The following is a 56,472-nucleotide window of genomic DNA, read 5'->3' on the forward strand; positions in this document are numbered from 1 at the left end:
TGGTCGTCACGGATGGCGCCCAGGCCGCCGGCGATCATGATGGGCTTGTGGTAGCCGCGCTGCACGCCGTCCACCTTCTGCTCGTAGACGCGGAAGTAGCCGTTCAGATTGGGGCGGCCGAACTCATTGTTGAAGGCCGCGCCACCGAGCGGGCCTTCGATCATGATCTGCAAGGCGCTGGCGATGTGGCTGGGCTTGCCAACCGGATTCTGCTCCCAGGGCTCGCTCAGGCCAGGCAGGTGCAGGTTGGAGACCGAAAAGCCGGTCAGGCCGGCCTTGGGGCGGGAGCCGCGGCCGGTGGCGCCTTCGTCACGGATTTCACCGCCGGCGCCGGTCGAGGCACCGGGATAGGGCGAAATGGCGGTCGGGTGGTTGTGGGTCTCGACCTTCATCAGCACATGGGCCAGCTCCTCGCGGGCCTGGTACTGCGGCGCGCGCTGGTCGCCGGCCGGCATCCAGCGCTCGATGCGGTGGCCTTCCATGACCGAGGCATTGTCCGAATAGGCCTTGACCGTGTGCTGCGGGCTCAGCTTCTCGGTGTTGCGGATCATGCCGAACAGGCTCAGATCCTGGTCGACGCCGTCGACCGTGAACTTGGCATTGAAGATCTTGTGGCGGCAATGCTCGGAATTGGCCTGCGCGAACATCATCAGCTCGACGTCGCTGGGATTGCGCTTCAGGGTCTGGAAGGCGTTTTCGAGGTAGTCGATCTCGTCTTCGGACAGGGCCAGGCCGAAGGTCTTGTTGGCGGCCACCAGGGCAGCGCGGCCCTGGCCCAGCACATCGACATGCTCCAGCGGCTGGGCGGTCTTCTCATCGAACAGGTGGGCGGCGTTCTCGCGGGCCAGCAGCACGCTCTCGGTCATGCGGTCGTGCAGCAGATCGGCGCAGGCGATCAGCTCGGCCTGGCTCAGGGTCTTGGTGCCGCCCAGCGGGCCGCTCTTGAGGGTGATGCGGTACTCGGTGACGCGCTCGACGCGGTGGATGTTCAGGCCGCAGTTGTGGGCGATGTCGGTGGCCTTGGAAGCCCAGGGGCTGACCGTGCCCAGGCGCGGCGCCACCACCACCAGATGGCCGTCTTCGCCGCCCACATAGGCATCGCCATAGTTCAGCAGCGCGGCCAGCTTGGCGCCAGCGTCTGCATCCAGGGCTGCGTCAGCCCAGACCCAATGCACATGGCGCGCTTGCACACCATTGATACGTTCGTTGATCGCCTGCAGCTGCGGCAGCAAGGCCTGAGCCCGGAAGGCGGATAGAGCGTTGCCGCCCTCGAAAGAAAGCAAGTGCTTGGGTGTTGCCATGGTGTCCCGCGTGGATGGCACGGCCAAGATGCCGTGTGAAGGTGCGGGATTCTACCGAGAGCGCGGGGCCTGGCCGGACAAAGCGGCAAAGGGGCCTGCCAAGAACGCCTGGCGGCCCCTCATTGCTTCAGCTTTCCCGCGATTCAGCTTTCCCGCGCTTCAGCGCTCGGTCTTCATGGCATGGACGATGGCGTCCACGCGGTCCAGCAGCGCGCCTTGATCCAGAGTGGTCAGCTCTCGGCCCTTGAGCACGCGGCGACCGCCGACCCAGACGTCGGAGACATGCTCGCGGCCGGCCACGTACACCAGCTGCGCGTCGGCGTGGTAGACCGGGCGGCATTCCAGCGCGTCGAGCGAGACGGCCACCACATCGGCCAGCTTGCCCACTTCCAGCGAGCCCAGATCAGCCTCGCGGCCCATGGCCTTGGCGGCGCGGATGGTGGCCATTTCCAGCGCCGTGCGGGCCGAGACGGTGGTGCTGTTTTGCGTCGTGCCCTTGGCCAGCAAGGCGGCCGCGCGGATCTCACCGAACATGTCCTGGCGGTTGTTGGAGGCCGCGCCATCGGTGCCGAGGATGGTGTTGACGCCGGCGGCCTCCAGGGCCGTGATGGGCGCCACGCCCGAGGCCAGCTTGAGGTTGGAGTTGGGGTTGTGCACCAAGTGCACGCCCTGGCGGGCCAGCATGGCGATTTCGTCCTCGTTCAGGTGCACCATGTGCACGGCCATCATCTTGCTGTTCAGCACGCCCAGCTTGTTCAGGCGCTCCAGCGGGCGCATGCCGTACTGCTTCAGGCTGCCTTGCACCTCATCTTCGGTTTCGTGGATGTGGCAGTGCATCTGGATGTCCAAGCGCTCGGACAGCTCGCGCAGCTTGACGAAGGTCTCGTCCGACACGGTGTAGGGCGCGTGCGGCGCGCTGGTCCAGTCCAGCAAGGCCTCGCCCTTGAACTGCTCGTAGGCAGCCACGCCCTTGGCGATGTAGTCATCCGGGCCGGAGGCATAGCCGGTGGGGAAGTCGATCACATTGATGGACACGCCGGCGCGGATGCCCGAATCCACCGCGGCGCGGGCCATGGCGGTGGGGAAGAAATACATGTCATTGAGGTAGGTGACGCCACCGCGCAAGGCTTCGGCGGCCGAGAGCAGGCTGCCCTGGTAGGTCCAGTCCTCGCTGACCCACTTCTTCTCCAGCGGCCAGATGTGGTTGTTGAGCCAGTCCATCAGCGGCACATCGTCGGCCACGCCGCGCAGCAGGGACATGGCCGAGTGGGTGTGGCCGTTGATCAGGCCGGGGATCAGCACATGCTGGCCGAGCTCCACGCGCTCCGCATCGGGGAACTGCGCCTCGGCCTCGGTCCAGGGCAAGATGGCGGCGATGCGCTCGCCCTGCATGACCAGGGCGTGCTCGTTCAGCACCTCGCTGCCGGGGGTCATGGTCAGCAGCCAGCGGGCTTTCAGAATCGTCGTCGTGCTCATGGTCGGGAACTCCGGGGATGAAGGGGGTGGATGGGGCCAGACTTTAGGCGGCCGGGCGATCGAACGATGGGTCAAACACCTGCTCAAAAAGCGCCAGAAGTCGCGGGCCATCGACGGCCACGCAGACCTGCTGCGCAGGGCTCTGGTCCCAGGGCGCCGTCAGGCTGGCCGCGGGCCGGGTGTTCTGGATGGTCTGGCCCACGGCCAGACCATCGGTCACCACCCGCACCGGGCCGGCGCGCAGGGTGAACAGGCTGGGGTCGATGGCATAGGCAATCGCGCTGGCGTCGTGGCCGTAGATGCCCTCGATGCCGGCCACGCTGTGATAGAAGTCCTGGTAATGGCGGGTGGCCTGCCAGAGGAACTCAGCCACCGCAGCGCCCTGCCCGCCCCGGCCGCGCAGGCCATCGAGATAAGGCTCCCGCATCACCACCGCATGGGTCACGTCCAGACCCACCACCACCACCGGCCAGGGCGCGGCCAGCACCTGATCGGCCGCCTCGGGGTCGTTGATGATGTTGGCTTCGGCCACAGGCGTGACGTTGCCACTGTGGCCGTGGGTGCCAAAAGCACCGCCCATGATGATGACCTGGGCCACCTTGGCGGCGATGCCGGGGTCATGCTGCAGGGCCAGGGCCAGATTGGTCATGGGGCCGACAGCGATCAAGGTGATCTCGCCCGGCTCGGCATTGACCATATCGCAGATCAGCTCATGCGCGGGGCGCGGGTCCAGCGGGGCCAGGTCTTGCTCGGCCAAGGCCAGTTCGGCACGGCCGCCCAGGCCGTCTTCGCCATGGACATGGGTGGAATGCGGCCGCGCGGCATGCGCGAACAAAGGGCCGGCAGCACCGGCGGCGACGGGCACCGGCTGGCCGTAAAAGGCGCAGAGCGCGCGCGCATTGCGCGTGGTCACCTCGATCGAGGCATTGCCGAAGACCGAAGTCACGGCACGCAGCTTGAGCGCTGGATGGCGGGCCAGCAGGAACAGCGCCATGGCATCGTCAATGCCGGGGTCGGTGTCGAAAATCACCGAGCGGGGGCGGTGCGAGAGATCAGTCATGACGGTACTGCTTCCAAAAACTCACGCGGAGAAGCCAAGCGCTTCTCCTTCATCATTGATTCGTTCAGCGCGGCGCAAATGCGGCGCCGAGCTCGGCGCGGCGCGGCATCGCATCTTGCACCCCGGGGCGGCTGACCGCCAGCGCGGCAGCGGCCTGCCCGAGGCGAACGGCCGCTTGCGCGCCCTGCCCTTCGGCCAGGGCGGCGGCCAAGCCACCCACCAGGGTGTCTCCCGCGCCCACCGTCTCGACCGCCTTGACCGCTTGGGCCGGCAGCAAGACCTGGCCCTCGGCATTGCACAGCAAGGCACCCTTGGCCCCCAGAGAGACCAGCACCTGGGCGGGGCCACGTGCACGCAGGCATTCCGCCGCCGCGGAGACCTCCATCGAAGCCTCGCCACCCGCCATCAGCAGCGCCTCGGTTTCGTTGACCACCAGCCAGTCGCTGAGGGCCAGCAGTTCGGCCGGCACGGCCAGGGCCGGGGCGGCATTGAGCACAGTGACCGCACCGGCTGCGCGTGCGATCTCGAAGGCCGCCTGAATGGCCGGCACCGGCACCTCCAGCTGAGCCACCACCACGGCGCTGGCTTGCAACTGAGCGCGGGCCGCCTGCACATCGGCGGCGCTCAGCTGGGCATTGCTGCCGGGCACGTAGACGATGGAGTTCTCGCCATCGCGGCTGGCCACCATGATGACGGCGATGCCGGGCAGGGCCTGCGGGTCGCGATGCACGGCGCGGCAATCGATGCCCTCGCCTTCCAGCGCCTGCAGCAAATCGCTGCCGTACTGGCGGGTGCCAACGCGTGACAAAAACACCGTGTGGGCGCCCAGGCGGGCGGCGGCCACAGCCTGGTTGGCGCCCTTGCCGCCGGGGGTCATGAAGAAACGCTGGCCGACCAGGGTCTCGCCCGGCTCGGGCAAGCGCTCGGAATGCGCCAGCATGTCGATGTTGAGGCTGCCGACCACGGTCACGCTGCGTGCTGCTGTCATCTTGGGTTCTACCGAATTCAAAGTCAGGGGGCGAGCAGCGCCGCGTCGGGGGCGGCCGTGCTCTCGCGCACAACCAGGCGCGGGGTCAACAACACATCTTTCAGGGCGGCGCCCGGGTTCTCGATGCGCTCGATCAGCACCCGACCGGCTTCATGGCCCAGCTCTTTGATGGAGCAACCCACCGAGGTCAGGGCCGGGAAGACATAGCGGCTGAGCTCGATGTCATCGAAGCCCACCACCGAGAGCTGCTGCGGCACGCGCAGGCCGAGCTCGGCCGCGGCGCGCAGGGCGCCGATGGCCATCATGTCGTTGCTGGCGAAGATGCCGGTGAACGGCGCCGCGGCGCCGTGCTCAGGCTTAGCCTGGGCCATCAGCAGGCGCCGTGCGGCGTCGTAACCCCCGGGGCTGCTGAAATCGCTCTCGATCACCCAGGAGGCGTCCGGGCTGATGCCGGCTTCCTGCAGGGCGCGGCGCCAGCCTTCGATGCGCTCACGGGCCACCTCGAACTCGGCCGGGCCGCTGATGCAGGCCACACGGCGGTGGCCCAGTTCGATCAAATGACGCACGGCGTTGTAGGCGCCCTGCTGGTTGTGCACCGACACCCGGTCGGCGCGCGCGCCCGGGACCAGGCGGTCGACGGTCACCGAGGGCACGCTGGCCAGCTTGAAGATGCGGGCCAGGGCTTCGTCGTCACCGGCGGAGGACAGCAGCAAACCATCGACTCGCTTTTCCAGCAGGGTGCGCATGTACTGCTGCTGGCGCTTGGGGTCGTTGTCCGAGTTGCACAGGAACACCGAGTAGCCGGCCAGGCGGCAGCTCTCTTCCACACCGCAGACCAGTTCGGCAAAGAAGGGGTTCTGCACATTGGGCACCAGCACCCCCACGATCTTGGTCTCGCTCTTGCGCAGCGAGCGCGCCACCGCGCTGGGCAGGTAGCCGATTTCCTCGACCGCGGCCAGGACACGGCGGCGGGCATCGGCACTGACCGGCCGGGTCTCGTTCAGCACATGGGACACGGTGGTGAAGGACACCCCGGCCAGGGCTGCGACATCTTTGATGGTGCTCACAGGATCAACACTCGCACGGTCTCGCTGGTGGAGAACTCTCGCCGGCGCGCATGCGTGCCGTCGGACGGGCCCTCTCTGCCTTGTTTTGATGTGATTTATTGAGGTTGGCAAACGTTTGCCAACCAGGCCGAAGCATAGCCGATGCAAGGCGCGTTCTGCGCACATGCAAATTGGGAATTTGCGCAAAGCAGGGCTTGGATGCCCAAAAACCGAGCAGGCATGAACCAGGCTGGCGCATCCAGGCCCGCGAGGAAGCCGGACGGTGCGTGCAGCTCCCCGGCGTGCACCCAAAAAGAACAGCCCCGGCGGTCCAAGGACGCGCGGGGGCTGCATTGTGGCCTGCCTGCGCAGGCCCTCAGACCGGGATCAACCCGGAGCGATCAACGCTCGCCGATGGGCTTGACGTTGCGCGAGGTGGCGCCGACGAAGAGCTGGCGCGGACGGCCGATCTTGTACTCCGGGTCGCCGATCATCTCGTTCAGCTGGGCGATCCAGCCCACCGTGCGGGCCAGGGCGAAGATGGCGGTGAACAGCGGCACCGGGATGCCGATGGCTCGCTGCACGATGCCCGAGTAGAAGTCGACGTTCGGGTAGAGCTTGCGGGCGACGAAGTACTCGTCTTCCAGCGCAATCTTTTCCAGCTTCATGGCCAGTTCGAACAGCGGATCGTCCTGCAGGCCCAGCTCGCCCAGCACCTCGTAGCAGGTCTCGCGCATCAGCTTGGCACGCGGGTCGTAGTTCTTGTAGACGCGGTGACCGAAGCCCATCAGCTTGACGCCGGAGTTCTTGTCCTTGACCTGCTTGATGAACTCGCCGATCTTGTCGACGCCGCCCTGCTTCTGGATGTCACCCAGCATGTTCAGGCAGGCCTCGTTGGCGCCGCCGTGAGCGGGGCCCCACAGGCAGGCCACACCAGCGGCGATGGCTGCGAAGGGGTTGGTGCCCGAAGAGCCGCACAGGCGAACGGTCGAGGTCGAGGCGTTTTGCTCGTGGTCGGCGTGCAGGGTGAAGATGCGGTCCATGGCGCGCACCAGCACGTCATTGGGCTTGTACTCCTCGCACGGCGTGGCAAACATCATGCGCATGAAGTTGCCGGCGTAGCTGAGGTCGTTCTTCGGGTAGATGTAGGGCTGGCCGATGGTGTACTTGTAGGCCATCGCCACCAGGGTCGGCATCTTGGCGATCAGGCGGATGGCCGCGATCTCACGATGCTCGGGGTTATTGATGTCGGTGCTGTCGTGGTAGAAGGCCGACATGGCGCCCACCAGACCGGTCATCACGGCCATGGGGTGCGCGTCGCGGCGGAAGCCACGCAGGAAGAACTGCATCTGCTCATTCACCATGGTGTGGTGCATGACGCGGTTCTCGAACTCGGCCTTCTGCGTCTCGTTCGGCAGCTCTCCGTAGAGCAGCAGGTAGCAGGTTTCGAGGTAGTCGCAGTTGACGGCCAGTTGCTCGATCGGGTAGCCGCGGTACAGCAGCTCGCCCTTGTCACCGTCGATGTAGGTGATGGTGGAGTTGCACGAAGCCGTGGACAGGAAGCCCGGGTCGTAGGTGAACTTGCCCGTCTGCGCGTACAGCTTGCGGATGTCGATCACATCCGGGCCGACCGAACCCTTGTAGATGGGCAGGTCCATTTGCGGGCTGCCGTCGGAGAACGACAGGGTGGCTTTGACGTCAGACGGTGTCATGAGCAGGTCCTTTGACTTCTTGGGGAAACTTTTATGGGGCGGTCCTGATGAGGCTCAGGACTTCTTCAACATCGGGGCGCTGCAAGTCGCCTTGCGGCTCCTTGCGGCACAGCAGCAAGTCCAACAGATCGTTATCGGACAGATCCATCAACTCCCGCAGTCCTTGCGCCTGCGATTCGGTCAGCGTGTCCGCATGCTTGTTGAAGAAACGCTCGATCAGGAGATCGTTCTCCAACAGGCCGCGCCGGCAACGCCAGCGCAGCTTGGACAGGGCGCGCTCGTCGATCAGCGCGTCTGCAGCGGGAGTGATGGCAGCTTGGGTGCTCATGGCCAGGGCTGGTGCTGCTGCGTCCTCAGACGGCGCGGCGCACCATCATTTCCTTGATCTTGCCGATGGCCTTGGTGGGGTTCAGACCCTTGGGGCAGACATCGACGCAATTCATGATGGTGTGGCAGCGGAAGAGCCGGTACGGATCTTCCAGATTGTCCAGGCGCTCGGCCGTGGCCTGGTCGCGGCTGTCGGCGATGAAGCGATAGGCTTGCAGCAGACCGGCAGGGCCGACGAACTTGTCGGGGTTCCACCAGAAGCTGGGGCAGCTGGTCGAGCAGCTGGCGCACAAGATGCACTCGTACAGACCGTTCAGCTCGTCGCGCTCTTCCGGGAACTGCAGACGCTCCTTGTCGGGCAGCGGCGTGTCGTTGATCAGGAAGGGCTTGATCGAGTTGTACTGCTTGAAGAACTGCGTCATGTCGACGATCAGGTCTCGCACCACCGGCAGGCCCGGCAGAGGCTTGAGCACCACAACTCCCGGCAAGGTGCGCATATTGGTCAGGCAGGCCAGACCGTTCTTGCCGTTGATGTTCATGGCATCCGAGCCGCACACGCCTTCGCGGCAGGAGCGGCGGAAGCTCAGGGTCGGATCCAGTTGCTTGAGCTTCATCAGTGCGTCGAGCAGCATGCGCTCGGAGCCGTCCAGCTCGACCTCGAGGGTCTGCATATACGGCTTGGCATCCTTGTCCGGGTCGTAGCGGTAGATCTGGAAGGTACGCTTGGTCATGGGGTGTCCTTGATATTCGGGTCGCAGTGTGTCGGTGCGGGTTCGATCAGAAGGTGCGAACCTTCGGGGGGATCGACTCGACCGTCAGCGGCTTCAGATTGACCGGCTTGTAGTCCAGGCGGTTGCCTTCCGAATACCACAGCGTGTGCTTCATCCACTCGGCGTCGTTGCGGCCGTTCGGATGCTCAGGCGTGTCGCCGTAGTCATTGACCGTGTGGGCGCCACGGCTCTCGGTGCGGGCTGCTGCCGACACGATGGTGGCTTGCGCCGCCTCGATCAGGTTCTCGACTTCCAGCGCCTCGATGCGGGCGGTGTTGAAGACCTTGGACTTGTCCTTCAAGGTGATGTTCTTCACCCGGGCGGCGATCTCGGCGATCTTGCCCACGCCGGCATTCAGCGACTCCTGGGTGCGGAACACGCCGGCGTGCAGCTGCATGGCGGCGCGCAGATCGTTGGCCACATCCTGGGCGTATTCGCCGGAGGTGCTGTTGTCCAGACGCTCCAGACGGGCGACCGATTGCGCACCCGCATCGGCCGGCAGCGGCTTGTGCAGCTTTTGCTTCAGGCCCGACTCGACGATGTGATTGCCGGCGGCGCGGCCGAAGACCAGCAGATCCAGCAGCGAGTTGGTGCCCAGGCGGTTGGCGCCGTGCACGCTCACGCAAGCGCACTCGCCCACGGCGTAGAGGCCGTTGACCACGGCATTCGGGTTGCCATCCTTGGGCGCCACGACCTGACCGTAGATATTGGTCGGGATGCCACCCATCTGGTAGTGGATGGTCGGCACCACAGGGATCGGTTCCTTGGTGATGTCGACGTTGGCGAAGTTGTGGCCAATCTCGAACACCGAAGGCAGGCGCTTCATGATGGTCTCGGCGCCCAGGTGGGTCATGTCCAGCTGGATGTAGTCCTTGTTGGGACCGCAGCCGCGACCTTCCTTGATCTCCTGGTCCATGCAGCGGGACACGAAGTCGCGCGGCGCCAGGTCCTTCAGCGTCGGCGCATAGCGCTCCATGAAGCGCTCACCATTGCAGTTGCGCAGGATCGCGCCTTCGCCACGGCAGCCCTCGGTCAGCAGCACGCCCGCGCCGGCCACGCCGGTCGGGTGGAACTGCCAGAACTCCATGTCTTCCAGCGGAATGCCGGCGCGCGCCGCCATGCCCAGGCCGTCACCGGTGTTGATGAAGGCATTGGTCGAGGCAGCGAAGATGCGACCCGCGCCGCCGGTGGCCAGCAGCACGGTCTTGGCTTCCAGGATGTGCAGCTCGCCGGTTTCCATTTCCAGCGCGGTCACACCGACCACATCGCCTTCGGCGTCCTTGATCAGGTCCAGGGCCATCCACTCGACGAAGAACTGAGTCTTGGCCTTGACGTTCTGCTGGTACAGGGTGTGCAGCATGGCGTGACCAGTACGGTCAGCCGCGGCACAGGCGCGTTGCACCGGCTTCTCGCCGTAGTTGGCGGTGTGGCCACCGAAGGGGCGCTGGTAGATGGTGCCGTCGGCATTGCGATCGAAGGGCATGCCGAAGTGTTCCAACTCGTACACGACCTTGGGCGCTTCGCGGCACATGAACTCGATGGCGTCCTGGTCACCCAGCCAGTCCGAACCCTTGACGGTGTCGAAGAAGTGATAGTGCCAGTTGTCCTCGCTCATATTGCCCAGCGAGGCGCTGACGCCGCCTTGAGCGGCCACGGTATGCGAGCGAGTCGGGAAGACCTTGGACAGGACGGCCACATTCAAGCCGGCCAGAGAGAGCTGCAAGGATGCGCGCATGCCCGAGCCACCGGCTCCGACGATGACCACATCAAACTTGCGCTTAGGAATTGCCTTGTTGTTCGCCACCGTCATCACAGTCTCCACAGCACTTGGATCGCCCAGCCGGCGCAACCCACCAACCACACCAGCGTGAACACCTGCAGAGTCAGGCGCAGGGCGACCGACTTCACATAGTCCATCCAGATATCCCGAACACCGACCCACGCGTGGTAGGCCAGCGAAATGATCAACACAAAGGTCAGCACCTTCATCCACTGCTGCGAGAAGATGCCCGCCCAGCGGTCATAGCCCAGCGGGCCCGGCAGCAGCACCTGCACCAGCAAAGCCACGGTGAACAAGGCCATCAGAACGGCGGTGACGCGCTGCGCCAGCCAGTCACGCAAACCATAGTGCGCACCGACAACGATGCGTTTGGAGCCAAAAGTACTCATTGTTTGTCTCTTCTTTCTCGAGGGCCGATCAGTACAGGCCGAACAGCTTGGCGCCCAGCAGCAGGGTCAGCAGCACGCTCAAGGCCAGGGTGATGACGGCCGAGCTGTGACCTTGCTCTTTGCTCACGCTGTGGGTGGCGTCCATCCACAGGTGGCGCACGCCAGCGATGAAGTGGTGCAGATAGCCCCAGATCAGGCCCAGCACGGTCAGCTTGACGAACCAGGCAGGCACAAAGCCGATGCCGGCGACGAAGGCGTTGGTGAAGCTCTCGTAGGAGATTTCCGAGCTGACGCTGGTGTCAAACATCCAGATGATGAAGGGCAGCAGCAGGAACATCAGCAAGCCGCTGATGCGGTGCAGGATGGACACGATGCCGGCAGGCGGCAGACGGTAGGAAATGATCTCGGTCACATGGATATTGCGATAGACCGGTCGATTTTTTGCTTTTGAATTGGTGGCGTCTGTCATACCCAACCTTTGTAATCAACGTGAAACCACGGGAGTTTATTGCAATGCAGCACAGCAGCCTGTGAAACCCGTGCGCCGAACACAACGCAGCAGGTGGCTATTCGGTGCTGCAAGACTCAGTTCAGCTCATTGCGGTAGAAGTGCGAAGCGGTGTTGTAGAGCCCGCGGCGCAACTCTACCGGTTTATCCCCATAGGTGAATGACAGGCGCTCGACGCTGAGCAGCGGCGCTCCGACCTCCACCTGCAACAAGGCCGCCGTTTCAGCATCGGCCGCCACGGCTCGGATCTTCTCCTGAGCGCGAATCATGTGAACCCCGAACTCCGCCTCGAAAAGCCCGTAAAACGGGCCGCGATGCTGATTCAGCAGCTCGGTGCTCAAGCCCTTGAACAACTGCCCCGGCAGCCAGATGTCATCCAACACCACGGGCGCGCCCTTGCTGTGCAGCAGGCGGCGCACTTCGACCATGGGGTCGCCGGTGCGCAGCTGCAGTTGCCGCGCGATCGCGGCGGGCGCACGCAGGCGGCGGCAATCCAGCAACTGCCGGCCGAGTGACTCACTGCCCTCGTCCGGCATCAGGCGCAAAAAACGGTACTGCTGCTTCTGCTCGGCATGGGTGGCCACAAACGTGCCCTTGCCCTGGCGACGCACCAGCAGGTTCTCAGCCGACATCTCATCGATCGCCTTGCGCACCGTGCCCTGGCTGACGCCAAAGCGCGCGGCCAACTCCAGCTCGCTGGGGATGGCCTCCCCGGCCTTCCACTCCCCTACCTGCAAGCGGGCAATGATCAGCCCCTTGATCTGGCGGTACAGCGGGCTGAAGGACGGGCTCTCGGCGGACGAAGTGCTGGAGAGCAAGGAGGCCGAAGCGCTCGTCACGGCACCGGACACTGCCGATGCCGCAGGCTGCACCGCGCCCGAACGCTCGGCGGCGGCGGGCGCTGTTCTCGGCAGCGACGAGGGTGGCAGATTCGGCATGGGCGGCATTGCAGCACAAGCGCCGCGCAAAAGTCCATCGCCAAGGCCATGACCCAGCACTCCAGTCTTATATAAGACAGAAGACTGTCAGATTTTCGCCATAATTGCACAAATTCGCAGCAGCATTTGAACGGCGGGCGCCGCTGGGACTAGGGGATTGCCCGAGGACTGGCCTACACTTGCCGCGCACTTCTTGCGCCCCCCCCGTGCCTCGCAGCCCTGCGGCGCCCGGACCGGCCAAGCCGAACACGCTGTCGTACCGATCGATTCCTTTCTCATTCAAACCTTCGGAGCCACTCCATGAGCAAGACCCCCGTTCGCGTTGCCGTCACCGGCGCTGCCGGCCAAATTGGCTATGCCCTGCTGTTTCGCATTGCCTCTGGCGAAATGCTGGGCAAGGACCAGCCCGTCATCCTGCAATTGCTGGAGATCCCCGACGAAAAGGCCCAGAACGCACTGAAGGGCGTGATCATGGAGCTGGAAGACTGCGCCTTCCCGCTGCTGGCTGGCGTTGAAGCCCACAGCGACCCGCTGCAAGCCTTCAAGGACACCGACTACGCCCTGCTGGTTGGCGCCCGCCCCCGCGGCCCCGGCATGGAGCGCGCCGACCTGCTGGCCGCCAACGCCCAGATCTTCACCGCCCAAGGCAAGGCCCTGAACGCCGTCGCCTCGCGCAATGTCAAAGTGCTGGTGGTCGGCAACCCAGCCAACACCAACGCCTACATCGCCATGAAGTCGGCCCCGGACCTGCCGGCCAAGAACTTCACCGCCATGCTGCGCCTGGATCACAACCGCGCAGCCTCGCAACTGGCTGCCAAGACCGGCACCAAAGTCGGTGACATCAAGAAGCTGACCGTCTGGGGCAACCACTCGCCGACGATGTACGCCGACTACCGCTTCGCCACCACCAACGGCCAGTCGATCAAGGATTTGGTCAATGACCAGGTCTGGAACGCTGACACCTTCCTGCCCACCGTGGGCAAGCGCGGCGCCGCCATCATTGCCGCTCGCGGCCTGTCCTCGGCCGCCTCGGCCGCCAACGCCGCCATCGACCACATGCGCGACTGGGCCCTGGGCTCGAACGGCGAATGGGTGACCATGGGCGTGCCTTCGAACGGCGAATACGGCATCCCCGCTGGCGTCGTGTTCGGCTTCCCGGTGACCACCGCTGGCGGCGAGTACAAGATCGTCGAAGGACTGGAGATCGATGCCTTCTCGCAAGAGCGCATCAACATCACCTTGGCCGAACTGCAAGGCGAACAAGACGGCGTCAAGCACCTGCTGTGATGCAGTCAGCGCCCGCGCCTCGGTGGCGGGCGCTGCAAACGCGTTGAAAATCGGGCCGGCATGGCATCCATGCCGGCCCGATTTGTTTTCAGGTCCGCCCCGCCCGTGCCCACAATCTTCTTCCGCCTGCCTGCACCATGAGCTCCTTGCCCGCCCTGCACCCCAAACTGGCCTTGTTCGAAGACGGTGATGCCGCCACCGTGCTGCCCGTGGTCGACCACTACTGCGGCGTTGAAGTCCGCATGCGCAAGAGCCTGGAGTTGCAGGCCGAGATGGGCCCGGTGTTTGACATCACCCTGGACTGCGAAGACGGCGCCCCCATCGGCGGCGAGGCCGAGCATGTGCAGCTGGTCACGGAGCTGCTGCAGAGCGCGCACAACCGGCACGGCCGCGTCGGCGCACGGGTCCATCCTTTCGATCACCCGAGCTTCGAGGCCGATGTCGACGGCTTGATCGCCGGGGCCGGCGAGCGCCTGGCCTTTCTGATGATCCCCAAGCCGTGCAGCGCCGAGGAGCTGGCGCGCGCCTGCGCCTTCATCGACGAGCGCCTGCAACACCACGGCACCAAAAAGCCCCTGCCCCTGCACACCTTGATCGAAACCCACGGCGCCCTGCGCGATGTGATGCAGATCGCCGCCCACCCGCGCATCGAGTCCCTGTCTTTCGGCCTGATGGATTTCGTCTCCGCCCACCGCGGCGCCATCCCGCGCCATGCGCTGACGGCTGAGGGTCAGTTCAGCCACCCGCTGATCGCCCGCGCCAAACTGGAAATCTCAGCGGCAGCCCACGCCCATGCCAAGACGCCCTCGCACTGTGTGGTGACCGAATTCAAGAACAGCGCCGCCCTGCAAGCGGCCGCCACCCGCGCGGCACGCGAGTTTGGCTACACCCGCATGTGGAGCATCCACCCGAATCAGATTCAAGCCATCCTGGACGCCTTCGCCCCCAGCGTCGCCGAGGTGGATGAGGCACTGGAAATCATCCAGGCCGCACAAGCCGCCCAGTGGGCGCCGATCCAGCATCGCGATGTGCTGCACGACCGCGCCAGCTACCGCTTCTTCTGGCACCTGCTGGAACGCGCCCACGCGACCGGCCAGCCCCTGCCTGCGGAAGCCCGCCTGGCCTATTTCAGCGGCGACTGATCCATCATTCGCTGGAGTGCGCTGCGCGCAACGGCCGCTTGCAATTGCTGGCAAACGATTACCCTGGGGCACGAATCACGGAGCGACAATAGTGCCATTCAGATGCCAGCGCTGCGGCGCACATCCCTCCTGCTTGAGAACCCCTCCATGATTCACACCCCTTTGAAATCCACCGTGTTGGCCTGCGCGCTGGCCCTGCTGAGCAGCTCGGCCTGGTCCGCCGCCGTTGAAAGCGCCAAGCCGCGCAACCGCCTGGCCGCCAAGATCAAGCCGGCCGCGCCCGCGCCGGTGGCAGCCGTCGAGGACAACAGCCCGCTGAGCGAAGAGCAAATGGCCGTGGCCCCGCAGGTGCACGCCGGCGAAGCCAGCTGCGAGTTCAAGCACAAGGTCTCGGTGACACCGCATCCCGAGAAGCCCGGCCGCTTCCGCCTGCAGTTCGGCCAAGCCGTCTACAACATGGCGCCCGAGCCCACCACCACCGGCGCCGTGCGCCTGGAAGACAAGCAGGCCGGCGTGGTCTGGCTGCAGATCCCGGCCAAGTCCATGCTGATGAACACCCGCATCGGCCAGCGCCTGGTGGATGGCTGCCAGCATGCCGAGCAAGTGGCGATGGCCCAGGTGAACGAGCCCCTGACCGAAGGCGGCATCGGCATCACCCCGAGCGAGCCGCAGACCCCGCCACCCGCCCCGGTGGTCAAGGCCAGCGCCAAGAAGCGCGTCAAGTAAGGATCGCTCACACGGCCTGTTCCGCAGGCCCCAACAAAAAAGGAGACCGCAAGGTCTCCTTTTTTTGTGGCCGGGTCCCGGGTCGAGGCGAAAGGTCCTCGCCTCCCTTTCAGCTCACTCGCCCGCTTCACTCCCCCAGATATGCCGCCCGCACCTTGGGGTCGTTGAGCAAGGACTGACCCTCGCCCGTCATCGTCACCAGGCCTGACTCCATCACATAGCCCCGGTTGGCCAGCTGCAGCGCCCGGCTGGCGTTTTGCTCCACCAGCAGCACCGTCACGCCTTGCTTGTGGATGTCGTTCACCACTTCGAAGATCTTGTCCACCATGATGGGGGACAGGCCCATGCTGGGCTCGTCCAGCAGCAGCACCTTCGGCTTGGCCATCAGCGCCCGGCCCATGGCCAGCATCTGTTGCTCGCCGCCGCTCATGGTGCCGGCGAGCTGGGCTCTGCGCTCCTTCAGGCGCGGGAAGATGCCGAAGATGCGCTCGATGTCGGCCTCGATGCCGGCCTTGTCGCTGCGCAGGTAGGCGCCCATCTGCAGGTTTTCGGTGATGGTCATGCGGGTGAAGGTGCCCCGCCCTTCCGGCACCATGACCAGGCCTTGCTTGACCAGGTCCCAGGGGCCTTGGCCCTTGATGCTCTGGCCCAGGTACTTCACGTCGCCGTCGGCCACCGGCTGCAGGCCGGTCACGGCCTTGAGCGTGGTGGTCTTGCCCGCGCCGTTGGCGCCGATCAGGCTGACGAGTTCGCCTTGGCGCACTTCGAAGTGCACGCCTTTGACGGCCTGGATGCCGCCGTAGGCGACCTTGAGTCCGCTGACTTCGAGCAGGATGTCTTGTTGTGGGTTCATGTGGGTGTCGCCTTGTTGCTGGTGATCCTGGGGCCGCGATCAGTGGGCTGCATGCCCGGCGCCCAGATAGGCTTCGATCACTTTCTCATTGCGCTGCACGTCATACGGCGTGCCTTCGGCAATCTGCTTGCCGTAGTCCAGCACCGTGACGCGGTCGCACAGACCCATCACCAGCTTCACATCGTGTTCGATCAGGAGGATGGTGCGGCCGTCCTTGCGGATGCGGTCGATCAGCTCGCGCAGCACCACCTTCTCGGTGGCGTTCATGCCGGCGGCGGGCTCGTCCAGGGCGATCAGCTTGGGGTCGGTGGCCAGGGCGCGCGCGATCTCCAGCCGGCGCTGGTCGCCGTAGCTGAGCGTGCGGGCCTTGTACTCGGCGTACTTGCCGATGCCCACGTAATCGAGCAGTTCCTGGGCGCGCTTGGCAATCGCCGCTTCTTCGGCCTTGAAGCCGGGGGTGCGGAAGATGGCGCCGATCAGGCCTGAGCCGGAGCGCACATGGCGCCCCACCATCACGTTCTCCAGCGCCGTCATTTCAGCGAAGAGGCGGATGTTCTGGAAGGTGCGCGCGATGCCGGTCTTGGCCACTTCGTGCACGGCGGTCGGGGCATAGGGCTTGCCGCCGAGCTCGAACGTGCCGCCGTCCGGGGTGTACAGGCCCGTGATGACGTTGAAGAAGGTGGTCTTGCCCGCGCCGTTGGGGCCGATCAGGCCGTAGACCTGGCCTTTGTTGATCTGGATGCCCACGTCGGAGAGGGCTTGCAGGCCGCCGAAGCGCTTGGACACACCGGCGACTTTGAGCACCACCTCTGCGTTGCTGTTGTTGTTGCTTGTCATGGCTTGTTTTCCTTTGCAGACCCGGTGTTCACTTCTGCGGCACCGGCGCGGCGCGGCCGTGCTCGGGCGCCGGCCACAGGCCGCGCGGACGCACCAGCATGATGCCGATCATGGCCAGGGCCACCAGCAGCTGGCGCAGGATGGAGGCGTCCAGACGCCCGCCCGTCATCTCCTGCAGCGGGCCGGCCGCGTAGCGCAGCACCTCGGGCAGGGCCGACAGCAGCAGCGCGCCCAGGATCACGCCAGGGATGTGGCCGATGCCGCCCAGCACCACCATGGCCACGATCATCACGCTCTCTTGCAGGCTGAAGGACTCGGGGCTCACAAAGCCCTGGAAGGCGCCGAACATGGAGCCCGACACCCCGCCGAAGGTGGCGCCCATGCCGAAGGCCAGCAGCTTCAGGTTGCGGGTGTTGATGCCCATGGCCTTGGCGGCGATCTCGTCCTCACGGATGGCCATCCAGGCGCGGCCGATGCGGCTGTTCTCCAGGCGATAGCAGATCAGCACACTGAACACCACCAGCACCAGGAAGAGGTAGTAGTACAGCGTCACCGAGGGGATGGCGAAGCCGAACAGCTCGGTGCCCTTGCCCAGGTCCAGGCCGAAGAAGTGGAAGGAGTCAATCTGGCCGATGCCGCGCGGGCCGTTGGTGATGTTGACCGGGTACTCCAGGTTGTTCAGGAACACGCGGATGATTTCACCGAAGCCCAGGGTCACGATGGCCAGGTAGTCGCCCCGCAGCTTCAGCGTGGGCGCGCCCAGCATGACGCCGAAGAAGGCCGCCAGCCCCGCCGCCAGCGGGATCACCAGCCACAGCGGCGAGTGCAGCCCGTTGGGGAAGGCCATGCGGAAGGCCTCGAAGTTCTCGCTCAGGTGCGGGCTCGACAGCAGCGCGAACATGTAGGCGCCCACCGCGTAGAAGGCCACATAGCCCAGGTCCAGCAGACCGGCGTAGCCCACCACGATGTTCAGGCCCAGGGCCAGCATCACGTACAGCAGCGCCAGGTCAATGATGCGCACCGGCCCGTTGCCGAACTGCTGCGCAATCAGCGGCACCACCAGCAGGCCCAGGGCCGAGAGCAGGAAGACGAAGAGTTTGTTCTGTTGTTGCATGGTCTGTGTCTCCTTGGGGCCTCAAGCCCGATCCGCCACGCGCTCGCCCAGCAGGCCCGAGGGCCGCAGCGTCAGCACCAGGATCAGCGCAATGAAGGCAAAGATGTCGGCATAGTGGCTGCCCAGCACGCCACCGGTCAGGTCACCCAGATAGCCCGCACCGATGGCCTCGATCAGGCCCAGCAGCACGCCGCCCACCATGGCCCCGGCCAGGTTGCCAATGCCACCCAGCACCGCCGCCGTGAAGGCCTTCAGCCCCGGCATGAAGCCCATGGTGTGTTGCACCGTGCCGTAGTTGGCCGCCCACATCAGGCCGGCCACCGCGGCCAGCGCCGCACCGATCACAAAGGTGGTCGAGATGATGAAGTCCGGCTTCACGCCCATCAGGCCCGCCACCTTGGGGTTCTCGGCCGTGGCCCGCATCGCGCGGCCCAGCTTCGTGTGATTCACCAGCCACATCAGCGTGGCCAGAATCATCACCGTGGCGCCCAGGATCACACACTGCGTCACCGTGATCACCGGCCCGCCCAGATCGATCGGCGTGGTCGGCAGCAGCAGCGGGAAGGGCTTGGGATTGGGCTTCCAAATGATCATGGCCAGCGTCTGCAGCAGCAGCGACATGCCCATGGCCGTGATCAGCGGCGCCAGGCGCGGCGCATTGCGCAGCGGCCGGTAGGCAATCTTCTCCACCAAAAAGTTCAGCGTCGTGCACACCAGCACCGCACAGCCCAGCGCGATCAGCATCAGCGCCCAGCCCGGCAGCCCAGAGCCCGCCAGCGCGCTGATCACCGTCCAGCTCACCAGCGCCCCCACCATCAAAATCTCACCGTGCGCAAAATTGATCAGGTTGATGATGCCGTACACCATCGTGTACCCCAGCGCCACCAGCGCATACATGCTCCCGAGCACCAGCCCGTTGATGATTTGCTGGAAAAAAGTTTCCATGAAGCGTCTCCGGTATGGCGGTCAGCGTCTTGCGCGTTCCCGCCCAATCGTTGTGCTGAACTTTGAGCAGATAAAAAAAAGCCCGCCGCAATGTCGGCGGGCCCACGTGGCCATCAAGTCCTGCAGCCTGAGCTTCATTGTAGGAGTCGGGTTCCAAGGGGTTTCGCTGGTAAATACCCCTAGCGCAGAGAGTCCCCAAGACCTCGATTTGAGCGCCTAATCCCGGGGCTCGCTCGCCGAGCCCGATTCACCCTCGCGCGCCTCGGCATTGAGACGGCGCAACTCGGCCAAACGGTCCCCGATGCGCAGCTCCAGGCCACGGTTCACCGGCTCGTAAAAGCGCTGATCTTCCATGCCCTCAGGCAGGTAGTGCACGCCGGCCGCAAAGCCGCCCGGCTCGTCATGCGCGTAGCGGTACTCGCGCCCATAGCCCAGCTCGCTCATCAGCTTGGTTGGCGCATTGCGCAGATGCAGGGGCACGGGGCGGCTGGCATCGCTCTTCACAAACGCCCTCACCGCCTTGTAAGCGCTGTAAACGGCATTGGACTTGGGCGCCACCGCCAGGAACACCACCGCCTGTGCCAGCGTCAATTCGCCCTCGGGCGAACCCAATCGCTCGTAGGTTTCGGCCGCATCCAGACAGATGCGCAGCGCGCGCGGATCGGCCAGGCCGATGTCCTCGCTGGCCATGCGGATCAGGCGGCGCGAGATGTAGCGCGCATCGACACCGCCGTCGAGCATGCGAGCCAGCCAGTAGAGCGCGGCATCAGGGTCAGAGCCACGCACTGATTTGTGCAGGGCCGAAATCACATCGTAGAACTGCTCACCGCCCTTGTCATAACGGCGGAGTTGCTCGCCCAGCGCGCGCTCGAGCACGGCCTCGTCGATCTGCGCCACACCTGGCGGGGTCAGCGAGGCCACGGCCTCTAGAGCGTTGAGCAGGCGGCGCGCATCGCCGTCGGCATAGGCCGCCAGGCGCTTGGCCGCGCCTTCCGTCACCGGCGGGCAGGCCAGCAGCTCGGCGCCGCGCCGCACCAGATCGAGCAGATCCTGCTCGTCCAGCGACTTGAGCACATGGACGGTGGCGCGCGACAACAGCGCCGAGTTGACTTCGAAAGACGGGTTCTCGGTGGTGGCGCCGATGAAGGTGAACAGGCCCGACTCCACATGCGGCAGGAAGGCATCCTGCTGCGACTTGTTGAAGCGATGGACTTCGTCCACGAACACCACGGTGCGCCGCCCCTGGGCGGCGACGCTTTGCGCGCGCTCGACCGCCTCGCGGATGTCCTTGACCCCGCCCAGCACCGCCGAGATGGTGATGAACTGCGCCTCGAAAGACAGGGCCATCAAGCGCGCCAGCGTGGTCTTGCCCACGCCCGGCGGGCCCCAGAGGATCATGGAATGCAGCCGACCCGACTCGAAGGCGGTGCGCAGCGGCATGCCGGGGCCCAGCAATTGACGCTGGCCGATCACCTCGTCGAGCGAATTGGGCCGCAGGCGCTCGGCCAGGGGCGGATGCAAGGAGGCCTGACCGAACACGGGCGAGGCAGCAGAGGCGGCAGGGGCGGCAGAAGACCCCGCGCTGCGGCTGGGCAGCACAGCGGGCAGCTCGTCTTCGGGAAACAGGGAATCACTCATGGCCGCCATGCGGGGCACTTTCTCATCTTCGCCAAGGACTCAAGAAGCTGTGGGCGGGGGCGTGAAGCCCGGCCTCACTGCTCGACCAGATCGGCCCCGGCCGGCAACACAAAGCGGAAGCGGTCCGCCGGCAGGCTGGCGTTGACCGCCAGGCCGCTGAAATCCAGGCGCGAACGCTGGCCGAAACCATCGACGATCTCGAGCGCCGCCAGATCGCGACCCTTGAAACCAATCTTCAGCGACTGGAAGCCACCGTCGGCCTGGCGCGGCAGGGCTTGCACCCAATCGAGCCCGCCTTCGGACGGCAGGGCCTTGAGCGTGAAATCACGCTCCAGATTGCCACCCGCCAGCAAAGCCGCCGGTGTGGCGCCCAGGGCCTGGTTCATGCGGCGGGAGCTGGCTTGATTCAGGTCGGGGTCAAAGATCCAGACCTTCTGGCCATCGCCAACGATCAGTTGCTCGAAAGGCTTGCTGTAGGCAAAGCGGAACTGATTGGGCCGCTGAAACTCAAAGCTGCCTTGCGAGCTCTTGCTGCGCTTGCCATCGGGCGAGTTGACGGTCTGCTTGAACTGGGCACTGGCGCTTTTCACCTCGCGGGCGAAATCGCGCAGCGCGCTCACCGCGTCGGCACGAGCCACAGAAGCCAGGGTCAGCAACACCGCGGCCAGCACGGCACGGCTCTTCATCGTCATCATGGTTGGGGTCCTGTGCGGAGAGGGGTCGCGGGGCTCATTCGTCGCGCTTGGGCACGATCAGGTCGCGGTTGCCATTGGTGGCCATGCTGGACACCAGGCCCGACTTTTCCATCTGCTCCAGCAAACGCGCGGCACGGTTGTAGCCGATGCGCAGATGGCGCTGCACCAGCGAGATGGAGGCGCGCCGGTGCTGCAGCACCACGGCCACGGCCTGGTCGTACATGGGATCGGCCTCGCCGTCACCGCCGGCCGCGCCGCCGCCGGCTTCGCCGCCCTCGCCTTCCAGCACGCCGCCCTCGAGGATGCCCTCGATGTAATTGGGCTCGCCCTGGCTCTTGAGGTACTCGACCACGCGGTGCACTTCCTCATCACTGACAAAGGCGCCGTGCACACGAATTGGCAAGCCGGTGCCCGAAGGCATGTAAAGCATGTCACCCATGCCCAGCAAGGCCTCGGCACCCATCTGGTCGAGGATGGTGCGGCTGTCGATCTTGGAGCTGACCTGGAAGGACAGCCGGGTCGGGATATTGGCCTTGATCAGGCCGGTGATCACATCGACCGAAGGCCGCTGTGTGGCCAGAATCAGGTGGATGCCGGCCGCGCGGGCCTTTTGCGCCAAGCGGGCGATCAGCTCTTCGATCTTCTTGCCGACCACCATCATCAGGTCGGCCAACTCGTCGATGACGACGACGATGAAGGGCAAACGCTCCAGCGGCTCCGGCTCCTCGGGCGTGAGGCTGAAGGGATTGCCGATCTTCTCGCCGCGCTCGGTGGCTTCGTCGATCTTCTTGTTGTAGCCGGCCAGATTGCGCACGCCCATCTTGCTCATGAGCTTGTAGCGGCGCTCCATCTCGCCCACGCACCAGTTGAGCGCGTTGCTGGCCTGCTTCATGTCCGTCACCACGGGCGCCAGCAGATGCGGGATGCCTTCGTAGACGCTCATTTCCAGCATCTTGGGGTCGATCAGGATCAGGCGCACATCGCGCGCCTCGGCCTTGTAGAGCAAGGACAGGATCATGGCGTTGATGCCGACCGACTTGCCCGAACCGGTGGTACCGGCCACCAGGCAGTGCGGCATCTTGGCCAGGTCGGCCACCACGGGCAGGCCGACGATGTCCTTGCCCAGGCCCATGGTCAGCTGCGAGCTGGCATCGGCATAGACCTGGGAGCCCAGAATCTCGGACAAGCGAATGGTCTGGCGCCGCGCATTGGGCAGCTCCAGAGCCATGAAGTTCTTGCCCGGAATGGTCTCGACCACGCGGATGGACACCAGACTCAGCGAACGCGCCAGATCCTTGGCCAGGCCAACGATTTGCGAGCCCTTGACCCCCGTGGCCGGCTCGATCTCGTAGCGGGTGATCACCGGGCCGGGCGAGGCCGCGACCACACGCACCTCGACGCCAAAATCGCGCAGCTTCTTCTCGATCATGCGCGAGGTCATTTCCAGCGACTCGGGCGTGACCGAGACCACCTGCACCGGCGCCGTGTCCAGCAGGTCGACCTGGGGCAGCTTGGTGTCGCTGGCGTCAGCGAACAAAGTGGTCTGACGCTCCTTGGCCACGCGGGTGGACTTGGGCACCTCCATCACCGGCGCTTCGATGACGATGGGGATGTGAGTTTCCTCCACCACCTGGCGCTCGACCTCGACCACCAGTTCGCGCTCCTGCGCAGCCTGCTCACCAACACGCTGGTCTTCGGCCTTCTCACGCCGCTCCAGGCGCTGCTCGCGCCACTGGTCCAGGCGCGCCCCGAGCTGTTCGGCCAGATGCGCCCAGGAGAACTTTAGTGCCAGGCCGGCGCCCAGCAGCAACACGCTGATCCAGACCACGCCCGAACCCGCAAAGCCCAGCACTTTCATGCTCCAGGGGCCGAGCGAGTAACCGAGCACGCCGCCGGCATGGCCAGGCAAGCGGGTTTCCCAGGAATAGAGCCGGGTCCACTCCAGGGCCGAGCTGGCGCAGAGCAAAAGCACCAGGCCCAACAGCCAAAGCAGCAGCGGGCGGCGGCTGCCGGGTGCTGGCGGGCTGTCGGCCCGCAGCAGGTCGGCCAGTTGCCCCAGCCAGACACGCAAGCCCACGATCAAGAGCCACCAGGCCGAGAAACCAAAGCTGAACAGCAGCAGATCGGCCACCCAAGCGCCGACGGCGCCCATGCGATTGCCGTAGAGCGCGTGTTGGCCGGAGATGGAAAACGCCGCATCGGCGCGGTCATGGCTGACCAGGGCCAGCACCACCAGGCACCAAACGGCGCCGCTCAGCAGCAGCCAGACCGGCGTGCGCAGGGGGTTGTGGCGGGGCGGAGGCGGCGGGGCCGCCTTCTTGGATTGGCGTTTGTAGACTTTGTCGGGCGTGCCGACCTCGTCGTCACGCGAGAGGGAACCCAGCGGAAAACTCATGCCGCCATTGTGGCGCAGGTTTCAGGGCCTGCCGCCCTGCCCATTCATACGGGCCGCTGTTGGACTCGTTCACACGGGCCGCTGCTTCAGAGAGCCAAGGGCTCAGCTGGGCAGGCGTTCCTTGATCACCACCGAGCCGTTTTCCAGGGTTTCGATGACGCCGCGCTCTTCCAGGTCCTTCATGACCCGGCTGACCATCTCACGCGAAGCGCCCACCACCTTGGCCATGTCCTGGCGCGACACCTTGCCGCGGATGATCTTCAGGCCCTTCTCTTCTTCGGACATGTCCAACAACGTGCGCGCCACACGGCCGTAGACATCCAGCAGGGCCAGGGATTCGATCTGGCGGTCGGCATTGCGCAGGCGCGCCACCAGACCGCGCAGGATGGCGTAGGACAGGCTGCTGCTCTCTGGCAGGCAGCGTGCGAACTCGTTGCGGCCCAGCACCAGCATGTCGGTCTGCACCTCGGCGCGCACGGTGGCCGAGTGAGGCTCGTGGTCGATCAGGCTCATTTCGCCGACGTAATCGCCGGGCTGCAGCACGGCCAGGATGACCTCGCGGCCGCGGGTATCGGCCGTCAGCACGCGGGCGCGGCCGTTCAGCAGGATGAACAAGGCATTGGACTTGGTGCCCTGCTCGACGATCAGTTCGCCGCGCTTGAAGCGCCGCTTGACCACGCTGTCAGCAATCGACTGCGCCTGGTCGGTGGTGAGCAAGGAAAACAAGGGCACCCTGCGGATCAGATCCAGATTGGACAACATCGCCATGAACAGCCTCCTTTGGTTTAAGCCTGAATTTGGCACGCCGTCGCTGTCGTCGTGACATGCCTAGAATGCTCGGGATTGTGCCCACCTGCCCCATATTTCAAACAGGGTTTAGGCGGGGAAAACCGGCCATTACCGTCTGTACAACAGAGACCAGCTCCCGAGCACAGCGGCTCCCTCCGTCCCCGCGGATTCGACAGCGCCCGGCGCTTGCGAAACCGCCCAACCGCCCCATCTGAGTCCCCATGAACGCAAACACCCAACACCATTCGCTGCTGATCCTGGGCTCCGGCCCGGCCGGTTACACCGCGGCCATCTACGCCTCGCGCGCCAATCTGAACCCCACCCTGCTGACCGGCATGGCGCAAGGCGGCCAGCTGATGACCACGACCGAAGTCGACAACTGGCCGGCCGATGTGATGGGTGTGCAAGGCCCCGAGCTGATGGAGCGGTTCCAGAAGCACGCCGAGCGCTTCCAGACCCAGATCGTCTTCGACCACATCAACGCGGTTGATTTCTCCAAGCGCCCCTTCACCCTCAAGGGCGACAGCGCCACCTACACCTGCGACGCCCTGATCATCGCCACCGGCGCCTCGGCCAAGTATCTGGGCCTGCCCTCGGAAGAAGCCTTTGCAGGCCGCGGCGTCAGCGCCTGCGCTACCTGTGACGGCTTCTTCTATCGCGGCCAGGAAGTCTGCGTGGTCGGCGGCGGCAACACCGCCGTCGAGGAAGCGCTGTACCTGAGCAATATCGCCAGCAAGGTCCATGTGATCCACCGCCGCGACAAATTCCGTGCCGAGCCCATCCTGATCGACAAACTGATGGCCAAGGCCGAGTCCGGCAATGTGGTGCTGCACCTGTGGAACACCCTGGACGAGGTGCTGGGTGACCAGAGCGGCGTGACCGGCGTGCGCATCAAGAGCACCCAGGACGGCGGCACGCAAGACCTGGCCCTGCAAGGCTGCTTCATCGCCATCGGCCACCAGCCCAACACCGAGATCTTCAAGGATCAACTGGAGATGAAGGACGGCTACATCGTCACGCGCAGCGGCCTGAATGGCTTCGCCACCATGACCAGCGTGCCCGGCGTGTTCGCCGCCGGTGATGTGCAGGACCACATCTACCGCCAGGCCATCACCAGCGCTGGCACCGGCTGCATGGCCGCCCTGGACGCCCAGCGCTTTCTGGAGCAAGAGCGCGGCTGATCGAGGCCCGCGCACACGCGACGCCTCACCCACCCGACATCACAGGCCCCTGCGATGCCGGGCATCGCGATACCCTGGCACGCCCAATCTGGCGTGCCTTTTCGTTTTCGGCTATACTCTTAGGCTTGCTTGCTGGATGGACCGCGCCCAGACAAGTGCCGCCAAGGTGCAAACCCGGTGCGCTTGAACAGGTTTGGCAGGCATATCGCGGTCATGTGGCCGTCTCAAGTTTGCAGATGCGAACTGCTGAATGAACTCAGCAGAAATCTCAGCAGAGATGGCTGGTCAAAAAAATCAAACCGGAGAAGCGTCATGGCACGCGTCTGTCAAGTCACGGGCAAGAAGCCCATGGTGGGAAACAATGTTTCTCACGCCAACAACAAAACGAAGCGTCGCTTCCTGCCGAATCTGCAGTACCGCCGTTTCTTCCTGGAAACCGAGAACCGCTGGGTTCGTCTGCGTATCAGCAATGCTGCTCTGCGTTTGATTGACAAGGTCGGTATCGACCAAGTCGTCGCCGATCTGCGCGCCAAGGGCGAGCTCTGATCTAGAACTGAGAATCAAGGAGCATCATCATGGCCAAAGGCGCACGCGAAAAGATCAAGCTGGAGTCGACCGCAGGTACGGGTCACTTCTACACGACCGACAAGAACAAGAAGACCACGACCAACAAGCTCGAATTCATGAAGTTCGATCCCAAGGCTCGTAAGCACGTTCTGTACAAGGAAACCAAGCTGAAGTGATTCGGCTTGGAGCCCACGCCTTCGGTGTGGGTCTTCCATAAAAAACCCCGCAAGGCGCAAGCCGGCGGGGTTTTTTCATGGGCGCTCGGCCGTGGTGGCCGAGCGGGGCTTGGCCTCAGTTCTTCGCCGCAGCCAAGGTGGTCTTGAACTCCTCGCGGAACCAGTCGTCCAGCAGACGGCGCTCGTAGCGGATCGGGTCGCTTTCGTTGTAGCGGTTCATGCCGACCATGTAGTTCAGGTCATGCAGACGGGTCTTGCCGCTTTGCAAAACCTTGCCGTTTTCGCTCAGACTGAAACTGAGCTCGATCGAGGGCGAACTGACGCCACGCAGCACGCGGATCATGTCCATGCGGCGCCCGACCGGCTCCCAGCCGCCGGCCAGGTCGACATTGCTGATCTCCACCGTCAAGTCCTTGCCCGGCAACTGCGCGCCCAACTTCTCCAAATGGGCCTTGAGCTCCTTCAGAACCGGCTCCTGGTCGCGGCGGCCGAAATCACTGCTGGCGTCGGTGAACTTGTCCGGCTCGATGAAGCGAACCTGCACATCAGCCAGGGCCAACGAGGCCGAAGCGCCCAAAGCCAGCGCCAGGGCAGCGGCGCGGAGAAGACTTGTCTTGTTCATGCTCATGGTGACTCTCCTTGTGTGGGGTGGATTGCTCCGTTGCAATGACTTGAGTCTAGTCCCCAGACGTAAAAAGGCGCCCCTCGGAGCGCCCTTTTACCTCAGCCTTACCTGCGGTCACCGCAGTCACACCCAATCGTCACAAACGGTCAAACTGCACTGATTCCTTGGCCACAGCAGGAACGACACAACGATTGAAACCGAGCCTCAGGCGCGCGCCATGCGCAAGCTCATGGAGAAATTGCGCAACTCGGCAATGCCGCTTTCTTCGGCACGGCGGCACCAGGCTTGCAGGTCTGCCACCAGCTGTTCGGCCGAGACATTGGTGCGGGTCCAGAGCTGGCGCAGTTCTTCGCGCATGGTCAGCAGCTTGTCCAGGGTGGGACTGGCCGCGCGGGCGTTGGCAATCTCGGTCAACAGGCGATCCGGGATGTTGACCTCATCGCGGTGCGACCAACGCTTGGCCAGCTTGAACTGCGCCCACTGCGCGCTGTGCTCCTGGCCCTGGGCCTTGAGTCGCGCCAGCTCAGCCGCACAGGCCGCCTTGAGGCCGCGGCCGTACTTGGACATCACCTCGTAGCGGTTGGTGATGATGGCTTCCAGCGTGTCCTTGTCGGCCGGCTTGATGTCGCCATGGCGCAGCTTGGGCGCCGTCTTGCGGACCTTGGCCCAACCCAGCATTTCGAAAGCGCGGATGTAGCCCCAGCCGATGTCGAACTCGAAGGGCTTGACCGAGAACTTGGCCGAGGTCGGGTAGGTGTGGTGGTTGTTGTGCAGCTCTTCGCCGCCGATCAGGATGCCCCAGGGGGAGACATTGGTGGATGCATCGGGTGCTTCGAAATTGCGATAGCCCCAGTAGTGACCAATGCCATTGATCACACCGGTCGCCCAAACCGGAATCCAGACCATCTGGATGGCCCAGACCGTGGCACCGATGGCGCCGAACAGGGCCAGGTTGATGATCAGCATCAGGCCCACGCCCTGCCAGGAGAAGCGGGTGTAGAGGTTGCGCTCGATCCAGTCATTGGGCGTGCCCAGGCCGTACTTGGCGATGGTCTCGGGGTTCTTGGCCTCGGCGCGGTAGAGCTCCACGCCGGTCAGCAGCAAGGCCTTCAGACCGCGTGTCTGCGGGCTGTGCGGGTCGTCCTCGGTCTCGCATTTGGCGTGGTGCTTGCGGTGCACGGCCACGAATTCCTTGGTCACCATGCCGGTGGTCAGCCACAGCACGGCGCGGAAGAAATGCGAGGGAATCGGCCCCAGATCCAGCGAGCGGTGCGCCTGCGCACGGTGCAGAAAAATGGTGACCGACAGGATGGTGAAGTGGGTGATGACGAGCGTGAACGCCACGATCTGCCACGCACTGGCCTCCAGCAGGCCATGCGCCAACCACTGGACCAGCGCATCATGTACCGACATCAAGAAATTCATGGCTTCCTCATCCTGCCCGGGATCGGGCGGCTAGACGGATTCGAGTCGGCGAATTGTAGGCGCACGACTCCAAAAACAAGGGGGCAAAACACTGCGCCAGGTCAAGCGCGCGTGAATCCTGCCCGGCCGCGTGCAAAGCACAGGCCGGCGAACCTTCAGGACGCGCCAGACGGGCGATGGGGTGTCACTGCTTTTCCCAGACGGCAGCGAAGAAGCCATCCGTCTGGTGCTGGTGCGGCCACAGGCGCAGATAGCCGTTCTCCACCAGGCGCTCGGCGTCGGCCACATGGGCACGGCTGAGGACTTCGGCAGCATCGAGCTTCTTGAACTGCGGATGCGCGGCCGAGAAGGCTTCGGCAATTGCCTCGTTCTCGGCATCGAGCAGGCTGCAGGTGGCGTACACCAGGCGGCCGCCCGATTTCAGCAGGCGCGCGGCACTGGCCAGGATGGCCGTCTGCTTGGCCTGCAGTTCCTGCACGGCATGCAGCGACTGGCGCCATTTCAGATCGGGGTTGCGGCGCAAGGTGCCCAGGCCCGAGCACGGCGCATCGACCAGCACGCGATCGATCTTGCCGGACAGGCGCTTGATGCGCTCATCGCGCTCATGGGCAATCTGCGTCGGGTAGATGTTGGACAGGCCGCTGCGCGCCAGGCGCGGCTTCAGCGAGGCCAGGCGATGGCCCGAGGTGTCGAAGGCATAGAGCCGGCCGGTATTGCGCATGGACGCACCCAGAGCCAGGGTCTTGCCGCCGGCGCCGGCGCAGAAGTCCACCACCATCTCGCTGCGCTTGGCGTCCAGCATCAGGGCCAGCAGCTGGCTGCCTTCGTCCTGCACCTCGATGCCGCCGCTGGTGAACAGCTCCAGCTTGTTGAGCGCCGGCTTGCCGTGGATGCGCAAGCCCAGGGGCGAGAACGGTGTCAGCTCGGCATGGATGCCGGCGGCGGTCAAGGTGGCCTGCGCTTCTTCGCGCTTGGCCTTCAAGGTGTTGACGCGCAGATCCAGCGGGGCCTGCTCGTTCATGCTGGCGGCCAAGGACCAGAACTGTTCCTCGCCGAGGCGGGCCATCAAAGGTTGGGCCAGCCACTCAGGCAGGTTGTGGCGCAGGCGCGGCGCCAGCTGGGTCTTGTCGATCTGACGGACCTGTTCCAGCCATTGCTGTTCTTGAGTGTTCAGGGCGCCGCGCAAAAAGGCTTCATTGCCCTGCCAGCCGAGGATGGCCAGGCGACGCTCGGTCGGGCCGCTGCCCGACTGGGCCAGATGCTGCAGCAACGGGCGCTGGCGCAGCACCGTGTACGCGGTCTCGGCCAGGGCATGGCGCTCACGCTGGCCCAGGGCCTTGTGTTTGCGGAAGAAGGCGGACACCACGCTGTCGGCGGGAGAGTCCAGCTGGAGCACAGCGCGCAGAAGCTCGCTGCTCATTTCAAGAAGGGCATTAGGATGCATGGCGCGATTATCCCAGGCCCGCGGGCTTTCCCTGCCTGCCCCTGACTTTTATCCTTGCCTTCTGCCCCCAGCCACCCCGAGATGAGTGCCGACGACCTGCCACCCCTGCCCGCCACGCCCCTGGGCCGCTACCGCCACTACAAGGGCGGCGAGTACGAGGTGATCGGCACGGCACGGCACAGCGAAACATTGGAGCCACTGGTGGTCTACCGCCCGCTCTACAACGCCACCGGCCTCTGGGTGCGGCCGCATGCCATGTTCTTTGGCAGCCTGGAGGTGAATGGCGTGCTGACGCCGCGCTTCAGCGCCATAGACCGCAACGGCAACGGCGACAGCAACATAGCGCCCTGATCATGCGCCCGCCCCGCTGGCTGCAACAGCTGCGCCTGCGCCCTCGCCTGCTGCTGGCTCTGGGTCTGGGTCTGTTGGCCGGCCTCGCTTGCCCGTCGAACTGGAGCCTGAGCACACGCCTGCTCTGCGGCTGGAATGCCGGCGTCTGGTTCTATTTGCTGGCCGTGCTGCAGATGATGCTGGCGGCCGACCATGAACACGTGCAGCGCAAAAGCGTGGCCCAAGCCGATGGCGTGGCTGCTGTGCTGCTGCTGGCCGCGGCCGGCGCCCTGGCCAGCCTGGCCGCCATCACCCTGGAGCTGAGCCAGCCGGCCGGCCCGCCCGGCGCTACCCTGGCGCTGGCCTTGTTGACGGTGGCGGGCAGCTGGCTGCTGCTGCCGGTGGAGTTCGCCCTGGCCTATGCCAGCCTCTATCACCGCAGCACAGGGCGAGACAACGCGCCGCATGGCCTGGAGTTTCCCGGCCTGGACGGTCCGCCCGACTACACCGATTTCATGTACTTCGCGGTCACCCTGGCCGCGACTTCGCAGACCTCGGATGTGGCGGTCAGCGCCCGGCCCATGCGGCGCCTGGTGCTGCTGCATGCGCTGCTGTCCTTCCTGTTCAACACCGGCGTGCTGGCGCTCCTGATCAACATCCTGGCCGGCATGATCCGCTGACGGGCCGGCCCCGCGCTCAGCTGAAGGACTGGCTCGCCCCGCTGAGTTGCTCGACACGGCCATCGACCAGGCGCAGCTGGCCTTCGACAAACCAGCGCACCGCCTGCGGATACATGCGGTGCTCGAGCTTGAGCACGCGGGCCGACAGGGTGTCTTCATCATCCCCCGGCAGCACCGGCGCCACGGCCTGGGCAACGATGGCGCCATGGTCAAGCTCGGCGGTCACGAAATGCACGGTGGCGCCGACGAATCTGCAGCCCATCTCCAAGGCCCGCGCATGCGTGTGCAGGCCGGTGAAGGCCGGCAGCAGCGAGGGGTGGATGTTGAGCATGCGCTCGGCATAGTGGGCGGTGAAGGCCGGAGTCAGGATGCGCATGAAGCCCGCCAGCACGACCAGATCGGGCGCAAAACCATCGATCACGCGCTGCAATTCGGCATCAAAAGCCTCGCGGGCCTGCTGTGCATCCATGCCGGGCTGGCGGAAGGCCTTGTGGTCGACCACGGCCGTGGCAATGCCGTGCGCGGCCGCAAAATTCAGGCCAGCGGCATCGGGCTTGTTGCTGATCACGGCGGCGATCTGGGCCGGCCAGCCCTCGGCCGCACAGGCGCGCACGATGGCCTCCATATTGGAACCACGGCCGGAGATCAGGATGACGATGCGTTTCATGGGGCGGCAGTGTAGCTGCCTACAATGCCCGACCTGATCTTTGCTGCGGCCCGCCGATGAGCTCCCTGCCTACTCCCGAACCGACTTCTGCCGCCGCACGCCCGCGCGTGCTCTCGGGCATGCGCCCGACCGGCGCCCTGCACCTGGGCCACTACCACGGCGCGCTGAAAAACTGGGTTCGCCTGCAAAGCACACACGACTGTTTCTTCTTCGTCGCCGACTGGCATGCCCTGACCACCCAGTACCAGGACCGGCAGAACCGCAACAGCATCGAACGCAATGTCTACGACATGGTGGTCGACTGGCTGGCCGCCGGCATCGACCCCGAGAAGGCCACGCTCTTCATCCAAAGCCGCATGCCCGAGCACGCCGAGCTCTTCACCCTGCTGGCCATGAGCACTCCCACCTCCTGGCTGGAGCGCATTCCCAGCTACAAGGACGCGGTCGAGAAGCAACGCGCCAGCAGCACCCCGGGTGATGGCGCCACCTACGGCTTCCTCGGCTACCCGCTGCTGCAGGCGGCCGACATCCTGATCTACAAGGCCGGCTTCGTGCCCGTCGGTGAAGACCAGACCGCCCATGTGGAAGTGACCCGCGAGGTGGCGCGCCGCTTCAACCGCATCTACAGCCCGGACGCGCCCATCCTGCCCGAGCCGCAGGAGCTGCTGACCGAGACCGCGCGACTGCCCGGCCTGGACGGCCAGAAGATGAGCAAGAGCTACAACAACTCGGTGGCCATGCGCGACGCGCCCGAGGTGGTGGACGAGAAGATCCGCACCATGCCCACCGACCCGCAGCGTGTGCGCCGCAGCGACGCCGGCGAACCCAGCCGCTGCCCGGTCTGGCCCCTGCACCAGCTCTACTGCGACGAATCCACCCGCACCTGGGCGGCCGAGGGCTGCCGCTCGGCCAGCATCGGCTGCCTGGACTGCAAGAAGCCCTTGATCGAGGCGATCCAGAAAGAGCAAGCGCCCTGGCGCGAGCGGGCCAATGAATACCTGGCCAACCCCAAGCAGGTGCAATGGATCGTCGAAGTCGGCACCGAGCGCGCCCGCGCCGTCGCCCGCAAGACCTTGCGGGAAGTCCGCACGGCCATGGGCCTGGCCTACTGATCGCGCCCGCGTGAGCCCAGCCATGAGCGGCATCCACATCACCGACATCGAGGCTGCCATCAACTGGTGGCGCGAGCGCCAGCCTTCGACCGACGGCCTGAGCGCATGCCCCGAGGTGCAGGCCCTGGCCGAGGTCTACGGCCTGCTGGTCTACCACCGCGATCACGAATGCGATGAGGACAGCATGCCCGCCGCCGCCAAGGCCGCCTGGCTGCGCTGGTACGACAGCACGCCGGATGCGCCCTGCATCGCCATCTGCTCCACCAGCCAGGGCGATGCCTTGTGCAAAGGCTGTGGTCGCAGCTTTGACGAGGTGCAGCACTGGCCGGTGATGACTCCGGCCGAGAAACGCATCACCTGGCGCCGCATCACCCAGGAAGGCACGGCCTGGCGCTTCAACCGCTATGCCGAGCGGGCGCGTGAGTTCAAGGGCGTCGATCACCCGCAGCTGCAAGACCCCCAGACTCCGGCGGACCCGACATGATGGGCCGCGCCCATTTGGAGAGCCTGCGCCGCATCGCGCCGCTGGCCTGGCCGGTGCTGGTCGGGCAGCTGGCCGTGCTGGCCTTCAGCACCATCGACACCGTGCTGGTGGCCCGTTACTCGGCCGTCGATCTGGCCGCGCTGGCCGTGGGCAGCGCCATCTACATCACGGTGTTTGTCGGCCTGATGGGCGTGGTGCTGGCCATTTCCCCCATCGTCGGCCGCCTGTTCGGCGCCGGCCAGCTGCGGGAAGCCGGGGCGCAGTTGCATCAGACCTTGTGGCTGTGCCTGGGCCTGATGGGCTTGGGCAGCCTGATCCTGCTGCTGCCCGAGCCCTTTCTGGCCGTGTCACAGGCCAGCCCCGAGGTCGAAGCCAAGGTGCGCCACTACCTGATAGCCCTGGCCGCCAGCCTGCCGGCCACGCTGTTCTTCACCGCCTTCCGCGGCTTCAATGTGGCGGTGTCCCGGCCCAAAGCGGTGATGGCCTTGCAGGTCGGCGGCCTGCTGCTCAAGCTGCCGCTGAGCTTCTTGCTGATTCAAGGCTTTGCGCTCGGCCCCTGGCAGGTGCCGGCCCTGGGTGCCTTTGGCTGCGGCCTGGCCACGGCCATCGCCATGTGGGCGCAGGCGGCCATCGCCTTTGCCTGGATGCGGCGCGACCCGTTTTACGAGCCTTTCGGCCTGCGCCGCGGCGGCCTGCAAGCGCCGCACTGGCCCGACATCCGAGCCCTGCTCAAGCTGGGCGTGCCCATGGGCGGTTCCATCCTGATCGAGGTCACCGGCTTCACCTTCATGGCCATCTTCATCGCCCGCCTGGGCGCCACGCCGGTGGCCGGCCACCAGCTGGCGGTCAATCTGATCAGCCTGATGTTCATGCTGCCCCTGGCCCTGGCCAATGCCACCGGCACCTTGGTGGCGCAATCGGTCGGCGCCCATGACCCGGCCGGTGCACGGCGCCTGGGCTGGCATGGGCTGGAGATCGGCCTGGCCGTGTCCTTCCTGATCGGTGCCCTGGTGTTTTTTGCGCGCGAAGCGGTGCTGGGGCTGTACACCAGCGACCCGGTCATCCTGGGCGCCGCCCTGCCCTTGCTGCTCTGGGTCTGGCTTTTTCACGTGGCCGATGCCGGGCAGACCCTGGCAGCCTTTGTGCTGCGCGCCCACCACATCGCCACCGCGCCCATGGTCATTTACGCCCTGGCGATCTGGGGCGTGGGACTGGGCGGCGGCTACTGGCTGGCCTTCGGCCACAGTCCGGCTGTGCCCGCGGAGTTTCAGGGTGCGCGGGGCTTCTGGTCGGCTGCCACGGCTGGCTTGGTGCTGGCCGCGCTGGGCCTGAGCGCCTTCCTGGCTTGGGTGCACCGGCAGGAAGAACGCGAGCAGGCGGCCGGCGCCCTCAGTTCGACGCTGAAGTCGCAGCAGGAAGGCTGAACACAAACACGCTGCCGCCACCGGGCCGCGCTTCGCAGCGCACCTGGCCGTGGTGGCGCTGCGCGATCTGGCGCACCAGGCTCAGGCCCAGGCCCACACCGCCGGCTTGCTCGGCATGGCCGGGCAGGCGGAAAAAGGCTTCAAAAATGCGCTCGCGCATGGCCTCGGGCACGCCCGGGCCGCGATCGCTGACACGCAGCTCGGCCCGGCCTGCCGCATCTCGCGACAGCTCCAGCAGCACCTCCGAGCCGCCATAGCGCTTGCCATTCTCCAGCAGATTGCGCAGGGCGCGGCGCAGCAGGCGCTCATCGCCATGCACCAGCAGCTCGCTCAAGCCCGGGGCAGGCTGGAACTCGGCGCCGGTGCGGGCGGCCTCTTCCGCAGCCAGGCCCATCAAATCGACCTGCAGCGGCGTCTGCGCCATGGGCTCGGCGCCGCGCGCCGCCGCGTCCAGACGGCTGGCCAGCAGGACCTCCTCGACCAGGGCGTCCAGCTCGGTGATGTTGGTGTGGATCTCGGTTTGCAGGCGGGCGCGCTGCTCCGGCCCGGCGTTGTCCAGCATGGCAAAGGCCATCTTGAGGCGGGCCAGGGGGGAGCGCAGCTCGTGGCTGGCATTGGCCAGCAGGGACTGCTGGGCGCGCAGCAAGCTTTCGATTTGCGTGGCCGCGCGGTTGAAGCTGCTGGCCAGGGCCGCCACTTCATCCTTGCCGCTTTCGTCCACCCGGTGGGCCAGTTGGCCGGCACCGAACTGCTCCACGCCGGACTTCAAGCCCTCCAAGCGGCGCGTCAGCCGGCGCACCACGGGGTAGGCCCCCACGGCCACGCCGAAAAATAGCAGCACCAGCAAGACCAGCAAGACCTGGCCATTGGGGCGCGGCCCAAGGAAGGGCAAGCTCCAGGGCGCGGGCGGGCCCTCGTTGCGCTTGAAGAAGGGCCGCTCGGGGCCCATGCCGCCGCCACCACCCAAGCCTGGGCCCATGCGAGCACCGGGACCGAAGCGGAAGCCGCCGCGCATCAGCAGCAGGCTGCGCCCGTCCTCCAGCGGCACGCGGATGGTCGGCGGGCCGGGAAAGACCTCGCGATCGAGAAACTCCTCAGACGCCGCCACACGCTCTCCCTGGCGGTCCAGCAGCGCAATCGCCACATGCAGGCGCTGCCCCCATTCCTGCAAGGCCTCGGCCTGCTCCTCACGCGGTGCACTGGCGGCCGGAAGCGCGCCGTGGATCAGCTCGGCCATGGCCGTCAACCGGTCATTGGCCGAGGCTTCAAAATTGCCCCGCTCCTGCTCGATATGGCGCTGGAACAACCAGGCCGAACCAAAGGCAAAGGCCAGCAGGATGACCACCAGGGTCAGGTAGATGCGCAGGTAAAGCGATTTCATGCCAACGCAAGCACGACAGCGAGCTGCGAGCACTCCGACTCAGTGGCCATGGTCGGCATCCTGCTTGCGCGCAAACACATAGCCAGCGCCGCGCACGGTCAGCACCCGGCGCGGCGTTTTCGGGTCGTCTTCGATCAGGGCACGGATGCGCGAGATGTGGACATCGATGGAGCGATCAAAGGCATCGAGCGGATGGCCTTTGAGTGCATCCATGATCTGGTCGCGCGAGAGAACGCGACCCGGGCTTTGCGCCAGCACCACCAGCAAGTCGAACTGGTGGCCAGTGAAATCGAGGGGCTTGCCGTCCAGCCGCGCCATGCGGGCGGCCAGATCAATTTCCAGACGGCCGAAGCGCAGCACATCGTCGGGCGGCGTGTCCGGCTCGGCACGGCGCAGCAAGGCCTTGATGCGGGCCTGCAGCTCGCGCGGCTCGAACGGCTTGGCCAGGTAATCGTCAGCGCCGAGTTCGAGGCCGAGGATGCGGTCCATGGGTTCACCACGGGCCGAGAGCATCAGCACCGGCAGGCGGCGCGTCAGCGCATCGGCGCGCAGCTCGCGGCAGAAGTCCAGGCCGTCGCCGTCCGGCAGCATCAGGTCCAGCACCAGCAGATCGAATACCTGCTCGGCCAGGGCGGCTCGCCCCTCAGCCAAGCTGCCGGCCACGCGCACCTCGAAACCGGCCGCACTGAGGTAGTCCCCCAGCATGGCTGTGAGGCGGGCGTCATCGTCGATCAGCAGCAGTCTGGAACTCATGGTGCTTGTGTGAAGAGGAAATGTCGGGGCCGCACGGCGCCCGCGCCGCAGAGACGGCAGCGAGGCCGCAGGCCCTTCAGGAGGACTGAGCATAAACGAGGAGGCCACAGGTCAAATCGCCTCAACCGCCATGCTTGCCGCCGCGCATCTCCATGTGCTTGGCCATGCGGGCCTGCATCTTCTTCATGCGCTCGGCCATCTTGGCGCGCTGCTCGGGCGTCAGCACGCGGGCAGTGTCGACCATGGCCTGGCTCATGCGCTTGCTGGCAGCCTCGTGCTGGGCGCTCATCTGCTGGCGCAGCGATTCGATGGCGGCGGCGTCGATGTTCGGCGCGGTGAACAAGGCCATGCTCTGCTCATGCAGCTTGCGGCTGCCTTCATGCTGGGCCTTCAGATCGGCGTGAGCGGCATCCATGATCTGCTTGATCTGGGCGCGCTGGGCATCGGAGGCATCGACCATGTCGAGCATGTGCTCCATATGACCGCCGCCCATGGGCATCATCGACATGCCATGGCCGCCACGATGGCCCATGGGGCCACCGTGCCCCTGGGCTTGGGCCGCCACGCCGCTGAATGCCAGAGCTGCGGCCACCATGCCAGTGCTCAGCCAGGTTTTGAGTTTCAGTTGGGACATCACAGGACTCCGTCGGTGTTGGGGTGAATGAATCTTCAAGCCCCGACGTAAGCCGGCTGTGCCCCGGCCGTAAAGATCTGTGAATGCCCGGCGCCAATGAAAAGAGCGCCCGCAGGCGCTCTTTCTTCTGACCTTGCAGCTGGCGCTGCGCGGTCACTTGATCGGCTTGAAACGCATGCGCTTGGGGCGCGCGCCTTCTTCGCCCAGACGCTTCTTCTTGTCGGCTTCGTACTCGTGGAAGTTGCCGTCGAAGAAGAACCACTGCGAATCGCCTTCGCAGGCCAGGATGTGGGTGCAGATGCGGTCCAGGAACCAGCGATCGTGGGAGATCACCATGGCCGAGCCGGCGAACTCCAGCAGCGCTTCTTCCAGCGCGCGCAGGGTTTCGACGTCCAAGTCGTTCGACGGTTCGTCCAGCATCAGCACATTGCCGCCCTGGGCCAGGGTCTTGGCCAGGTGCAAGCGGCCGCGCTCACCGCCCGAGAGGCTGCCGACCAGCTTCTGTTGGTCATTGCCCTTGAAGTTGAAGCGGCCGATGTAGGCACGGCTAGGCATCACGAACTTGCCGACCGTGATGTTGTCCAGGCCGCCGGAGACGTCTTGCCAGACGGTCTTCTCGGCATCCAGGCTTTGGCGGCTCTGGTCCACAAAGGCCAGCTTGGCGGTCTTGCCGATGGAGACTTCGCCGCTGTCCGGCGTTTCCACGCCCTGGATCATGCGGAACAAGGTCGACTTACCGGCACCGTTGGGGCCAATGATGCCGACGATGGCGCCGGCTGGCACCTTGAAGCTCAGGTTGTCGATCAGCATGCGATCGCCAAAGCTCTTGGAGACGCTCTTGAACTCGATCACTTCATTGCCCAGGCGCTCGGCCACGGGGATGAAGATTTCGTTGGTCTCGTTGCGCTTTTGGTATTCGACGTCGCTCAGCTCTTCGAAGCGGGCCAGACGCGCCTTGCTCTTGGCCTGACGGCCCTTGGCATTGGAACGCACCCACTTCAGCTCTTCCTTCATGGCCTTGGCGCGGGCGTCTTCGCTCTTCTGCTCCTGCTCCAGGCGGCGTTCCTTCTGGTCCAGCCAGTCGGAGTAATTGCCCTTCCAGGGAATGCCATGGCCGCGGTCCAGTTCCAGAATCCACTCGGCGGCGTTGTCAAGGAAGTAGCGATCGTGGGTGATGGCCACCACGGTGCCGGGGAAGCGCTGCAGGAACTGCTCCAGCCACTCGACCGATTCGGCGTCCAAGTGGTTGGTCGGTTCGTCCAGCAGCAGCATGTCGGGCTTGGAGAGCAGCAGGCGGCACAGGGCCACACGACGCTTTTCACCGCCGGACAGCACGCCGATGACGGCGTCCCAGGGCGGCAGGTTCAGGGCGTCGGCGGCCAGTTCCAGCTGCAGATCGGTGTTTTCGCTGCCGGCGGCGGCGATGATGGCTTCCAGCTCACCCTGCTCGGCGGCCAGGGCGTCGAAGTCGGCGTCCGGCTCGGCATAGGCGGCGTAGACCTCGTCCAGGCGCTTCTTGGCGGCCAGCACGCCGCCGATGCCTTCTTCCACCGCTTCACGCACGGTCTGCTCGGGGTTGAGCTTGGGCTCCTGCTCCAGGTAGCCGATCTTGATGCCGGGCATCGGGATCGCTTCGCCCTCGTACTCCTTGTCCACGCCGGCCATGATCTTCAGGATGGTCGATTTGCCCGAACCGTTCAGGCCCAGCACGCCGATCTTGGCGCCGGGGAAGAACGACAGGGAAATGTCCTTGAGGATGTGGCGTTTCGGGGGAACCGTCTTGTTGACGCGGTTCATGGAAAAGACGTATTGCGCCATGGCGGGAGTTTTCCTGGGATTGCTGAAAAGAGGCAGAGCTGCAGGCTGCTCGGCGGCAGCCGCGCCTCACCAAGCCGACGGGCCTGTGAGGGGAAACAACCGCGTATTGTCGCAGCTTCGGCCGCTGCTTCGCGAGACGGGCGGGCAAGATCGGTGAATTCAAGACCGGCCGCCACGCTGTCAGCGTCAACCCCAGCTGCAACCGCATCGCCAGGCTGTGCCACAAGCTGAGCCTGGGCCCGCAAGCGCACGCGGTGCGCAGCCAGGCGGGGCACCTGCCAACAATGCCCGGTCGGCCGCCCCCGGGCCCGGCCTATAATCGAAGGCTCGCCGCGCTTCTCAGTCTTGCGCGGCGTTTCCTTTTTCAGCTCAAGCACGCTCCTTAGCGCACCGAAGACTGGCGCCTGCTCACCGCGGCGCGGCTGCGCCCACAGGGCACCGTGCGCAAATCACACTCCATGAGTTTTGATTCTCTAGGCTTGGCCGCGCCTCTTCTGAAGGCCATCGCCGACGCTGGTTACACCTCCCCCACCCCGATTCAAGCCCAAGCGATTCCCGCCGTCTTGCAAGGCGGTGACCTGATGGCCGGTGCCCAGACCGGCACCGGCAAGACCGCCGGCTTCACCCTGCCCCTGCTGCACCGCCTGAGCGAAGGCGCCCCGGTGCTGAACAAGCGCGGCAAGCCCGCCATCCGTGCCCTGGTGCTGACCCCCACCCGCGAACTCGCGGCCCAGGTCGAAGAAAGCGTCAAGACCTACGGCAAATACCTGCCCCTGAAGAGCATGGTGATGTTCGGCGGCGTCGGCATGCAGCCGCAGATCAACCGCCTGCGCGACGGCGTCGACATCCTGGTGGCCACCCCCGGCCGCCTGCTCGACCATGCGCAGCAAGGCACGCTGGACCTGTCCCAGGTGCAAATCCTGGTGCTGGACGAAGCCGACCGCATGCTGGACATGGGCTTTGTGCACGACATCAAGAAGGTGCTGGCCCTGCTGCCCGCCAAGAAGCAGTCGCTGCTGTTCAGCGCGACCTTCAGCGATGACATCAAGAACCTGGCCGACCGTCTGCTGAACCAGCCCGCCCTGATCGAAGTGGCCCGCCGCAACCAGACCAACGAGTCGATTGCGCAAAAGGTCCACCCGGTCGGCCGCGAGCGCAAGAAGGAACTGCTGGTTCATTTGATCAAGAGCGGTGACTGGCACCAGGTGCTCGTCTTCACCCGCATGAAGCATGGCGCCAACCGCCTGACCGACTACCTGAATGACCAGGGCATCAGCGCCATGGCCATCCACGGCAACAAGAGCCAGGGTGCACGCACCAAGGCCCTGGCCGATTTCAAGAGCGGTGAGCTGACCTGCCTGGTGGCCACCGATATTGCGGCGCGCGGCATCGACATCGACCAGCTGCCCCACGTCGTCAACTACGAGCTGCCCAATGTCCCCGAGGACTATGTGCACCGCATCGGCCGCACCGGCCGTGCCGGCGCCCAGGGCGAGGCGGTCAGCCTGGTCTGCGTGGACGAAAACGGCTTCCTGCGTGAGATCGAAAAGCTGATCAAGCGCGAGATCCCCAAGGAAGTGGTGAACGGCTTTGCCCCCGATCCGAGCGAACGCCCGGAACCCATCGTGCTGGGCCGCATGATCCTGAACGGCAATGGCTCGCGAAGCGGCGGCGGTGGCCGCGGCAACTCGCGCGGCGGCGGTGGCGGTGGCCGCCCCGGCGGCCGACCCGGCGCCGGCTCGCGTGATGGCGGCTCGCGCGACGGTGGTTCGCGCGATGGCGGCGCCCCGCGCTCCTCGGCTCCGCAAGGCCGCTCGGGCCAGGGTGGTGGCGGTGGCGGCGGTGGTCGCCCGGCCTCCTCGGGTCGCCCTGGTGGTGGCGGCAGTGGTCGTCCCCAAGGCGGCGGCGGCGGTGGTGGCAATGGTGGCGGCGCCGGCCGCGGCCAGGGCGCACGCCTGACCTCGCCCAAGCGCTGAATCCAGCGCTGCACACCCCCGCAGGCCCTGGAGCATCGCTCAGGGCCCGCGAGCTCAAGCCCAGCCTGCGCTGGGCTTTTATTTTTTCCGCCCACGGCCCGCGGACGTAGGATGCGCAGCCATGAACCCGCCCCTGCCCCCCAGCGCCTCGCCGTCCACCCGCCCCTTGCCCAAAATCTGGATCGCCGGTGCGACCGGCCTGGTCGGGCGGGCCCTGCTGGGCCAGCTGCTGAGCCGGCCGCTGGAGGTCCATGCCCTGCTGCGACGTGAGGCGCCCGAGCTGGGTCGTCACCCACGCCTGCACTTGCACCGGGTCAATTTCGGCCGCCCCGATCTGGGCCCGGCCCACATCCCGGCGCCCGACGAGATCTACATCACCCTGGGCACCACCATCGCGGCAGCGGGCTCGCAAGAGGCGTTTCGCGAGGTCGATTTCGAGGCCGTGCTCCATGTTGCCCGCGTGGCGCGTGCCGGCGGTGCGCGACGCTGCGCCGTGGTGTCGGCCCTGGGCGCCGATCCGGCCTCGCGGGTGTTCTACAACCGGGTCAAGGGCGAGATGGAGCAGGCCTTGAAGGGCTTGCATTTCAAGCGTCTGGTGATCGCCCGCCCATCCTTGCTGGCCGGCGAGCGCGAAGCCCTGGGCCAGGCCCGCCGCCCCGGAGAGCGCTGGGGCCTGCGCCTGATGCAGCCCCTGGGCGCGCTGATCCCGGCACGCTGGCGGCCGATTCAAGCGGACACGGTGGCGCGTGCGCTGAGCCTTGCCCTGCATCAAGACGGGCCGGCCGCGCAGGTGCTGGAATCGGACGCCTTGCAAACCCTGGGAGCCCCGACATGAGCACCATGAAGCTGAGCTTTCTCGGCGCCGCCGACTGCGTGACCGGCTCGCGCCATCTGCTGGAGCTGGACAAGCAGCGCCTGCTGCTCGATTGCGGCCTGTTCCAGGGCTTCAAGACCCTGCGCGAACGCAACTGGGCGCCGCTGGGCGTGGCGCCCGCCAGCATCGATGCGGTGCTGCTCAGCCATGCCCATCTGGACCACAGCGGCTACATCCCGGCCCTGCGCCGCCAGGGCTTTCGTGGCCAGGTGTTTTCCACGCCGGCCACGCGCGATCTGTGCGAGGTGCTGCTGCTGGACAGCGCCCATCTGCAGGAAGAAGACGCACGCCAGGCCAACCGCCACGGCACCTCCAGGCACGAGAAAGCCCTGCCCCTCTACACCGTCAACGAGACCAAAAAAGCGATCGAGCATTTCGTCGGCATCCACCGCGATGGCCGGCTCAAGCTCGGCGCGGCCGAGATCCGCTTCACCCCGGTCGGCCATCTGCTGGGCGCCTGCGCCATCAGCGTGCGCCACGCCGGCCGCACCCTGGTCTACAGCGGCGATGTCGGCCGCAGCAATGACTTGCTGATGCCGGCACCGCAACGCCTGGAAGAGGCCGATGTGCTGCTGATCGAATCGACCTACGGCAACCGCCAGCACCCGCCCGAGGATGTGCAGGCGCGTCTGGCGCAGATCCTGCGGCAGACCTTCCGGCGCGGCGGCAGCGTGCTGCTGCCCAGCTTTGCCATCGGCCGGGCGCAAGCCCTGCTGCTGGTGCTGCAGCGCCTGCGCGAAGCAGGCGAGCTGGATCTGGACGTGCCCATCTACCTGGACAGCCCCATGGCCATCGAAGCCACCGAGCTGACGGTCAAGCACCAGAAGCTGCTGCGCATTCCGGCCTCGGACGCGCGCGGCCTGTGCGACGGCGTGCGCATGGTCAGCAAGGCCGCCGAGTCGATGAAGCTCGCCCGCAGCATGAGCAGCCCGCGCACCCCGCCCTCCATCATCATCTCGGCCAGCGGCATGGCCACCGGCGGCCGCGTGCTCAACCACATCGAGACCATGGCGCCGCTGCCGCGCCACCACATCGCCTTTCCGGGCTTCCAGGTCGGCGGCAGCCGCGGCGCCAAGATGGTGGCCGGCGAGCGCCAGATCAAGCTGCACGGCCAGTATGTGCCGGTCAATGCGGAGATCAGCCACCTCGAAGGCTTCTCGGGCCATGCCGATGCCGACGGCCTGATGGCCTGGCTGCGCGGCTTCAAGCGCGCGCCCGAACAGGTCTTTGTGGTGCACGGCGAGCCCGCCGCCAGCGATGCCTTGCGCAGCCGCATCCAGGACGAACTCGGCTGGCGCGTGCGTGTGCCGCAGCACGGAGAAACGGTCAGCCTCGGATGAACCTGCTGGAACACGCATTCGGCGCCCAGGCCGACCTGGCCATGGGCTTGATGGCGGCGCTGGGCAGCGGGCTCTTGATCGGCCTGGAGCGTGAGCGCCACAAGGGCCGCGGCCACGCCGGCACGCGCGCGCAAGAGCCCGCGGGCCTGCGCACCTTCACCATTGCCGCCCTGGCCGGCGCCCTGGCCCATGGCCTGGCCGTGCCGGGGCTGGTGGCGGTGGGCGCGCTGGCGGTCACGGTGCTGGCGGCCATGGCCTACTTCCGCAGCAGCGAGCGCGATCCGGGCCTGACCACCGAGATGGCCTTGCTGGCCACCTATCTGATCGGCGTGCTCTGCGTGCAGGCGCCGCTGCTGGGCGCGCCAGCCGCCGTCACCCTGACCGCCCTGCTCAGTGCCCGCACCGCCCTGCACCGCTTCGCCACCCGGGTGCTGCGCGAGGACGAGCTGCACGACGGCCTGCTGCTGGCTGCCTTGGCCCTGGTGGTGCTGCCCCTGATGCCGACCGAACCCCTGCCCTGGCTGGCGGGCATGAAGGCACATTCCTTGATGGGCCTGATGCTCCTGCTGCTGGCCCTGCAGGCCTTTGGTTATGTGGCGCTGCGCTTGCTGGGCGCGCAGGCCGGTTTGGCGCTCTCGGGCCTGATGTCGGGCCTGGTGTCCAGCACCGCCACCATCGCGGCCATGGGCCATCGCGCGCGGGCGGAGCCGGCCATCTTTCGCGCCTGCGCCGCCGGCGCTGTCATGTCCACGGCCGCCACCTGGTTGCAGGCCAGCCTGATGCTGCTGGCCTTGGCGCCGCAGGCCGCGATGCATTTCCTGCCCCTGGGCCTGGCCGGCGTGCTGGTGGCCGGCGGTGCAGGCTTGAGCCTGGCCTGGCGCGCCTACCAGGACGGCGGCACCGGCAAGACCGGCAGCGAGCCCCAGCGCGGCGGCCCGCTGCGCCTGAAAGAGGCGGCGCTGATCGCCCTGTTGCTGAGCGTGGTGACGGTGGGCGTCAGCTGGGCCGAGCGCCAGTTCGGCAGCTCGGGTCTGTTCGGCGCCGTGGCCCTGGCCGGCCTGGCCGATGCCCATGCGCCGGTGGCCTCCATGGCCGGCCTGGCCCAGGCCGGGCAGATCGACGCCCCGCTGATGTGCCAGGGCGTGCTGGCCGCGATTGCCAGCAACAGCCTGACCCGCATCATCACCGCCTGGCTGGCCGGCGGCCGGTCTTTTGCCCTGATCGTGGGCGCCGTGCTGCTGAGCTCGCTGGCCCTGGCGGCCAGTCTGCTGTGGCTGCTCGGGCCCCTCTTGTCCTCTTTGAACTGAGCATGAGTCGCAAGCCCCATGCCGGCCCGCTGCGGCCGGCCCGCATCGATTTTTCCGACCCGCTGGCGCCCCTGGCGCCCGAGTTTGGCGATGTTTATCACAGCCGCGCCGGCGCCCTGCCGCAGTCGCGCCATGTGTTCCTGGGCGCCAACGGCCTGCCCGGGCGTTGGGCCAGGCGCGAGGAGTTTGTGATCCTGGAGACCGGCTTCGGCCTGGGCAACAACTTCCTGGCCACCTGGGATGCCTGGCGCCAGGACCCGGCGCGCTGCCAGCGCCTGGTCTTCATCAGCATCGAGAAACACCCGCTGCTAGGCGAGGATCTGCAGCGTGCCCACGCCGGCAGCGAGCTGCCCGAGCTGGCTGCGGCCCTGCACGCCGCCTGGCCCCCGCTGACGCCGGACCTGCACCGCCTGAGCTTCGAGGGCGGGCGTGTGCAGCTGCTGCTCTGCCTGGGCGATGCCCGCGCCTGGCTGCGCGAGCTGGTGGCCGAGGTGGACGCCTTCTACCTCGACGGTTTCAACCCCAAGCAGAACCCCGAGATGTGGGACGCCTACCTGCTCAAAGCCCTCGGCCGCCTGGCCGCGCCGGGCGCCAGCGCCGGCACCTGGAGCGTGGCGCCGCAGGTGCGCGAGGGCCTGGCAGCGGCGGGCTTCCAGGTCGAGCGCCAGCGCGGCTTTGCCAACAAGGGCGGCATGTGTGTGGCGCGTTATGCACCGCGCCATCAGCCGCAGAAACCCGCCGGCCGCCTGGCCCTGGCGCCGGGCGCGCGCCGCGCGCTGGTCATCGGCGCCGGCCTGGCCGGTGCGGCCTGCGCCTGGGCCCTGGCGCAGCGCGGCATCCACTGCACGGTGATCGATGCGCATGCGGCGCCGGCCCAGGCCAGCTCGGGCAACCCCGGCGGCCTGTTCCACGGCACGCTCAACCCCGATGACGGTGTCCATGCCCGCTTCAACCGCGCCGCCGCGCTGGAAACCGAGCGGGTGCTGCGCGAGCATGGGGCCGCCCTGCCCTGGCTGCAACACGGCCTGCTGAGGCTGGAGACCCGGCTGACGCTGGCGCAGATGCAGGCCCAGTTGGCAGGACTGGGGCTGCCGCCCGACTATGTGCAGGCGCTGGACACGGCGGCGGCCGCTGAACTCAGCGGCCTCGCCTTGCGGCACCCGGCCTGGCTCTACCCCGGCGGCGGCGCCCTGCCGCCTCCGGCCTGGGTGACCCATCTGCTGGCCGAGAGCGGCGCACAGCTGCGCCTGGGCCAACAGGTCGCGCAGCTGCGGCAGGCCGCCGATGGCGGCTGGCAGGCCTGGGACGAAGACGAGACCTTGATCGGCGAGGCGCCGCTGCTGGTGCTGGCCGGCGGCCACCGGGCCCAAGCCTTGCTGCAGGCACTGGCGCCCGACTTGCCTCTGCCCCTGCTGCAGCTGCGCGGCCAGCTCAGCCATGTGCCCGAGCTGCCCGCAGCGCTGAACGCCCGCACGCGGCCGCGCCTGCCGGTGGCCGGCCTCGGTTATGCCATCGCCGACATGGCCCAGGGCCTGTGGTGCGGCGCCACCAGCCAGGACGGCGATCTCGACCCCGATCTGCGCGAGGCCGACCATGCCCGCAACCTGGCCCAGTTCAGCGAGCTGGCCGGACTGATGCCCGACGATGGGCCGCTACAAGCCCAGGGCGGCCGGGTCGGCTGGCGCCTGGCCACCGCCGACCGCCTGCCCCTGGTGGGCGGCCTGCCGGTGCTGGGGGATGGCGCCCTGCCCGACCAGCTGCGCTTCCTGCCCCGGCGGCCCGGCCTTGCCGTTTGCATGGGCATGGGCTCGCGCGGCATCAGCTGGGCCGCCCTGTGCGCCCAGGTGCTGGCTGCCCAGGTAACGGGCGCACCGCTGCCGCTGGAGGCCAGCCTGGTCGAGGCCATCGATCCGGCGCGCTTTCTGCTGCGGGTGCGTCGCCAGGCCGGATCGGCGGCGGCGTGAAGCACGCGCGCTGGCTCAGGTCCGCCCTCCATGCGCCCCAACATCCGGGTGCCGGCGAGCCACAAACTGAGCGCGGGAGCGCGGGCCTGCTTTAGCATCGGCCCTGTCCAGGCTTCAGCCCGACGTGCCCCATGAGCAGCTCTTCGAGCCCCAACCCACCACTCCCTGCCCAGCCGCCAGCGCATGGGCATGCGCGCGGGCATGGGCTGGGCCTCGCCCCCGAACTTTCGCTGGAGGCCGGCCTGCAGCAACTGCGTGAGCTGGGCACCGGCTTCGAACAGGCTTTTTTTGCCGAGCGCCTGCTGGCCCTCCAAGCCCAAGCCTTGAGCGCAGCACATGAACTGGAACTGGCCGCCTTCGAGCTGCTCGGCCGCTCGACCGCGCCGGCCGAAGATCCCAAGGAACTGCTGGTTCGGGCCCGCGACCTGCTGGATCAGGCCCAAGCCCAGGAATCCTGGCTCGCTTGCGCCGCCAGTTGGCGAGCCATCCAATGGATCCAGACGCGGCTCAAGCTGCATCATGCCGCGCTGGAGAGTGTGGCCCAGGCAGTCGCACTCTACGAGAAGGCCGGCCATCCGGAACTGGCCTTGTTGATGCAGGCAGCACGCTGCCCGGTGCTGTTCATGGCAGAGATGTACCCCGAGCTGCGCGAGGCCTGTGCCAAGCTGCTGCTGGAGCGTGAGCGCTTGCCGGTCGCCACCGTGCAGATGCTGCTCAACAGCGCCGCCTCCGCTGCCTACTACCTGGCCAATGAAGAACCCGAGCCCAGGCTGGCCCACGGTTTTTGGCAGGAATGCCTGCATCTGCACCAGGAAAGCCTGGCCCTCACTGAGCGACATGGCCTGGTCTACGCCGGCTCCCTGGCCCACCTCAACCTCTCTGTCGTGCATGCCACCCTGGGCCAGAGGCAAGCGTGCCGCCAGCACCTGGAGCAGTTGCGGGCCATGGCTGGCGACAAGCCGCTGCCCGCCTCCTGGCAGCTCTGGATGCGCTTGTGCGCGGTGTTGCTGGACTGCCATGAGGCCAGCGGTGGCCCGACCCAGGCCCAGGCCTGGCACGCCCTGCTGGCTGTCGACACCGAGCTGGCCCAGACACCGTCGTACAGCGTGGGCCACCGCGATGCCGTCTTGCAGGCCCTGCGCCAGTTCGGCGAACGCTGGGGCTATATGGACCAAGCCTTGCGGGCCGGCCTGACCCAGCTGCAGCAAGAGCGCGAGCGCAAGCGGGAACTGTCTCGGGCCCTGGGCGAAACCGTGCATGCGGTGATGGAGCGACCGCGCCTGCTGCAAGCCAATGCGCAGTTGACCCGCCAGGGCAGCGAACTCGAGCAATCGCTGGCCCAGCGCAATCAGGAGCTCAGCCATGCCCTGGCCAAGGTGCAGGCCGAGGCCAGCATCCGCGCCGCCGCCGAGGCCGCCTTGCAAAAAGCCCACGACGAGCTGGAGGCCCAGGTGCGCGCCCGCAGCGCCGAACTGGAGCTGGCCCTGCGCACTCTGATGCGGCAGGAGAAGCAGCTGGCCCTCTCGCGCATGGTGGTGGGCGTGGCGCACGAGATGAACACGCCGCTGGGCAATGCCCGCATGGCCGCCAGCACCATGCAGGACCAGTGCCAGGACTTGCGCGCCCAGACCCAGCTCGGCCAGCTGCGCCGCAGCGAGCTCGACCAGGCCCTGAACCGCTTGCAAGAAGGCAGCGAGCTGGTGGACCGCAACCTGGCCCGTGCCGGCCAGTTGGTCGAGCGTTTCAAGGCCCTGGCCATCAGCCAGCATCAGGAAGCGCCGCAACAGCTGGACCTGGCCGCGCAACTGCGCCAATGGGCCCAGGCCTGGCAGGGCCGCCTGCCAGGCCCAGACTTCCGCCTCGACATCTCGGGCCTGCCCGAGCGGCTGGCCTGGCAGGGCTTTCCGCGTGCCTTGCATGAGGTGCTGGACCAGCTGTTCGACAACAGCCTGCAGCATGGCTGGGCCGGTCGCACCCAAGGCTGGGCCGGGCTGGCACTGAGCCAGATCCGCACGCCGGGCGATGAAACCGAGGAACGCGAGGCCGTGCAACTGCTCTGGCAGGACGACGGGCCCGGCATCCCGGCCGAGCACCTGCCCCATGTGCTGGAGCCGTTTTTCAGTACCCGCCTGGGTCAGGGCGGCAGCGGCCTGGGCCTGAGCACGGCCCACAGCCTGGTCTGCGAACTGATGGGCGGGCGTCTGGAGCTGCAAAGCCCGCCCGGCCAGGGTTGCCAGGTGCGCATCACCCTGCCGCTCTCGCTCAGCCGGCCGTCAATCGGCGGCAGCCCAACAGCGGCAGGGATGAGCGGGCGTTCAGCGCTCTCCTCAGCATCCTGCCTCGCCCCCCCGGAGCCCAAGCCGTGAATGCAAGCCCGCCGTCTCGCCCAGCTCAGATCGCTGAACGTCTGAAGCAGCTTCGGCACAGCATGGTGGGCTGGCTGGATCTGCAAGCCCTGGCCGAGCTGCAGGACTTGCTGCGCCAATCACCCAGCAGCTCTGAAGCGGTCGAGATCGAGGCTTACACCCTCCTGCTGGACCTCAATACCGAAGCCCCGAAGGCTTTGCGCGCCCTGCAGCGCTGCCAGGAGTTGCTGAACCTGGCCCAGGCCCTGCAGCACCCGCTGTGCGAAGCTGCGGTCTGGCGGGTGATGCAGCTGCTGCAGAGCTTTTTGATGCTGCACCCCGCCGCTCTGCACAGCGCAGGCATGGCCGCCAAGCTGTACGCCGACGCGGGGGAACATGAGCTTGAGCAGATGATGCTGGAGTCGCACAACTACGTGCTCTTCCATGCGCAGATGTACGAAGAGCTCTACGCGTCCTGCCAGTCCCAGCTGCCCCGCGCGCGCCAGAGCCGCAACGTTTTTTGCTGCCGGCTGATTTGGGGCGCGGCCAGTGCAGCCTACACCTTGGGCATGCGTTGCCCGCAGTTGCAGCAGCGTGAGGAATGGTGGCGGCAAGCACGAGAGCTGCATCTGGAAGCCTTGGCGCTGAGCCAAACGCTGCAGCAAACCATGATGGAGGCGATCAGTCTGCTCAACCTGGCCGTGGTGGAAGCCAGTCTGGGCCAGGTACCAGCAGCGCGGGCCTACCTCGATCGCATCGGGGCGCTGACGCATCTGGACGCACACCGCCCCGGCTGGGAGGCCTGGTTTGGCCTGGCCCAGGCCTTGATCGAACTGCACGAACCTCGCAACGCGGCCCAAGAAGAGGCTGCCTGGGGCGGCCTGCTCGCCACCGCACGCCGTCTGCTCGACGGCGGCCTGAACCACGCCGCAGCCGCCGAAGCCGCGCTGCGCACCATCAACCACCTGGGCCGCCAGCGCAATCGTCTGGACGATGCGTTATGGGCCATGGAGACCTTGCTCGACCAACAGCTTCAAGCCCGGCAAGCCCTGGCCCAGAACATGGCTGACACCTTAAGCGTTGCACTTGAGTTGCCACGTCTGCGCCAGGAGAAAGACCGCTTGATGGAACAAGGTTTCGCGCTCGAACAGTCTCTGGCCCAGCGCAACCAGGAGCTCAGCCATGCCCTGGCCAAGGTGCAGGCCGAGGCCAGCATCCGCGCCGCCGCCGAGGCCGCCTTGCAAAAAGCCCACGACGAGCTGGAGGCCCAGGTGCGCGCCCGCAGCGCCGAACTGGAGCTGGCCCTGCGCACCCTGATGCGGCAGGAGAAGCAGCTGGCCCTCTCGCGCATGGTGGTGGGCGTGGCGCACGAGATGAACACGCCGCTGGGCAATGCCCGCATGGCCGCCAGCACCATGCAGGACCAGTGCCAGGACTTGCGCGCCCAGACCCAGCTCGGCCAGCTGCGCCGCAGCGAGCTCGACCAGGCCCTGAACCGCTTGCAAGAAGGCAGCGAGCTGGTGGACCGCAACCTGGCCCGTGCCGGCCAGTTGGTCGAGCGTTTCAAGGCCCTGGCCATCAGCCAGCATCAGGAAGCGCCGCAACAGCTGGACCTGGCCGCGCAACTGCGCCAATGGGCCCAGGCCTGGCAGGCCCGCCTGCCAGGCCCAGACTTCCGCCTCGACATCTCGGGCCTGCCCGAGCGGCTGGCCTGGCAGGGCTTTCCGCGTGCCTTGCATGAGGTGCTGGACCAGCTGTTCGACAACAGCCTGCAGCATGGCTGGGCCGGTCGCCCCCAAGGCTGGGCCGGGCTGGCACTGAGCCAGATCCGCACGCCGGGCGATGAAACCGAGGAACGCGAGGCCGTGCAACTGCTCTGGCAGGACGACGGGCCCGGCATCCCGGCCGAGCACCTGCCCCATGTGCTGGAGCCGTTTTTCAGCACCCGCCTGGGTCAGGGTGGCAGCGGCCTGGGCCTGAGCACGGCCCACAGCCTGGTCTGCGAACTGATGGGCGGGCGTCTGGAGCTGCAAAGCCCGCCTGGACAGGGTTGCCAAGTGCGCATCACCCTGCCCCGGTTGCCGGCCGCGGCGCCTGTGCCCGCTTGGCCCGATCATTCGGCCCAGCCCGACTGAGCGCGCATGGCCCGCTGCCAGGGCCGCCTTTCGCACATATCCCGTGCATGGCACTCAAAAGGTGCGCGCACCAGCCGATAAGCCAGAGGTGAGGCCTGTGGCCCCCTCTTTCGCTCGCTTGTGCGGCAGCCAGGGCTCACCCCACCCCCAAGGATCAGGCTTTTCAATGACTTCAACATCTCCAACCTCCCTCAAGGGCCGCTCCATCGGTCAACGACTGGGCGCTGTACTGAGCCTCGTCTTGCTGATCTCCTCCGCGGGATCGGCCCTGGGCTACTGGGCGCTGCACAAGGTGGCGGTCGAGTCCGAGGTGATCCACAAGGAAGCCCTGGTGGCCGAGCGCGCCGCCACGGACTGGTATCGCAACATCACCAACGGCGTGAACCGCACCAGCGCCATCGCCGTCAGTGCCGACGCCAGCCTGGCCGACTTCTTCGCCGCAGGCGCCGCCGAATCCACCAAGCAATCGGGCGAGCTGCAAAAACGCCTGGAAACCCTGCTGACCTCGCCCAAGGAACGTGCCCTGTTCGAATCGCTGTCAGAAGCCCGCAAGGCCTATCTGAGCGCCCGGGACGCGGTCACCGCCGCCAAGAAAGGTGGGGATTCAGACGGCGCGCGCCAGCTCTTCGACAGCAAGTTTCAACCCGCCGCGGCGCATTTCCAGGAGCAGATCAAGGCCATCGTGCAGTTGCAGCGGGAGCAGCTCGATGCAGCGGCGCACCGCATCGAGTCGAACAACAGCACGGCCCGCACCGGCCTGATCGTCTTCGCCCTGTGCGCAGCCGCCGCCGGCGCCGGCCTGGCCCTGTGGCTGACTCGCTCGATCACCAGGCCTCTACAAGAAGCGGTGGGCGCGGCCGAGGCCATTGCCAACTTTGACCTCAGCCACCCGATCCCGGCCGGCGGCGCCGACGAAACCGGCCAGCTGCTGAACTCGCTGCGCCTGATGCAGGCCTCGCTGCTCAAGCTGATCGGCGAGGTGCGCAGCTCCACCGACAGCATCAGCACCGCCAGCGCCGAGATCGCCACCGGCAACCATGACCTGTCCGCCCGCACCGAGCAAACCGCCTCCAATCTGCAGCAGGCTGCGGCCTCGATGATGCAGCTGACCGGCACGGTCAAGCAGACGGCCGAATCGGCCAGCACCGCCGACCAGCTGGCCGGCAGCGCGGCCGAGGTGGCGCAGCGCGGCGGCACCGTGGTGGGCCAGGTGGTCAGCACCATGGAAGAGATCAGCAACAGCTCGCGCCGCATTGGCGACATCATCGGCACCATCGATGGCATCGCCTTCCAGACCAACATCCTGGCGCTGAATGCGGCTGTGGAAGCCGCCCGAGCCGGTGAGCAAGGCCGCGGCTTCGCGGTGGTGGCCAGCGAGGTGCGCTCCCTGGCCCAACGCTCGGCCGAGGCCGCACGCGAGATCAAGAGCCTGATCGGCGCCAGCGTCGAACGGGTCGAATCGGGCACCCGCCTGGTGCAGGACGCCGGCAGCACCATGGGCGAGATCGTCGCCAGCGTGCAGCGCGTGTCCCACATCATTGGCGAGATCAGCGCCTCGGCGCGCGAGCAAAGCGATGGCATCCACCAGATTAATGCCGCCGTCACCCAGCTCGATCAGATGACCCAGCAGAACGCGGCCCTGGTCGAGGAATCGGCCGCCGCAGCCGAGAGCCTGCGCGATCAGTCCTCGCGCCTGGCCGAGGCCATCGGAGTGTTCCGCCTGGAGCGCAGCGGCGCTGCACGGCGCCACTGACACCGAGTCCGGAACCTGGGCCCGAGCGAGGCCCAGGCACAAAAAAGCCGGTCGCGATGCGCCGGCTTTTTTTCTGCTGCGAGCCCGAATCGGCGAATCAGAAGCTCAAGGTCTTCACGCCTTCCGAGGTGCCCAGCAGGCAGACCTGGGCGCGGTTGCGGGCAAACACACCCACGGTGACCACACCGGGCCATTGGTTCACATCGGCCTCAAACGCGACCGGGTCGCTGATTTTCAGGCCGGTGACATCGAGGATGTGGCAGCCGTTGTCGGTGACCACACCGGCGCGCAGCGTCGCCACGCCGCCCAGGGCCGCAAAGCGGCGGGCCAGCTGGGCAGCAGCCATGGGGATGACCTCGACCGGCAGCGGGAACTTGCCCAAGGTCTGGACCAGCTTGGATTCGTCAGCGATGCAGACGAACTTCTGCGCCAGATCGGCGACGATCTTCTCGCGTGTCAGCGCCGCGCCACCACCCTTGATCATGTGGCCGCCGTGATCGATCTCATCGGCGCCGTCGATGTAGACGCCCAGGCCCTGGACCTCGGCCGCGTCGAGCACGGCAATGCCCAAGGCCTTCATGCGTTCGGTCGAACGCACCGAGCTGGACACGGCGCCCGCCACCTGGATGCCGCTGGCGGCCAGGGCATCGATGAACTTGTCGACCGTCGAGCCGGTGCCCACGCCGACGATGCTGCCGGGCTCCACATACTGCAAAGCGGCTTGGCCAACCAGGGTCTTGAGTTCGTCTTGGGTCATGGTGCGTCGGGGGGTCAAAAAAGGAAGGAGAAGCAGCGCAGCGAGGGTTGCGCTCCAAAGCCCGCATTATCGATCACGCTCGCGGGCCCCCCTGGCCCGGCAGCAGAGCACGGCCCCAGAGCCTGGCCAGGGTTGCGCCTTGGAACGCAAACCCCTCCGGGAAAAATACTGTTTGCATATACAGCTGTTTGTTTATACAGTTGCCGCAACGCTGCGACGGAACACGCGATGTCCGCATCAGCAGCCAAGCCCAAGCAAGCCCCCCTGGAGCCCTGACGATGAACCTGAGCCGCCCCACCGCCGCACACACCACCCAGCCTTCGAGCGCAGCCCCCATCCCTGTTCAAGCGCAAAGCGCAGGCGGGGCCTCCACCCTGCCCGGCTGGGTCGCTCGCACCAGCCTGGAATCGGGCCGCAAGCCAGCACACCGGCGCGGGCATGGCCACGCCGGCCAGGAGCGTGCCGTTGTCTCGTCCGCCCTGCGTGCGCTGCGCGACCCGCAGTTCTGGATCACGGCCATCGCCTTACTGACCCTGGTGGGCCTGAGCGGTGGCGCCTTTGAGGCCGAAGACAGCCACAGCGAGCGCAGCGCCATTCATCTGCACAGCGGCATGACCAACGATGCCGTGGTCGCCGAACTGAGCAGCAGCCAGCGCTGAAGCCGGCAGAAGCCGAGCCCGAAGCCGAGCTCGAAGTCCAGCCCGAGCTCTACCGGGCGCGGCATGCCGCGCTGAACTGAGGCGACGCTGTGCAGCGGCGCGAGCTCGAGGACCCTCGGCAGCGCTGTTGCCGCCTCAGGCGGCGTAGAACTTGCCGTGGAAGCCGTAGGTGACCCAGTACGGCAGCCACACCCGGGCCAAGGGGCCAGCGCTGAGCGCCTGGGCGTCAAAGACGCTGGCAAAGCTTCGCTGGCGGCGGCAGTCATAGCCCAGGCCCAGCAGCCAGCCCTGGCCCTCACCGGCCGCGCCTTGCGGCGTGCCCGGCTTGTGCACCAGCACATGCTCCTCCAGCACCACTTCGGGGCCGAAGGCAAAGCGCTCGCGGCGGCCGCTGTCCAGGTCCAGATGCATCAAGCCGTTGAAGCCCCAGCGTGAGCCCAGGTCCACGGCGGTCGGATAGTAGACATGGCGATGGCGCTGACCAACCACACGCGGATCGACGACCGGAAACTCGACCGACTCGCTGCGCGACTGCAGGCTGATGCGGCCGGGCGACGAGGGCTGCATACCCGCCGCACCGGGCGCCGCGGCCCCCATCTGCAAGCGCATGAATCGCGGCTGCGAGCTCTGCGGCGCAGGCCGCTCGCCGCGCATGACCTGCTGCAGCTCCGCATTGGCCTGCGGCAGCGGGCGCGACTCCACATAGTCCAGGTACAAGGTCTCGGCTCCGGCCGCCCCCTCGTCCCAGGCATTGCCGAAGTGAAACACCAGGCTGGCCGGCATCTCGAACACGCGGCGGCGGCTGAAATCAGCCTTGTCGATCACCAGCACCCGGGTCGCGTCCTGCGCCTGCCAGCGCATGGAATCCAGCATGCTCTGGCCGCCGCGCACGCCCGCCATGTCCAGCTGGATCGGCGGCAGCAGAAAGACCAGAAAGCGCTGAGACATGGCGAAGTCGTGGACCATGGGCACGGGCACCGGTGACTCGAAGACCTCGCTGCGCAAGACCTGACCCCGGGCCGAGATCTGGTAAACCACCATGCGGTCGCCGGCCGTGCCGAAGTTCCAGACCGTGCCATCCGGCTCCACCTTGGGGTGGGCCGAGAACGGCATGCCGGCCAGCTCAGGCGACCAGACCCGTGGGCCACGCGTCGCCAGGGTCTGCGGGTCCAGCTCGTAGGCGCTGCCGCCTTCCCACAGGGCATGGAGCCGGCCGTTGAGCAAGATCACGCTGGTGTTGGCCACATTCAGGCTGTCGGAGTTCTGGATGGCCATGCGCGGCGGGATGGCCGTGCCGAAGGCCGGCAGCAGAAAACGCCCGCCTTCCGCCTCGGCCTTGAACTTGCGCGTCTGCACAAAGCGGGCCTTGTGCGCCACTTGGCCGCGGCCAGCGCTGCCGCCGAAGGTCCAGGCCTGCACCAGGCCATCGCCATCGAACCAATGGCGGTAGCGCTCCTCACCGCGGGCCATCAGGCCCGGTCCGTTGCGGTAGTAGGTGCCGCGCAAGCCGTCGGGCAGGCGGCCTTCAATCTGCAGATCGCGGGCGTCCAAATCCTGGCCACGCAAGCCCTGCAGCGGCAGCAACTCCGGCGCCCCGCTGGCGAATGCCGCCGCACCCAGGCCCTGGGCCATGGCTTCTTGCAGCCCCGTCCAAGCGAGGCCAGTGGCGGCACCGAACTTGAGCCAATCACGTCTTTGCAGGGTCATCGTCATCGCGTCCACTCCTTGCGCGCTGCGCCAATTCACATCACTTCAAGGACACGCTCAGGCGTGCACCGGCCACCACCTCGAACTGCGCCGCCTCGAACTTGGGCGGTCCGAACATGCCGGTGGCGTTGTTGGAGAAGGCAAAGGGCTCGGTCGGCATGCGCATGGCGTTCATGTCCAGGCGGCCATTGCCGTTGAGGTCGTGCGCCACGTTCAGAGCCAGGCGGCCGGTCGGCAG

The 56,472-nt window shown here is 66.5% G+C and carries 51 protein-coding genes (2 of these 51 cut by a window edge); 20 read left to right on the top strand and 31 right to left on the bottom strand.

From position 1 onward, the window contains the following. The 12 genes from purL to OOB33_RS17980 form a co-directional block, all read right to left on the bottom strand. On the bottom strand, positions 1–1,301 hold the 5' end (the start) of the coding sequence (gene purL / locus OOB33_RS17925; RefSeq protein WP_271009662.1) for a phosphoribosylformylglycinamidine synthase. It extends 2,695 nt beyond the left edge of the window; 1,301 of the gene's 3,996 nt are visible here — the first part of the coding sequence; its start codon is at positions 1,299–1,301; its stop codon lies beyond the left edge, outside the window. 159 nt (positions 1,302–1,460) lie between these two features. Next, on the bottom strand, positions 1,461–2,777 hold the full coding sequence (locus OOB33_RS17930; protein ID WP_271009663.1) for a TRZ/ATZ family hydrolase: 1,317 nt from the start codon (positions 2,775–2,777) through the stop codon (positions 1,461–1,463). 43 nt (positions 2,778–2,820) lie between these two features. Then, on the bottom strand, positions 2,821–3,837 hold the full coding sequence (locus tag OOB33_RS17935) for a nucleoside hydrolase (RefSeq protein ID WP_271009664.1): 1,017 nt from the start codon (positions 3,835–3,837) through the stop codon (positions 2,821–2,823). 64 nt (positions 3,838–3,901) lie between these two features. After that, positions 3,902–4,825 (bottom strand): ribokinase, encoded by a 924-nt coding sequence (locus OOB33_RS17940; RefSeq protein ID WP_271009665.1) that lies wholly within the window; start codon positions 4,823–4,825, stop codon positions 3,902–3,904. A 23-nt stretch (positions 4,826–4,848) separates the two neighbouring features. Further along, positions 4,849–5,892, bottom strand: coding sequence for a substrate-binding domain-containing protein (locus tag OOB33_RS17945; RefSeq protein WP_102766952.1), 1,044 nt, complete (start codon positions 5,890–5,892; stop codon positions 4,849–4,851). A gap of 380 nt (positions 5,893–6,272) precedes the next feature. Then, positions 6,273–7,583, bottom strand: coding sequence for a citrate synthase (gltA, locus tag OOB33_RS17950; protein ID WP_102766953.1), 1,311 nt, complete (start codon positions 7,581–7,583; stop codon positions 6,273–6,275). A gap of 31 nt (positions 7,584–7,614) precedes the next feature. Further along, entirely contained in the window at positions 7,615–7,911 is a 297-nt protein-coding gene (locus tag OOB33_RS17955; protein WP_102766954.1) for an FAD assembly factor SdhE, read from the bottom strand. Positions 7,912–7,936: 25 nt separating this feature from the next. Beyond that, positions 7,937–8,641, bottom strand: coding sequence for a succinate dehydrogenase iron-sulfur subunit (locus OOB33_RS17960; RefSeq protein WP_102766955.1), 705 nt, complete (start codon positions 8,639–8,641; stop codon positions 7,937–7,939). Between the two features lie 46 nt (positions 8,642–8,687). Then, positions 8,688–10,490, bottom strand: coding sequence for a succinate dehydrogenase flavoprotein subunit (gene sdhA, locus OOB33_RS17965; protein WP_271009666.1), 1,803 nt, complete (start codon positions 10,488–10,490; stop codon positions 8,688–8,690). Continuing rightward, on the bottom strand, positions 10,490–10,849 hold the full coding sequence (gene sdhD / locus OOB33_RS17970) for a succinate dehydrogenase, hydrophobic membrane anchor protein (protein WP_102766957.1): 360 nt from the start codon (positions 10,847–10,849) through the stop codon (positions 10,490–10,492). The genes sdhA and sdhD overlap by 1 nt, the downstream gene beginning before the upstream one ends. A gap of 28 nt (positions 10,850–10,877) precedes the next feature. Next, positions 10,878–11,318 carry a succinate dehydrogenase, cytochrome b556 subunit gene (sdhC, locus tag OOB33_RS17975; RefSeq protein WP_102766958.1) on the bottom strand — a complete coding sequence of 147 codons (441 nt, stop codon included), beginning with the start codon at positions 11,316–11,318 and terminating at the stop codon, positions 10,878–10,880. Between the two features lie 116 nt (positions 11,319–11,434). After that, entirely contained in the window at positions 11,435–12,295 is an 861-nt protein-coding gene (locus OOB33_RS17980; protein WP_271009667.1) for a GntR family transcriptional regulator, read from the bottom strand. A 300-nt stretch (positions 12,296–12,595) separates the two neighbouring features. Between OOB33_RS17980 and OOB33_RS17985 the strand changes: the two genes are divergently transcribed. The 3 genes from OOB33_RS17985 to OOB33_RS17995 all read left to right on the top strand — a co-directional run bounded on the left by OOB33_RS17985 (position 12,596) and on the right by OOB33_RS17995 (position 15,450). After that, entirely contained in the window at positions 12,596–13,582 is a 987-nt protein-coding gene (locus OOB33_RS17985; protein WP_102766959.1) for a malate dehydrogenase, read from the top strand. Positions 13,583–13,719: 137 nt separating this feature from the next. Further along, positions 13,720–14,724, top strand: coding sequence for an HpcH/HpaI aldolase/citrate lyase family protein (locus OOB33_RS17990; protein WP_271009668.1), 1,005 nt, complete (start codon positions 13,720–13,722; stop codon positions 14,722–14,724). Between the two features lie 147 nt (positions 14,725–14,871). Then, positions 14,872–15,450, top strand: coding sequence for a hypothetical protein (locus OOB33_RS17995; RefSeq protein WP_271009669.1), 579 nt, complete (start codon positions 14,872–14,874; stop codon positions 15,448–15,450). Positions 15,451–15,577: 127 nt separating this feature from the next. Here the strand turns inward: OOB33_RS17995 and OOB33_RS18000 are convergent, their stop codons facing one another. The 8 genes from OOB33_RS18000 to OOB33_RS18035 form a co-directional block, all read right to left on the bottom strand. Then, complete coding sequence (locus OOB33_RS18000) at positions 15,578–16,303, bottom strand: ABC transporter ATP-binding protein (RefSeq protein ID WP_102766817.1); 726 nt, start codon at positions 16,301–16,303, stop codon at positions 15,578–15,580. A 39-nt stretch (positions 16,304–16,342) separates the two neighbouring features. Continuing rightward, on the bottom strand, positions 16,343–17,140 hold the full coding sequence (locus OOB33_RS18005) for an ABC transporter ATP-binding protein (protein ID WP_271009670.1): 798 nt from the start codon (positions 17,138–17,140) through the stop codon (positions 16,343–16,345). Positions 17,141–17,168: 28 nt separating this feature from the next. Then, positions 17,169–18,254 carry an ABC transporter permease subunit gene (locus tag OOB33_RS18010; RefSeq protein ID WP_271009567.1) on the bottom strand — a complete coding sequence of 362 codons (1,086 nt, stop codon included), beginning with the start codon at positions 18,252–18,254 and terminating at the stop codon, positions 17,169–17,171. Between the two features lie 21 nt (positions 18,255–18,275). After that, entirely contained in the window at positions 18,276–19,199 is a 924-nt protein-coding gene (locus OOB33_RS18015) for a branched-chain amino acid ABC transporter permease (RefSeq protein WP_102766820.1), read from the bottom strand. Positions 19,200–19,415: 216 nt separating this feature from the next. Further along, a complete protein-coding gene (locus OOB33_RS18020; RefSeq protein ID WP_271009671.1) occupies positions 19,416–20,837 on the bottom strand; it encodes a replication-associated recombination protein A in 1,422 nt (473 codons plus the stop codon). Positions 20,838–20,911: 74 nt separating this feature from the next. Continuing rightward, a complete protein-coding gene (lolA, locus tag OOB33_RS18025; protein WP_394341020.1) occupies positions 20,912–21,532 on the bottom strand; it encodes an outer membrane lipoprotein chaperone LolA in 621 nt (206 codons plus the stop codon). A gap of 34 nt (positions 21,533–21,566) precedes the next feature. Continuing rightward, on the bottom strand, positions 21,567–23,927 hold the full coding sequence (locus OOB33_RS18030; RefSeq protein WP_271009672.1) for a DNA translocase FtsK: 2,361 nt from the start codon (positions 23,925–23,927) through the stop codon (positions 21,567–21,569). Between the two features lie 102 nt (positions 23,928–24,029). Beyond that, complete coding sequence (locus OOB33_RS18035) at positions 24,030–24,695, bottom strand: Crp/Fnr family transcriptional regulator (RefSeq protein ID WP_102766963.1); 666 nt, start codon at positions 24,693–24,695, stop codon at positions 24,030–24,032. Between the two features lie 242 nt (positions 24,696–24,937). Between OOB33_RS18035 and trxB the strand changes: the two genes are divergently transcribed. The 3 genes from trxB (at position 24,938) to rpmG (ending at position 26,640) form a co-directional block, all read left to right on the top strand. After that, a complete protein-coding gene (gene trxB, locus OOB33_RS18040) occupies positions 24,938–25,897 on the top strand; it encodes a thioredoxin-disulfide reductase (protein WP_271009673.1) in 960 nt (319 codons plus the stop codon). A gap of 312 nt (positions 25,898–26,209) precedes the next feature. Beyond that, entirely contained in the window at positions 26,210–26,443 is a 234-nt protein-coding gene (gene rpmB / locus OOB33_RS18045; RefSeq protein ID WP_102766965.1) for a 50S ribosomal protein L28, read from the top strand. 29 nt (positions 26,444–26,472) lie between these two features. Further along, positions 26,473–26,640 carry a 50S ribosomal protein L33 gene (rpmG, locus tag OOB33_RS18050; protein WP_102766966.1) on the top strand — a complete coding sequence of 56 codons (168 nt, stop codon included), beginning with the start codon at positions 26,473–26,475 and terminating at the stop codon, positions 26,638–26,640. 115 nt (positions 26,641–26,755) lie between these two features. Here rpmG and OOB33_RS18055 read toward each other — a convergent pair whose 3' ends face one another. The 3 genes from OOB33_RS18055 to OOB33_RS18065 all read right to left on the bottom strand — a co-directional run bounded on the left by OOB33_RS18055 (position 26,756) and on the right by OOB33_RS18065 (position 30,134). Next, the gene (locus OOB33_RS18055; RefSeq protein ID WP_271009674.1) at positions 26,756–27,268 is read right to left on the bottom strand and encodes a DUF3016 domain-containing protein; all 513 of its coding nucleotides are present in this window, start codon (positions 27,266–27,268) and stop codon (positions 26,756–26,758) included. A 201-nt stretch (positions 27,269–27,469) separates the two neighbouring features. Next, positions 27,470–28,690 carry a DesA family fatty acid desaturase gene (locus tag OOB33_RS18060; RefSeq protein ID WP_271009675.1) on the bottom strand — a complete coding sequence of 407 codons (1,221 nt, stop codon included), beginning with the start codon at positions 28,688–28,690 and terminating at the stop codon, positions 27,470–27,472. A 184-nt stretch (positions 28,691–28,874) separates the two neighbouring features. After that, positions 28,875–30,134, bottom strand: coding sequence for an RsmB/NOP family class I SAM-dependent RNA methyltransferase (locus tag OOB33_RS18065; RefSeq protein WP_271009676.1), 1,260 nt, complete (start codon positions 30,132–30,134; stop codon positions 28,875–28,877). 81 nt (positions 30,135–30,215) lie between these two features. On the opposite strand from OOB33_RS18065, the gene OOB33_RS18070 reads away from it, so the two are divergent. Continuing rightward, the gene (locus OOB33_RS18070) at positions 30,216–30,485 is read left to right on the top strand and encodes a DUF1653 domain-containing protein (protein ID WP_271010079.1); all 270 of its coding nucleotides are present in this window, start codon (positions 30,216–30,218) and stop codon (positions 30,483–30,485) included. Between the two features lie 2 nt (positions 30,486–30,487). Beyond that, positions 30,488–31,144, top strand: coding sequence for a DUF1345 domain-containing protein (locus OOB33_RS18075; RefSeq protein WP_271009677.1), 657 nt, complete (start codon positions 30,488–30,490; stop codon positions 31,142–31,144). Between the two features lie 16 nt (positions 31,145–31,160). Here OOB33_RS18075 and purN read toward each other — a convergent pair whose 3' ends face one another. Further along, the gene (purN, locus tag OOB33_RS18080) at positions 31,161–31,811 is read right to left on the bottom strand and encodes a phosphoribosylglycinamide formyltransferase (RefSeq protein ID WP_271009678.1); all 651 of its coding nucleotides are present in this window, start codon (positions 31,809–31,811) and stop codon (positions 31,161–31,163) included. 119 nt (positions 31,812–31,930) lie between these two features. On the opposite strand from purN, the gene trpS reads away from it, so the two are divergent. From trpS to OOB33_RS18095, 3 genes are read left to right on the top strand one after another with little or no spacing between them, the layout of a single operon-like run. After that, a complete protein-coding gene (gene trpS, locus OOB33_RS18085) occupies positions 31,931–32,923 on the top strand; it encodes a tryptophan--tRNA ligase (RefSeq protein WP_243392855.1) in 993 nt (330 codons plus the stop codon). Between the two features lie 22 nt (positions 32,924–32,945). Next, entirely contained in the window at positions 32,946–33,407 is a 462-nt protein-coding gene (locus OOB33_RS18090) for a DUF3717 domain-containing protein (RefSeq protein WP_102766974.1), read from the top strand. Continuing rightward, positions 33,404–34,831 (top strand): MATE family efflux transporter, encoded by a 1,428-nt coding sequence (locus OOB33_RS18095; RefSeq protein ID WP_271009679.1) that lies wholly within the window; start codon positions 33,404–33,406, stop codon positions 34,829–34,831. The genes OOB33_RS18090 and OOB33_RS18095 overlap by 4 nt, the downstream gene beginning before the upstream one ends. Here the strand turns inward: OOB33_RS18095 and OOB33_RS18100 are convergent. From OOB33_RS18100 to ettA, 4 genes are all read right to left on the bottom strand, one after another. Then, on the bottom strand, positions 34,797–36,212 hold the full coding sequence (locus OOB33_RS18100; protein WP_271009680.1) for a sensor histidine kinase: 1,416 nt from the start codon (positions 36,210–36,212) through the stop codon (positions 34,797–34,799). The genes OOB33_RS18095 and OOB33_RS18100 overlap by 35 nt on opposite strands. 39 nt (positions 36,213–36,251) lie before the next feature. Continuing rightward, positions 36,252–36,965, bottom strand: coding sequence for a response regulator (locus OOB33_RS18105; RefSeq protein WP_102766977.1), 714 nt, complete (start codon positions 36,963–36,965; stop codon positions 36,252–36,254). 121 nt (positions 36,966–37,086) lie between these two features. Then, the gene (locus OOB33_RS18110; RefSeq protein WP_271009681.1) at positions 37,087–37,599 is read right to left on the bottom strand and encodes a Spy/CpxP family protein refolding chaperone; all 513 of its coding nucleotides are present in this window, start codon (positions 37,597–37,599) and stop codon (positions 37,087–37,089) included. 153 nt (positions 37,600–37,752) lie between these two features. Next, a complete protein-coding gene (ettA, locus tag OOB33_RS18115) occupies positions 37,753–39,417 on the bottom strand; it encodes an energy-dependent translational throttle protein EttA (RefSeq protein WP_271009682.1) in 1,665 nt (554 codons plus the stop codon). Positions 39,418–39,875: 458 nt separating this feature from the next. Here ettA and OOB33_RS18120 point away from each other — a divergent pair, with 458 nt between their 5' ends. From OOB33_RS18120 to OOB33_RS18155, 8 genes are all read left to right on the top strand, one after another. Next, positions 39,876–41,393, top strand: a complete 1,518-nt coding sequence (locus OOB33_RS18120; protein ID WP_271009683.1) for a DEAD/DEAH box helicase — start codon at positions 39,876–39,878, stop codon at positions 41,391–41,393. Between the two features lie 121 nt (positions 41,394–41,514). Further along, positions 41,515–42,228, top strand: coding sequence for an NAD(P)H-binding protein (locus tag OOB33_RS18125; RefSeq protein WP_271009684.1), 714 nt, complete (start codon positions 41,515–41,517; stop codon positions 42,226–42,228). Positions 42,229–42,233: 5 nt separating this feature from the next. Then, positions 42,234–43,607 carry an MBL fold metallo-hydrolase RNA specificity domain-containing protein gene (locus tag OOB33_RS18130; protein WP_171828089.1) on the top strand — a complete coding sequence of 458 codons (1,374 nt, stop codon included), beginning with the start codon at positions 42,234–42,236 and terminating at the stop codon, positions 43,605–43,607. Continuing rightward, positions 43,604–44,914 carry an MgtC/SapB family protein gene (locus OOB33_RS18135; RefSeq protein WP_171827960.1) on the top strand — a complete coding sequence of 437 codons (1,311 nt, stop codon included), beginning with the start codon at positions 43,604–43,606 and terminating at the stop codon, positions 44,912–44,914. Before OOB33_RS18130 ends, OOB33_RS18135 begins: the two co-directional genes overlap by 4 nt. 2 nt (positions 44,915–44,916) lie before the next feature. Then, a complete protein-coding gene (gene mnmC, locus OOB33_RS18140; protein WP_271009685.1) occupies positions 44,917–46,878 on the top strand; it encodes an FAD-dependent 5-carboxymethylaminomethyl-2-thiouridine(34) oxidoreductase MnmC in 1,962 nt (653 codons plus the stop codon). Positions 46,879–47,009: 131 nt separating this feature from the next. Beyond that, positions 47,010–49,244: a sensor histidine kinase gene (locus OOB33_RS18145; protein ID WP_271009686.1), complete on the top strand. Its 2,235-nt coding sequence runs from the start codon at positions 47,010–47,012 to the stop codon at positions 49,242–49,244. Beyond that, entirely contained in the window at positions 49,241–51,358 is a 2,118-nt protein-coding gene (locus OOB33_RS18150; RefSeq protein ID WP_271009687.1) for a sensor histidine kinase, read from the top strand. The genes OOB33_RS18145 and OOB33_RS18150 overlap by 4 nt, the downstream gene beginning before the upstream one ends. A gap of 241 nt (positions 51,359–51,599) precedes the next feature. After that, positions 51,600–53,111 (top strand): methyl-accepting chemotaxis protein, encoded by a 1,512-nt coding sequence (locus tag OOB33_RS18155; RefSeq protein WP_349497393.1) that lies wholly within the window; start codon positions 51,600–51,602, stop codon positions 53,109–53,111. Positions 53,112–53,208: 97 nt separating this feature from the next. Here the strand turns inward: OOB33_RS18155 and rpiA are convergent, their stop codons facing one another. After that, positions 53,209–53,868: a ribose-5-phosphate isomerase RpiA gene (rpiA, locus tag OOB33_RS18160; RefSeq protein WP_171827963.1), complete on the bottom strand. Its 660-nt coding sequence runs from the start codon at positions 53,866–53,868 to the stop codon at positions 53,209–53,211. 278 nt (positions 53,869–54,146) lie between these two features. On the opposite strand from rpiA, the gene OOB33_RS18165 reads away from it, so the two are divergent. Beyond that, on the top strand, positions 54,147–54,527 hold the full coding sequence (locus OOB33_RS18165) for a hypothetical protein (RefSeq protein WP_271009688.1): 381 nt from the start codon (positions 54,147–54,149) through the stop codon (positions 54,525–54,527). 135 nt (positions 54,528–54,662) lie between these two features. On the opposite strand, the gene OOB33_RS18170 is transcribed toward OOB33_RS18165, so the two are convergent. Both OOB33_RS18170 and OOB33_RS18175 read right to left on the bottom strand, forming a co-directional pair. After that, positions 54,663–56,240 carry a carotenoid oxygenase family protein gene (locus OOB33_RS18170; RefSeq protein ID WP_271009689.1) on the bottom strand — a complete coding sequence of 526 codons (1,578 nt, stop codon included), beginning with the start codon at positions 56,238–56,240 and terminating at the stop codon, positions 54,663–54,665. 34 nt (positions 56,241–56,274) lie between these two features. Next, positions 56,275–56,472, bottom strand: the end of a protein-coding gene (locus OOB33_RS18175) for a DUF2141 domain-containing protein (RefSeq protein ID WP_271009690.1). It continues 315 nt past the right edge of the window; the window shows 198 of its 513 coding nt (coding positions 316–513); its start codon lies off the right edge, out of view — the gene reads right to left on this strand; the stop codon is at positions 56,275–56,277.

This window comes from Paucibacter sp. B51 (genome assembly GCF_027863535.1).
Classification (GTDB): domain Bacteria; phylum Pseudomonadota; class Gammaproteobacteria; order Burkholderiales; family Burkholderiaceae_C; genus Paucibacter_A; species Paucibacter_A aquatilis.

Bases quoted from the DNA above. Each gene is read 5' to 3' on its own strand.
- OOB33_RS17930 (WP_271009663.1), bottom strand. From the start codon at position 2,777: ATGAGCACGACGACGATTCTGAAAGCCCGCTGGCTGCTGACCATGACC.
- OOB33_RS17935 (WP_271009664.1), bottom strand. From the start codon at position 3,837: ATGACTGATCTCTCGCACCGCCCCCGCTCGGTGATTTTCGACACCGAC.
- OOB33_RS17940 (WP_271009665.1), bottom strand. From the start codon at position 4,825: ATGACAGCAGCACGCAGCGTGACCGTGGTCGGCAGCCTCAACATCGAC.
- gltA (WP_102766953.1), bottom strand. From the start codon at position 7,583: ATGACACCGTCTGACGTCAAAGCCACCCTGTCGTTCTCCGACGGCAGC.
- OOB33_RS17955 (WP_102766954.1), bottom strand. From the start codon at position 7,911: ATGAGCACCCAAGCTGCCATCACTCCCGCTGCAGACGCGCTGATCGAC.
- OOB33_RS17960 (WP_102766955.1), bottom strand. From the start codon at position 8,641: ATGACCAAGCGTACCTTCCAGATCTACCGCTACGACCCGGACAAGGAT.
- sdhA (WP_271009666.1), bottom strand. From the start codon at position 10,490: ATGACGGTGGCGAACAACAAGGCAATTCCTAAGCGCAAGTTTGATGTG.
- sdhD (WP_102766957.1), bottom strand. From the start codon at position 10,849: ATGAGTACTTTTGGCTCCAAACGCATCGTTGTCGGTGCGCACTATGGT.
- sdhC (WP_102766958.1), bottom strand. From the start codon at position 11,318: ATGACAGACGCCACCAATTCAAAAGCAAAAAATCGACCGGTCTATCGC.
- OOB33_RS17980 (WP_271009667.1), bottom strand. From the start codon at position 12,295: ATGCCGAATCTGCCACCCTCGTCGCTGCCGAGAACAGCGCCCGCCGCC.
- OOB33_RS17985 (WP_102766959.1), top strand. From the start codon at position 12,596: ATGAGCAAGACCCCCGTTCGCGTTGCCGTCACCGGCGCTGCCGGCCAA.
- OOB33_RS17990 (WP_271009668.1), top strand. From the start codon at position 13,720: ATGAGCTCCTTGCCCGCCCTGCACCCCAAACTGGCCTTGTTCGAAGAC.
- OOB33_RS17995 (WP_271009669.1), top strand. From the start codon at position 14,872: ATGATTCACACCCCTTTGAAATCCACCGTGTTGGCCTGCGCGCTGGCC.
- OOB33_RS18000 (WP_102766817.1), bottom strand. From the start codon at position 16,303: ATGAACCCACAACAAGACATCCTGCTCGAAGTCAGCGGACTCAAGGTC.
- OOB33_RS18005 (WP_271009670.1), bottom strand. From the start codon at position 17,140: ATGACAAGCAACAACAACAGCAACGCAGAGGTGGTGCTCAAAGTCGCC.
- OOB33_RS18010 (WP_271009567.1), bottom strand. From the start codon at position 18,254: ATGCAACAACAGAACAAACTCTTCGTCTTCCTGCTCTCGGCCCTGGGC.
- OOB33_RS18015 (WP_102766820.1), bottom strand. From the start codon at position 19,199: ATGGAAACTTTTTTCCAGCAAATCATCAACGGGCTGGTGCTCGGGAGC.
- OOB33_RS18020 (WP_271009671.1), bottom strand. From the start codon at position 20,837: ATGAGTGATTCCCTGTTTCCCGAAGACGAGCTGCCCGCTGTGCTGCCC.
- lolA (WP_394341020.1), bottom strand. From the start codon at position 21,532: ATGATGACGATGAAGAGCCGTGCCGTGCTGGCCGCGGTGTTGCTGACC.
- OOB33_RS18030 (WP_271009672.1), bottom strand. From the start codon at position 23,927: ATGAGTTTTCCGCTGGGTTCCCTCTCGCGTGACGACGAGGTCGGCACG.
- OOB33_RS18035 (WP_102766963.1), bottom strand. From the start codon at position 24,695: ATGGCGATGTTGTCCAATCTGGATCTGATCCGCAGGGTGCCCTTGTTT.
- trxB (WP_271009673.1), top strand. From the start codon at position 24,938: ATGAACGCAAACACCCAACACCATTCGCTGCTGATCCTGGGCTCCGGC.
- rpmB (WP_102766965.1), top strand. From the start codon at position 26,210: ATGGCACGCGTCTGTCAAGTCACGGGCAAGAAGCCCATGGTGGGAAAC.
- rpmG (WP_102766966.1), top strand. From the start codon at position 26,473: ATGGCCAAAGGCGCACGCGAAAAGATCAAGCTGGAGTCGACCGCAGGT.
- OOB33_RS18055 (WP_271009674.1), bottom strand. From the start codon at position 27,268: ATGAGCATGAACAAGACAAGTCTTCTCCGCGCCGCTGCCCTGGCGCTG.
- OOB33_RS18060 (WP_271009675.1), bottom strand. From the start codon at position 28,690: ATGAATTTCTTGATGTCGGTACATGATGCGCTGGTCCAGTGGTTGGCG.
- OOB33_RS18065 (WP_271009676.1), bottom strand. From the start codon at position 30,134: ATGCATCCTAATGCCCTTCTTGAAATGAGCAGCGAGCTTCTGCGCGCT.
- OOB33_RS18070 (WP_271010079.1), top strand. From the start codon at position 30,216: ATGAGTGCCGACGACCTGCCACCCCTGCCCGCCACGCCCCTGGGCCGC.
- OOB33_RS18075 (WP_271009677.1), top strand. From the start codon at position 30,488: ATGCGCCCGCCCCGCTGGCTGCAACAGCTGCGCCTGCGCCCTCGCCTG.
- purN (WP_271009678.1), bottom strand. From the start codon at position 31,811: ATGAAACGCATCGTCATCCTGATCTCCGGCCGTGGTTCCAATATGGAG.
- trpS (WP_243392855.1), top strand. From the start codon at position 31,931: ATGCGCCCGACCGGCGCCCTGCACCTGGGCCACTACCACGGCGCGCTG.
- OOB33_RS18090 (WP_102766974.1), top strand. From the start codon at position 32,946: ATGAGCGGCATCCACATCACCGACATCGAGGCTGCCATCAACTGGTGG.
- OOB33_RS18095 (WP_271009679.1), top strand. From the start codon at position 33,404: ATGATGGGCCGCGCCCATTTGGAGAGCCTGCGCCGCATCGCGCCGCTG.
- OOB33_RS18100 (WP_271009680.1), bottom strand. From the start codon at position 36,212: ATGAAATCGCTTTACCTGCGCATCTACCTGACCCTGGTGGTCATCCTG.
- OOB33_RS18105 (WP_102766977.1), bottom strand. From the start codon at position 36,965: ATGAGTTCCAGACTGCTGCTGATCGACGATGACGCCCGCCTCACAGCC.
- OOB33_RS18110 (WP_271009681.1), bottom strand. From the start codon at position 37,599: ATGTCCCAACTGAAACTCAAAACCTGGCTGAGCACTGGCATGGTGGCC.
- ettA (WP_271009682.1), bottom strand. From the start codon at position 39,417: ATGGCGCAATACGTCTTTTCCATGAACCGCGTCAACAAGACGGTTCCC.
- OOB33_RS18120 (WP_271009683.1), top strand. From the start codon at position 39,876: ATGAGTTTTGATTCTCTAGGCTTGGCCGCGCCTCTTCTGAAGGCCATC.
- OOB33_RS18125 (WP_271009684.1), top strand. From the start codon at position 41,515: ATGAACCCGCCCCTGCCCCCCAGCGCCTCGCCGTCCACCCGCCCCTTG.
- OOB33_RS18130 (WP_171828089.1), top strand. From the start codon at position 42,234: ATGAAGCTGAGCTTTCTCGGCGCCGCCGACTGCGTGACCGGCTCGCGC.
- OOB33_RS18135 (WP_171827960.1), top strand. From the start codon at position 43,604: ATGAACCTGCTGGAACACGCATTCGGCGCCCAGGCCGACCTGGCCATG.
- mnmC (WP_271009685.1), top strand. From the start codon at position 44,917: ATGAGTCGCAAGCCCCATGCCGGCCCGCTGCGGCCGGCCCGCATCGAT.
- OOB33_RS18145 (WP_271009686.1), top strand. From the start codon at position 47,010: ATGAGCAGCTCTTCGAGCCCCAACCCACCACTCCCTGCCCAGCCGCCA.
- rpiA (WP_171827963.1), bottom strand. From the start codon at position 53,868: ATGACCCAAGACGAACTCAAGACCCTGGTTGGCCAAGCCGCTTTGCAG.
- OOB33_RS18165 (WP_271009688.1), top strand. From the start codon at position 54,147: ATGAACCTGAGCCGCCCCACCGCCGCACACACCACCCAGCCTTCGAGC.
- OOB33_RS18170 (WP_271009689.1), bottom strand. From the start codon at position 56,240: ATGACGATGACCCTGCAAAGACGTGATTGGCTCAAGTTCGGTGCCGCC.